The organism is Pseudomonas sp. EA_15y_Pfl1_P101 (genome assembly GCF_963970835.1).
Lineage (GTDB): Bacteria > Pseudomonadota > Gammaproteobacteria > Pseudomonadales > Pseudomonadaceae > Aquipseudomonas > Aquipseudomonas tritici.
This window is the reverse complement of record NZ_CAXAPA010000019.1, coordinates 1-57,671: the sequence shown is the minus strand read 5'-3', so window position 1 is coordinate 57,671 and position 57,671 is coordinate 1. Positions and strand designations below refer to the sequence as shown.

Here is a 57,671-nt window from a genome sequence, read left to right as displayed (position 1 = left end):
TACCCATCGGCGGCAAGCCGATCCAGCCGCGAATCAGCGCCGGGGTCAGCAGCAGGCCGACCAAGGTCGAGACCATCAGTGCCAGCAGCGGCGAAATCGTATCGCTGACGCCACGCAGCAATTGGGTGTAGAGAATGAACACCAGCAGCAACGGCATGATCAGCATCATTTTCTGGGCATATCCGACCGCATCGTCGAGCACATCAATCGGCGTGCCCAACGCCTGCAAGGCCGGGCGTGCAAACAGGCTGCCCAGCACCGCGGCGATCATTCCCACCAGCGCCCCCAGGGTCAGGGTGGCGCCGGTAATCGCCTTGACCATCCCTGTTTCCTGGGCGCCCCAGGCCTGGCCGATCAACACCGAGGCACCCGCCCCCAGGCCAATCACCAGGGCGATAAAGAAGAACACGATGGGAAACATCCCCGACACCGCTGCCAGCGCCTGCGTGCCGAGCATTTGACCGACGTAGATGCCATTGAGGGTGCCGGAAAAACTTTGCAGGAAGTTGGACAGCACCATCGGTGCCAGAAAGATCAGGTAGATCTGCCAAAGCGGACGTTGCAAAGGGCTTTGCATGAAAAACGGGGCCTCGGATGACTAAAGCGTGCGAAGGTTATACCGCAAGTGGATCCCATCTTCCTGTGCTTTCGGGTTCAATCACCTGGCAGGCAGTGCTACTCGCATTTCATCTGCAGGGGCGGGCGTGAAACGGCCCCGGCCCGAACGCAGGTATCACGTTGCGGGCCGGACACAATTATTCTTGCAGGCGCGTTGAAACACTCATCCAACTGGCGCGTGCCCATTTTTGAGTATCTCGTCGATGTTAGCCATATCGAAACGTTTGTCCTCGTAGCCCGCTCCTCCCTGGCTGTTAATGCCAATATCCAGCTCGCGCAAAAGCCCGGGACGGTTGAGCAGCTCAGTTGCAAGTTGCCGTGCTTCGGGGCTGAACGGACGACTCGATGGCGTTAGACCGGCCGCCTCCTTCAGTTCATTGACGCTGACGTATTGATCGTCTGCGCCGGCAGTAAACTGCCTGAAGTTATCCTTTATGCCCTGAATCAGGTCGTGGTTATCCATATTCCGGTACTTGTCCGACGAGTAAGCCAGGTCATCCCTGGAGAACGCCCCATCGAAGACGCCCATGCCGCTTTGATCGAGTTCCTTAAACACCTCACCACGCTCAAGCAGCTCATTGGCCAACGCCATCTCGGCCCCCGTGGCGGGCCGACCATCCAAGTGATAACCGCTGGAAACCGCATTGAGTGATTTGTCAGTGATCAAACCGGGGGAGTTCGGATCTTCAAATGAACTGAAACGAGCCAGTATCTTGTTGAGAAGCTCTTGCTTGCTGTCGTTCGCATAAGGACGCTCCCCCGACAGTGACATCGAGCCGTCCCATTGGTTTTTCGGCGCAGACATGGAGGGCTGTTGTCAATCGGCCTGAGGTGCATATTGGTTTTCCAGGCGCTGGCGCTGGATAACGCCGCTGTACCGCCCTGGGAATTCCCGCACGGGAGGTGCTTCCATCTGATCGACGTAAGCAACGATCTGGTCCGCGTCGCTCTGGCTGATCAATCCATCTGATGAACCGCCGTGGTTGATTCCGTCAAGCATGCCGTTCAATTCAGTCCGCTGGAGAATCTCCCTTGCCAAAAACGTCATCCGGTCATGAAACGGATCTCCGTTCAGTGGGCGATTAGCCGCGTGCAGAAGGGATTGCTGTGTCACAAACCCGCTGTCAGAACTCTGGAAGTATTCAAAGTTATCAGCGAAATCCCGAGCAACCACTGAGTTGGGTACACGCCAACCAGCCCTATCAGAAGCTGCCTTGGGTTGCTCGCAACGAGCGTTGAAATCACCGCAATAAGGGGTTTCCTGACGAAGATTTACATAGGACATAGCAAGACCTCAGATACTGGAATCGATAACAGCCAACCCAAATCGACTGCGCGCTGGATCAACATTCCATCTGTGGCCATGAGCGGAAAAACGGTTCCCGTGGACGGCTGGGGAAGGATCACGCAGGAGTGATAGGCAGCGAGCGTTTGTGCGCCGTCTTGCTGTACGCCCCTTCTACGATTGCCCTCACCCGCTCACTCACGGGTTCGCCCATGAGGTACGCATCGATCTCTGCGTAAGAGCAACCGTACGCGTGCTCATCCGGCTTACCCGGCGCCAGTTCCTCCAGGTCGGCCGTCGGATGCTTGTGCACCAGGTTATCAGGCGCGCCCAGTGCGCTGGCCAGCAGACGCACCTGGGTTTTGGTCAGGCCCGACAGCGGTGCCAGGTCGCAGGCGCCGTCGCCGAATTTGGTGAAAAAACCCATCAGTGCTTCCGCGCCATGGTCCGTACCGACCACCAGCCCATTGTGCAAATTGGCCACGGCGTATTGCGCGATCATCCGCGTGCGCGCCTTGACGTTGCCCTTGATGAAGTCAACATGGCTGGCGCTGGCGCTGGCGTCGGTAGCGGTCAGGCTGGCCATCAGGCCGTCAACACTGGCGGCGATGTTCAGCGTGTCGATATGGTCCGGGGTGATGAAATCCAGGGAAGCCTTGGCGTCGCTTTCATCGGCCTGGGTTTTATAGGGCAGGCGCATGGCGATAAAGCGCGCGGCGTAACCCTCGGCGCGCAGTTGTTCGACGGCCAATTGGCACAGACGGCCAGCCGTCAGCGAATCAACGCCGCCGCTGATGCCCAGCACCAGGGCCGTGCAGCCGGCGCTGCGCAAGGTGGTCTTGATGAAGCCGATGCGCCGTTGAATTTCCTTGGTTTCACCGCCCTTGACCAGTTGCCGATTGATGTTCAGTTCCTGCGCGATACGATTTTGCATGTCACACCTCCACGCTACCGACATTGAACACCTTTGCCGCGTACTGCAAAAACGAGGCGTCTTCGCAGACGTTCTTGATCGGGTCATCCGAGAACTTCACCACCGGTTCACCGTGCACCCGCACCAGTTTCATCACGATGCTCAGCGGTTCGACGCCTTCCACATCGCACGCCAGGCGGGTGCCCATGCCGAAACCGAACTTGGCCTTGCCGCGCACGTGGCGCAATATCGGCAGGCATTTTTCGAAGTTCAGGCCATCGGAAAACATCAGGTCCTTGGTCATCGGGTCGATGCCCAGTTGCTTGTAGCGGGCCAGGACTTTGTCGGCCCAGACAATGGGGTCACCGGAGTCCTGGCGCAGCCCGTCATACAGTTTGGCGAAGTACAGGTCAAAATCCTTGAGGAAAAAGTCGGTGCTGATGGTGTCGGTCAAGGCAATACCCAAGCGGCCGCGGTATTCACGCACCCAGTTTTCCAGGCCGGCGTTCTGGCTTTCGCGCAGCCGGCCCAGCTGTTGGTGCACCATCATCCACTGGTGGGCCATGGTGCCGAGCAGCGGCAGGTCGAATTCGTAGGCCAGGTGCGCATTGCTGGTGCCGACGAACTGGCCGGGGAAGTCGCGGCGCATGATGTCGACCACTTCGCGCTGGGCTTTGAACGACAGGCGCCGGCGGGTGGAAAAATCGGAGACGCGCAAGTCGGCCAGCTCGTCGCGGCTGAGGTTTTTCTCCAGCCAGTCGAACTTCTGGTAGAGCTTGCGGGTGATGTCTTCCAGGGTCACGTCGGGGTATTTATCGCGGTTGCGCAGCTCGCTGACCAGCGCCAGTACCGGTTGCTCGAACATGATGCAATGCAGCATCGGGCCGACCACGCGGATGTTGAGTTGGCCGTCGACCTCACTGACGTGGATATAACGCAGGTTGAAGCGGAACAGGCCGAGAAAGCGCTCGTAATCCGGCGTGAGGTACTCACGAAAACGCGGGTTGAACAAGAAGCGCAATTCGCCCTCACGCATCTGCAGGCCCGCGAGCTTCTCCAGCTCGTCGCGCAGTTGCGGGATCAAGTGGCCGAGCTTTTCCTTGGCTCGCACGATGAAGTTGTATTCCACATCAACGTTGGGGTGCTGGTGCAACACCGCCTGCATCATCGTGAAGGTGTAGTAGTCAGTGTCGAGCAAACCCTGGATCACCGGGGATTCATAGTCGTATGCACTTTCCATGGTGTGTCTCCTTAACGCGCGGCCTGTGCTGCCAGTTCTTCGCGGGTGCTGCTGATGACGGCACCGGCCTTGAGCAACTCACTGACGGCCTGTACGCCGCCCTCCTCGGTAATACCCCGGCACGCCGGCAGGTGCAGGACCACTTCCAGGCCGGCCTTGAGCAGTTGCAACGCGGTGGTCTTGACGCAGTAGTCCAGGGCCAGGCCGCCGACGATCACACGCCTGACGCCTCTGGCGTTCAGGTACTCGATCACGCCGGTGGACAGCTTGTCGTGCAGGTCGTGGTAGCAGGCGCCGTAGGGGTGCAGGTCGGGTTCGACGCCTTTCCAGATGAAGTAATCGTAGTCATACGGGGTGGGCAGTTCGTCGACCAAGGTGAAACCTTCGGTGCCGGGAACGCAGTGGCTCACCCAGGTCACATCGGCATGGGCCAGGCCGGTGGGCCGCAGCATCTCGCTGTGCTGGGTGACCACCCAGGGCGCGTGCGGGGTGTGGGCGTCCTTGCTGCCGACACGGTGGCCGGCGAGGCTTGCCATGAAGTTCAGCTCGGCACCGATCTGGTCGCCCCCGGCCACTGGTAACTCAGCGGGGCACAGCGGCGTAAAGCTCTTCTGGGCGTCGACGTCGAATGAAGCAATGGCAGTTTTCGCGAGTGTCATGGCAGCTCTCCTGTGGTCTGAAAACAAAAGTACACGTCATGTACTTTCATTGCAAGAAACATTTATTTATCTATCCTGGAGCCAGTACATGACATATCTGTTCGATTCGTTAGACTGTGCCCACCGCTGTTTAGAAGGACGTCACATGACACTTAGCGCCTACCTCCATACCGTCGACCTGTGTGTGCTGTTTTACTGCCGCACCTGCGGGCAATTGCAGCTGCTGCTGAACAAGCGCGAAGCCGAACCGTTCGCAGGGCATTGGGCGTTACCCGGCGTAGTGGTGAATGGCGGCGTGCAAGATCTGAGCCTCCAGGATGCGGTGGAGCGTTTGCGTGCAAGCGACAAGGTCGGCCTGGACCTGGCCTGGAGCGAGCAAGTGGGCACGGTGGGGGATGCGTTTCGTGATCCGCGGTGCTGGTCGTCGTCCACGTACTACCTGGCGATTGCCACGGATGAAGTGACGCTGGGTGAGCATCAGGGCTGGTTTTCGCTGGCGGCGGTTGCGGACGGGAGCATCAAGCTGCCGTTCGATCACAACAGCATCGTGGCCGCCGTGCAGGAACGCTTGTTCTCCAAGTCGCTGTACAGCAGCTTGCCGTTGATGTTCCTGGGCGATGAATTCAGCGCGCCCGAAGCGACCACGATCTTTTCCCTGGTGCTCGCGCGGCCGGTGTTGAAGACCAGTATTCGCCAGCGTTTGTTGAAGCTGACTGAGGCACGGTATTTACGCGAGACGGGGCGCAAGAAGAATGGCGAAGGCGGCAGGCCCCAGGCGACGGTGGAGGTTTTGAAGCCTGGGGAGATCTACTTCTTTGATCGCAGCTTTGCCGAGTAGCACCTGTTTTCAGAACAATGAGATTCAACGGTAGGAGCTGGCTTGCCTGCGATGACGCTCTGTCAGCTATAAACTTATTGCCTGACCCATCGCTATCGCAGGCAAGCCGCTCCCACATTGGATCTCCTTTTGTCTGAACAGGCTTTAGCTCATCCAGTTGCCGCCATCCACGTTGTAGGTTTGCGCCACAACATAGTCAGCATCTTTGGAGGCGAGGAAAACCGCCATTCCCGTCAAATCCTCCGGCGTGCCCATCCGCCCAAACGGCACCTCATCCCCTACCCGCTTCTTTTTCTCGCCTGGCGCCAGCCCTTCATGCTTGGCGAAGAGCGCATCCACCCCGTCCCAATGCTCACCCTCCACCACACCCGGTGCAATGGCGTTGACGTTGATCCCTTGCTTGATCAGGTTCAACCCTGCCGATTGCGTCAGGCTGATCACCGCTGCCTTGGTCGCGCAGTAGATCGCCACCAGCGACTCGCCCCGCCGCCCGGCCTGGCTGGCCATGTTGATGATCTTGCCGCCGTGGCCCTGGCTGATCATCTGCCGCGCGGCGGCCTGTAGGGTGAAGAGTGTGCCGGCGACGTTGATCGAGAACAGCCGTTCGAAGCTCTCGCGGGTGATGTCGACGATGGGCGCCAAATCGAACAGCGCTGCGTTATTGACCAGAATATCCAGCTTGCCGGCCTCGGCCACCACGGCAGCAATTGCATCGTCGATGGAGGCTTGGTCGGTGACATCCATCTCTACCGCGTACGCCTGTGGGCCCAACTCGGCGGCCGTGACCTGGGCCTGTTGCAGGTTGATGTCGGCGATGGCGACCGTCGCACCTTCAGCGATGTAGGCCTGGGCAAACGCGCGGCCGATTCCGCGCGCCGATCCGGTGATCAGCGCGCTTTTACCTTCGAGACGTTTCATGAAAATGTCCTGTAGAAATCACTTCGGATAGCCGGCGCGTTTCATCTCGCGCTCGGCAGTGGACTGCGCTTGAAGCAAGGCCTGGTCAACCGACATACCGCCGGTCAGCGCCGCCGAGAACAACTTGCCGACCGAGGTGCCGATGGCCTGGAACTCGGGAATGGTCACGTACTGGATGCCCACATAGGGCACCGGTTTCGCCGACGGATGCGCGGGGTCAGCGTGTTTCATCATCTCCAACGTCACTTGGGCAAACGGTGCGGCTTTCAAATACGCCTCGCTGTAGGTGGACTGGCGGGTGCCTGGCGGTACGTTGGTGATGCCTTCTTTGTCAGCGACGAGTTGGATGTAGTCCTTGGAGGTGGCCCACGTGATAAAGGCCTTTGCGGCGTCCTTGTGCGTTGAGGTGGCCGGAATGGCCAGGGACCAGGCGTAGAGCCACGAGGAGCCTTTATCCGTGACTTCGGTAGGCGCGGCGGCGAAACCTACGCTGTCGGCGACCTTACTTTGAGTGTTATCCGTGGTGAAGGAACCGGCCACGCTGGCATCGACCCAGATCGCACATTTGCCACTGTTGAACAGCGCCAGGGTCTCGTTGAAACCGTTGCTGGAGACGCCCGGCGGGCCGTATTGCTTGAGGGTGTTGACGTAGAAGTTGGCGGCCGCTGTCCACTCGGGGCTGGTCAGCTCGGGCTTCCATTGCTCGTCGAACCAGCGTGCGCCAAAGGCATTGGCCATGGTGCTCAGCAAGGCGATGTTCTCGCCCCAGCCGGCCTTGCCACGCAGGCACATGCCGTATTGGCCTTTGTCCTTGGCGGTGAGCTTGGCGGCGAACTCGCCGAGCTGACTCCAGGTCGGGTGCGTGGGCATACTCAGGCCGGCTTGCTGGAACAAATCGGTGCGGTAGTAGGTCACCGTGCTTTCGCCGTAGAACGGCAAGGCGTAGAGGGTGTTGTTGACCGACAGGCCCTGGCGCACCGAGGGGAAGATATCATCGGCGTCGTAGTCGGCCGGCAGTTGGGTCAGCGGTTCCAGCCAGTGCTTGGCGCCCCACAATGGAGTTTCGTAGGTACCGATGGTGAGCACGTCGAACTGCCCGCCCTGGGTGGCGATATCGGTGGTGAGGCGCTGGCGCAGCACATTCTCCTCCAGCACGACCCAGTTGAGCTTGATATCCGGATGCTGTGCTTCGAATACCTTGGACAGGCGCTGCATGCGGATCATGTCGCTGTTGTTGACCGTAGCGATGGTGACGGTGTCGGCGGCATAGCTGGGCATGGCCAGCGCCAGGCCTGAAAGCAGGAACAACGCTTGCGGGAGCTTGAACATAGCGGTTTCTACCTGTTGTTTTTGTTGTTGAGGGCCGATTACAGCAGCTCCTCCAGGCCCCCACAAACGCTTGACGAATGCTCGACTGGTACTTTTTTAACCTTTGGCTCGAAGTTAAAAAAGTATCAGTGCCAAGCGAAACCGGGAGTAGCGCTCCCACGGCCGAGGCGCGTATTTTGTATCGATTCCAAGAATCATAAGAAGCCTCCCATGCCTGTCAGCCGCGCCAAGCTGTTCGAGCACCGCCCCGCCGAGCTGGAAGTGATCCTGCCCGAACCGGACCACTGCTTCCGTTGGTTCGAACACGACTACCCCTATGATTTGGCGCGCTGGAACCACCACCCCGAGTTTGAAATCCACCTGATTCGCCAAGGCAGCGGCAAACTGGTCGCCGGCGACTACATCGGTGCGTTCGGTGCTGGGCACGTCGCCTTGATCGGCCCCGACCTGCCCCACGACTGGATCGGCGAACTGGCCCCTGGTGAGTACCTGACCGGCCGCGATGTGGTGCTGCAATTCGACGGCGCCGCCCTCCTCGCCCAGCGCAAGACCCTGCCTGAACTCGGCGACTTGCAGCCGTTGTTCGAGCACGCCCGACGCGGGCTCGAATTCACTGGCGAGACGGCGCTACAGGCCGCGCGTCTAATGGAAGACATCGGGCGCGCCCATGGCCTGCAACGGTTGGTCCTATTCCTGCAACTGCTCGACAGCCTGAAGAACGCCCCGACGCCGCAGGTCAAGGCGCTGGCCAGCCCCTGCTACGCGCCTACCCTGGACGCCCGCAGCGCCGAACGCATCAACAAGGCATTCGACTATCTGATGCGCGAGCTGACCGGCGATGTGCGTCTTTCGGTGATCGCGCAGCAGCTGGAAATGAGCGAACCGGGCTTTTCGCGCTTCTTCAAGCGCAACACCGGCCATGGTTTTATCGACCTGATGCGCAAATTTCGCGTGCAGCGCGCCTGCCGCTTGTTGCTGCAAAGCGATATGTCGGTGGCGGACATCTGTTTTGAAGTGGGCTACGCCAACCTGTCCAACTTCAACCGGCACTTTCGTATCGAGATGGACCAGACGCCGAGTGAATATCGAAGGGAAACCGCGATGCATTTGTTTAACCGAATCGAAAAAATGACACCCCGTCAATTCTGACCAAAAGGTTGACTAATCCCGTTTTTTTTCAGGCTGATCAATTGATTGAGCAAAGTTGGTACAGCCTGTGCAAACGTTTGCGGAACGAACTTGCCAGCCAAGTTCTTCCTCGCCCGAGGAATCGGGTTCAAACCGCGTATGAATAGGGATTTTCAATGCAACCCACCTCAAGGCGTCCTGCTCCCTTTGGTGTTTCCTTGCTACTGGCCGCCGTTACGGGAGTACTCAGCGTGCCCATTTTGGCGCAGGAAAAACCCATGGATGACTCAGCACAGGGCGAAACCCTTAGCCCAAAAACCAAGATCCCTGAAGCCAGCCCGGCAAAAAATAGCCCGTACCTGTCGGACTGGTTCAACCAGGACCTGACATTGATCGGCAGCAAAGACATCAGCTTCGGCCCCAAGCCACAGGATGATGTCTACCTGGAATACGAGTATTTCGGCCGCAAAGGGCCATTCGAGCTGTACGGATACATCGATGTGCCGAAGATCCTCACCATCGGTAACAGCAATGACAAGGGCGTGTGGGACCACGGCTCGCCGGTATTCATGGAGCACGAACCGCGTATTTCCATCGACTACCTGGCAGGCCGCAGCCTGGCCATCGGGCCGTTCAAGGAATGGTACGTGGCGTTTGACTGGATCTACGATCACGGCAGCCGCAAGGAAAACCGCGCCAACACACTGTACAGCGGCCTGGGCACTGACATCGACACCCACTCGCGAGTGAACCTGTCGGCCAACTTCTACGGGCGTTACCAGTGGGAAAACTACGGTGCCAGCAATGAATACTCATGGGACGGTTACCGCGCGCAAATGAAGTACATCGTGCCCATCAGCAAGTTCGACAACGGTGCTTCACTGACCTATATCGGCTTCACCAACTACGATTTCGGCTCAGACCTGCACAAGGACAACCCGGCGCGCACCGCCAATTCCCTGGTGGCCACCAACGTGCTGCTGTATTCGTTCACCCACCTGCGTTTCACCTTGGTCGGCCGCTACTTTCACAACGGCGGCAACTGGGAAGACGGCAGTGAGTTGAATTTCGGCGAGGGCAACTTCCGCGCCCGCTCCGACGGCTGGGGCTATTACGCCGGCGTCGGCTACCAATTCTGATAAAGGAGCATTAGATGAATACGCTGACTCGCTTTTCAATCGCCGCGGGCCTGGCCGTACTGCCTCACGTGGCAATGGCTGACACGCCGACGCCGATCAAACCCAAAGTGATGCTGATCACCATGTTCGCCCCCGAGGCACAAACCTGGATCGATCGCCTGGAACTCAAGCAGGAAGTGCGCGTACCGGGGCTCTCCGCCGAATACCCGGTGATCCGCTGCAACACCCAGGACGTGTGCCTGCTGGTCACCGGCATGGGTCAGACCAATGCCGCCGCGTCCACGCTGGCCCTGGCCTTGTCACCCAAGTTCGACCTGCGCCAGAGCTACTTCCTGATCGCCGGGATCGCCGGCATCAGCCCCAAGCATGGCACCATCGGCACCACCGCCTGGGCACACTACCTGGTGGAGTTCGGCACCCAGTGGGAGCTGGATTCGCGGGATGCGCCCAAGGATTGGCCGACCGGCTACATTGGCATCAACACCAAGGGCCCCAACGAGAAACCACCGCTGGACTATAAGACCGAAGTGTTCGAGCTGAACCCCAAGTTGCAGGCCAAGGCATATGCCTTGTCGCAAAAAGTTGAACTGACCGAAAGCAAGGCGTCCAGCGCCTGGCGCAAACACTACCCTGCCGCCCCGGCCAACCAGCCACCACAGGTCACCCGCTGCGACACCTTGGCGGGCAACACGTGGTTTTCCGGCACGCGCCTGAGCGAACGCGCGGAAGTCTGGACCCAGTTGCTGACGGACAACAAAGGCGAGTACTGCACCACCCAGCAGGAAGACAACTCCACCTATGAAGCGCTGCTGCGTGCAAGCCGTGAGGGCTTGGTGGATATCCAGCGCTTGGCGGTTGTGCGTGCAGGTTCGGACTTCGACCGCCCCTATCCTGGCTACAGCGAAGTCGACAACCTGCTCAAATACGCGGATCAGGGCGGGTTCGTGCCGGCGCTGGAGAACCTGTATCGCACAGGCAGCCCGCTGGTACAGGCGATCCTCAAGAACTGGTCAGCCTGGGAAAAAGGTGTTCCCGAAGCCTAGTGAAGATCAAACCGTGTCAGGGCAGGAAGATGATTTTGTCCGCACTGCCTTGATTCACGGTCTCATAGCACTGCAACCCATCAGCCAGCGCCACTTCACGCAGGCCGGTGGGCAGTGGCAGCAAGCCTTCATCAAAAAAGCGCCCGAACTGCCTCAGCATCACCGCGCACTGCTCGCAGTTGTAGAGCAACGAATTGATCCCCACCACTGAGCCGCCCTTGCGATACAGGGCCAGGGCCGGCAGTTGTACATGGCCGTCCACCGGTGCCGCGATGATCGCGATGCGACCGAACGGTGCCAGGCCTGCCACGGCTGCCGGTAGCCAGAAACCGGTGGTGTCGAAGATCACATCGGCGCCCCCCTTGAACACCGCATTGACCTGTGCAACCAATTCCTCCGGTTTACCCAGGGCAATCGCCTCAAAGCCCTGCGTCTGCAACACGTCGGCCTGCTCCGGCCGACGCACAGCGGCCAGTACCTGGGCGCCACGAACGTTCGCCAGGGCCAGGGTCGCGCTGCCCACGGCGCCATTGGCGCCGATGACCAGCAAGCGCGTGCCCTTGGTCACACCGCTGCGCTCCAGAGCGTCCCAGGCGGTGGTGTACGGCACGCCAAGGCTGGCAGCCTGGGCGAAGCTCAAATGACCAGGCTTTTGCGCCACGCCCTTGGCCGACACGGTGAGGTATTGAGCGTGTGAACCGTCAGCAAAAAAACCGAGGTCGCGGCCGGTGCCCCAGACTTCCTGGCCGAGCAGTTCCTGCGGGCCTTGCACCACAACACCGGCGAAGTCGCGGCCGGGAATGCGCGGCAGCGTGGTGTAGGGGAAGCGACCAAGCACATTTTTGACGTCACTGGGGTTGAGGCCCGCGGCCTTGATCTGTACCAACACCTCACTGGCAGCCGGCACCGGGGTGGCAACGTCGACGAAGCGGAGGGCGGCGAGGTCGCCGGTGGCGGAAAATTGCAGTGCTTTCATAGCCGATATTCATCGAAGTGAAAAAACAGATCAAGACAACCAAGCGCCCATCATCTGCCGGCCCATGGCGTAGAGCAATTGGCCCCAATCGTGGCGATGGGGTTCAACATACAACCCACGCGGATAGGTACGCGCCAGGGGCTGCACGGGGACGGCGTGATCACTGAGGTCGGGAGGCGCGGCCAGGGCCATGGGGGTGCACATCTATCAAGGGTGAGCCACCATGGTAATGACCACCGCTCGACAATCCGAATGAATTTTTTCGGCCAGCAGAGATCACTGGGTTATACATGGAGGGTTAATAAGCCAATGAATAATGCAAAATTGTTTGTGATCGACTACATCCTGCACGGTGAACCCAAGTCCTTCATCATCCGCCTGGAAAAGCTCGATATCCTGGAGGCCTGGCACTGGGCGAGTTGTGACGCAGGCATCGGCCGTATCGGCCGTTTCGCGCGCGAGCACGTCAAGAAGACCAGCCAGGAGCAGGCCGAGAAGTACGGCATCACTCATGTGCAATGGCGGCGCTCGGACGCGCGCGCCCAGGCTTGATCAAGGAGGGCTAACCATGGTTTTACCTGTACAGGTTCGTGGCAAAGCGCGCATTGACTACACCCAGGACACCTTATTCGGGCCGATGGCCAAGCATGTCGAGTGCCAAGTGAGCCTGCAGCAGCAGCCTGGCTGGGCGGTGCTGAAAGTATTCCAGCCGCTGCCGGCTGACTTGCACTCCGCGCAGACGGTGGTTTTTGCGTTGGAGGGGCGACGTACAAGCGGCGTGGTCAAAGGTAGGCAGCGCCTGTCCGACCATAGCCTCAGGCTTGAACTGGAAACCCACTAGCAGCAACAAAGCAGATCACTGTGGGAGCGGGCTTGCCTGCTCCCACAGTGTAACGGTGCTCAGCCATGCGTCGATTTGGCGCACTCACAGCCCGTAGCAGACGCACACGGTTCACCGTGCGCATGGTGCTCGGCACATCCCTGGCAGCAATAGCCCTTACCGTCTTTCATTACCGCGTCAACGCCCAATACGCACTTGCAGTGCGGGCAGGCACAGGTCTTATCTGGCATGGTCAGACTCCTTTTTCATGGTCGTCGCGGTGTGGCGACTGCCAGCACCTTAAGCAGTGACTGCCAGTCGCCGGCGATGGTTCAAACCATCAGTCGGTGCGGGTATTGCTGCGGTACATGAACACCAGGGCCAGCGCCAGGCACGCCATCGCCACAATCCGGTTGCCCGATAACTCGATGGCCGGGTTGCCCAGCCAGCCGAAGTTATCGATGAGCATACCCATGCCCAATTGCCCAAGGATCACCGCCACCGTCGCGACGGCCGTTCCGACGATGGGCACTGCGCCGACCATCACCATCATGTACACCACGCCGAACAACGCGCCGGTCAATTGCCATTTCGGCACGTCCAGCAAGCTCAAGGCCTGGGCCGGCTCGAAGAAGAAAATCAACAGCGCGGTCGTCAGGGCCCCCACTGCAAAGGTCAGCAAGCTACTGCGCAACACGCCCACCGCCTGGCCAAGGCGCCCGTTGATGGCAGCCTGCACACTCAACACCGCTCCAGCGGCAATCACTAGCACCAATAACAAAATCAGGTTCATCGTCTTACCCTCGCGCAATCAGAACAAGTGCCGCCACAATCAACGCCAGCGCTATCCAGCGCTCGCCATTGACGCGTTTGCGCGCTGTGCCGAACCAGCCGAAATGGTCGATTAGCACACTCTTGGCCACTTGCCCGGACAGAATCGCGATCATGGTCATGGCGATACCAATGTGCGGCGTAGCCAGGGTGAGTACGACGACGTACATAGGCCCCAGGAAGCCTCCGATCAACTGCCAGCGTGGCAAGTCGGTCAGCGCCGGCCCCTTTTGCGGGCCACTGAATAGCAGCAGCAAAAACAGAATCGCCGAACCCACACCAAAGATGCTCAACGTTGCCCACAAATGCCCCACCTGCACACCCAGTGGACCGAGCAAACCTGCCTCTACCGACAGGCCCATGCCCGCCAGGATCACCAGGGGCAACAACAGCAACCGTAGAAGGTTTTTTTTCGGCGTGGCCTGCGCCACACCCTCGATAGAACGTGCCTGCATACATCACCTGCGCTTCAGAAGGGAAACATGGCGCGCATTATCCAGTGGCCGTCCTGTGCGATAAATGGGAGCATACCAACAACACCTTTGCGCAAAACGCACAACCTGGAGGCAGGATGCACGGTTTGAATGAACTGAGTTTCAAGGCGCTGCGCCTCTTCGTCGCGGTACTGGACCTCGGCAGCTTTTCCGAAGTGGCGCGGCGTGAGGGCCTGGCGCCTTCGTCTATTTCCCGGCAAATACAGCTGATGGAACAGGCGTTGGGGCAGCAGTTGCTGTACCGCCACACCCGGGCGGTCAGCCCTACCGAAGCCGGACGACTGCTCGGACGGCATGCACGCCTGGTGCTGGAGCAGCTGGAAGCTGCAAGCCAAGCCCTGCAAGAGCAGGAAAGCGAACCCAGCGGCCTGGTGCGCATCAATGCGCCCATGGTATTCGGCCAGCGTCACCTGTCACCGTGGCTGGGCGAGTTATGCCGGCGCTATCCGAAACTGCAACTGGATATCCAGCAAACCGATACGTTCGTCGACCCGCTGCAAGACGGCACTGACCTGCTGTTCCGCATTGGTGTGCTCAACGACTCCAGCATGCAGGCGCGCATCTTCGCGCCCCAACGCTTTCGCATCGCCGCAAGCCCGGCCTACCTGGCCAGGCACGGAACGCCCCAACATCCCGACGAACTGATCAACCACCAGTGCCTGGCCTACAAAGGCATCACCGGACAACAACGCTGGTTCTTCCGCCGGGGCCAGGGCGACTGGACGCCTTATAGCGTCAAGGGCCCGATCACCGGCAACCACGCCGATACCCTGACCCACGCTGCCGAACAAGGCCTCGGGCTGGTGGTGTTTCCTTCCTGGTTGATCGGCGAAGGCCTGCGTGCCGGCACCTTGCAGGCGGTGCTCACGGAATACGAAGTGGCTACCACCTTGGAACCGCAGCAGATCGCGGCAGTATGGCCAGGGAGCCGGCGCATTTCACTGAAGGTGCGCACAGTGATTGATTACTTCGTGGAGTGTTTTGGGGCAGTGCCATATTGGGATCGGTGAGCGCTACAGCGCGTGAGGAGCGTACCTACGCAGAAAGTTTTCTTACTGGAAAAAGTAGGTCCGTTCTGATTTTTCGGGCCAGCATTTCTCTGCTCGACGCGCTGCGGCAGACTTCGCTGACATCTTTTTGGAGAACTGCCATGGACGTCATATACAACAAAAAATCGCGCTCTGAGCGGCAAAGCCAAAAAGCTGATTGAGGATGCTGCAGATATTTACATCAGCGCTGCAACATTCTGGGAGATGGCAGTCAAGGTCGGGTTAGGGAAACTCACTGTCGATCTGGAGGAAATCCGTTGGTACTGCCAGGAAAGCGGGTTCGTCGAACTGCCCATCACTTCAGAACATGCCAGTGCGGTGAAGGACCTCGAGCACGATCACAAGGCCCCCTTTGATCGGCTCATCGTTGCGACGGCCGTGAGCGAACCGATGACGTTATTGACGGCCGACCCGCAGGTCGCCCAATACACGTCCTTGGCGATCCTGGTGTAGAAACTCGCAATGGCTGCACAGCGCCAATCAAAACACCCACTGCGCAATCAACCACGCATTCGCCCCACTGATCACCGCAAACAGGAACCACGCCAGCAACCGTGTCGGCAGCCGATTCACGAACGGCCCCATCAGTTGCTTATCGCCGGTCATGCGAATCAGCGGATACAGCGCAAACGGCAGTTGCAGGCTGAGTACCACTTGGCTGAGGATCAATAGCTTGCCGATGGCATCGTCGCCCATCAGCCCTACCCCGAGAAACGCCGGGATCAGCGCCAGCCCACGAGTGATGAGGCGCCGCTGCCAGCAAGGAATGCGCAGATTGAGGTAGCCCTCCATGATCACCTGCCCGGCAATGGTGCCGGTAAACGTAGAGCTTTGACCGGAAGCCAGCAGGGCCACACCAAACAGGATGCTGGCAAACGCGCCACCGACCAGCGGGTCAAGCAGGTGGTAGGCGTCCTGGATCTCGACTACGTCGGTGTGGCCGGTCTTGTGGAAGGCGGCAGCGGCGAGTACCAGGATCGCAGCGTTGACCAGCAGGGCCAGGGCCAGCGAACCGATGGTGTCGATGCGTGCCAGCTTGACCGCATCCTGTTTGCTGGCGAGGTCCTTGCCGATCATGCGGGTTTGCACGATGGAGCTATGCAGGTAAAGGTTATGCGGCATCACCGTGGCACCGAGAATACCAATAGCCAGGTACAACGGCGCGGCATCGCTGATGGCCGACAGTGAAGGCGTAAAACCACTGAACACGTCCGGCCAGTAAGGCTTGATCAGTACCAGTTCAATAAAGAAACACACGCCAATGGTCGCCACCAACGCCAGCATGATCGCTTCCAAGCGGCGGAAACCCCGGTTTTGCAGGGCCAGGATCAACAATGTGTCAAAAGCGGTGATCACAATGCCGGTGGTCAGCGACACGCCAAGCAGCAGGTGAAACGCCAAGGCGCAGCCCAGCACTTCGGCCAGGTCGGTGGCGATGATGGAGATTTCTGCTAACACCCACTGGGTGCGGGCGGATCGCTTGCTATAGCGTTCACGGCACAGTTGCGCGAGGTCCTTGCCGGTGGCGATGCCCAAGCGCGAGCACAGGCATTGCACCGCCATCCCTGCCAGGCTGGCCAGCAGCACGACGAAGAGCAGGTTGTAACCGTAACGCGAGCCGGCCTCGATGGCTGTGGCCCAGTTGCCTGGGTCCATGTAGCCGATAGAGATCAGCAGGCCTGGGCCGGCGAACATCATCACGCGCTTGAAGAACGAAGCCTTGGGATCAACGGCGACGGAGCCGGCCACTTCCGGCGGGCAAAACGGGGCGGTAGCGATTTTTGGCAGGCTGAATTTCACGCGGTATCCCAGGCAAACACACTCGATAGAGGCGCAGCTTATCAGTCAGACGCAACCGTGCGCATCACCGTTTCCCGCGGCAAATCGAACGCTTCGACAACGTGCACCACCAGGTCCACCTCCTGGCTCATTGCTTCACGCTCCATGCGCTGGCGGATCAAACCAATCACCAGCACCGCCAGGGTGGTGATCGAATACGCAGGGCCGGAAAGCGCGCGGACCCCGCTCACCAGCAGCATCGCCGCTGCCACAGCCTGGCCCACCACCGGAATCGCCGTGGCTGCACCACGGCGCAGGATAAACCCGGTCAGCCCGGCCAACGCCGTACCACTCAACGCCGTGGTGGCTGATCGGCCAACATCGAAACGGCTGAACAGCCCCTGCTCCTTTTGCGCGGCCGCCTTGAGCTCCGCGTCGAACACCTGCCGGTCAGCGTTACTGAGTTTGTCTTTGTATTGTTCGATGAGTTTTTCCGCAACCTGGGCTTCCAAGTCTGCCAATTCGACGGTATCGAGAGGTCCGTCAAACTTGACCCCCAACCGCTGCACCACATCTTCGGCGACCTGGCGGTAACTCACGCCATGGCCGCGGGCCAGGTTCATAAAGGTATCGCCGCCCATGCGTTGCAACTCGACGGCCAATTTGAGTGGCTCGCGCACGGTGGCGTCGATTGAAGCGCTGCGCTTTTGCGCCATCAATTCAGCAAGGAACTTCAATTCTTCCGGCCGCGCCTGCACCAACGCAGGGAACAGTTCTGCGTCCTCTTCGGCAAAACGTACCTCAGTGCTGCGTTGATCGGAACGGATCATGCCGCGTCGCTCGTGCAACAGGTCGGTGTACTGCACTACCGTCCGCAACTGCGGCCAATAGGCGGCGTGGTCGAAAGTCGCCAGGTGCACATTGGTAACCTTGGCCTTGAGCGCTGGCGTCACTGGGATCGCATGGCGGCCGATGCAACGTTCGGTATCCGGTTTCATCGCCAGGGCCCAGTCTTTGCTGGAGTGGCAGTTGATTACGCGCCCCTTGAGGGGTGCCGAGACTTCACCCCACGGGCTCGACGTGCAGATCGCGCCGCCCATCAACAACAGGTTGTCCAATGGCAGTTCGCGGGCAGTTTCAGGGCTGGCCAACAGGCTCTTGACCAGAATGCGCGCGCCCAGGGAATGGCCGATCAGGTTGATACGCCGTATTTCAAGGGATTCACCGTGCAAGTAGCTGGCGAGTTCAGGCAACAGGCTCCTGGCGACTTCGTCCACCCGGGCCTCGACGCTTTTGTAGTGATCGAGGAAATAAGCAATCGCCTTGCCCACCCCCACAGTCGCCGCGCCCAGGTTGACGCCGCTGAGCATCGCGCCCAGTACATCCTTGAAGGGAGCAAACAGGTTTTCCAGGAAATGCCCTGCCGGCCAGAACAGCATCAGGTTGGTCGAGCCTTCGATACCCGCCAACTGCGCCTGGAAGCTGCCCAATTGTTGCCGATTGAAGAACGCCGAATAACCGTGAACGTAGAGATTGAGCACATCGCCCTGAGGCTCGCCACACAGTACGAACGTGGGTTTGCGGGTGCGGTGCATTTCATCCCACTGGTGCTGCATGGGGCGGTGACTCCTGGTGAAAAGGGATGGCGATAGTAACAAAGGGTGAGGCTCAATGCCGTTGCATGCGCTGCAAAAACACAATTTTCGACATGTAAAAAGCGCTCTAATAACCGTCTATTGATTGGCTTTAAAGATCCTGGAGTTCGCAATGCCCCATGAAGGCAACCTGTTACAAGCAGCCGTGGTGTTCCTGCTCGCCGCCGTGCTGACCGTGCCCCTGGCCAAACGCCTGCAACTGGGCGCGGTGCTGGGCTATCTGTTTGCCGGCGTGATCATTGGCCCGTCGGTGCTCGGCCTGATCGGCAACCCGCAAAGCGTCGCGCAATTCTCTGAACTGGGCGTGGTGTTGCTGCTGTTCATTATCGGGCTGGAACTGTCACCCAAGCGTTTATGGGTGATGCGCAAGGCGGTGTTTGGCGTTGGCCTGGCCCAGGTGATGCTCACCGGTCTGGTGATGGGCGTGGTGGCCTTGTGGCTGTTTGGCCAGTCGTGGAACAGCGCCATCGTACTCGGCCTGGGCCTGGCGCTCTCGTCCACCGCGTTCGGTCTGCAAAGCCTTGCCGAGCGCAAGGAGCTGAACCAACCACACGGTCGCCTGGCGTTTGCCATTCTGTTGTTCCAGGACATCGCTGCGATCCCGCTGATCGCCATGGTGCCGCTGCTGGCCGGCAGCGATCACCCCACCACGGAAGCCCAGGGCCTGCAGCATGTCTTGCAGATCCTCGGCAGCATCGCCGTGGTAATCATCGGCGGTCGCTACCTGCTGCGGCCGGTGTTTCGCATCGTCGCCAAGACCGGCCTGCGCGAAGTGTCCACCGCGACGGCGTTGCTGGTGGTGATCGGTACAGCCTGGTTGATGGAACTGGTGGGCGTGTCCATGGCCCTGGGCGCCTTTCTCGCTGGTTTGCTGCTGGCGGATTCGGAGTACCGCCACGAACTGGAATCCCAGATCGAACCGTTCAAGGGCCTGCTGCTGGGCCTGTTCTTCATCAGCGTGGGCATGGGCGCAAACCTCAGCCTGCTACTCAGCTCGCCATGGGTGGTGATCGGGCTGACGTTGCTGCTGATCGGCTTGAAACTGCCGCTGCTGTACGCCGTCGGCCGGCTGGTGGGCGACCTCAACCGCGAAAGCGCCCTGCGCCTGGGCGTGGTGCTGGCGGCCGGGGGTGAATTTGCTTTTGTCGTGTTCAAGATCGGTCGCGACCAAGGCCTGTTCGAACCTCATCTCTATGATGTGCTGGTGCTGACCATCACCCTCTCCATGGCCGTAACGCCGCTGCTGTTGCTGGTGTGCCCGAAGCTGTTCAAGCCCAAGGTCAAGCCGGTGGAAGTGCCCGAGGAATACAGCGCCATTGAAAGCGACGCACCGCGCGTGGTCATTGCCGGCATGGGCCGCATGGGCCAGATCGTCGCGCGGATCCTGCGCGCGCAGAATATCTCGTTTATCGCCCTGGACACCTCGGTAGAGACCATCGAACTGACCCGCAGCTTCGGTGGCATGCCGGTGTTCTACGGTGACCCGCAACGCCCGGAGATCCTGCATGCGGCCAAGGTCGACCAGGCGGAATTCTTTGTGATCGCCATGGATGACCCGGAGATCAACATCAAGACTGCCGAACAGGTGCGCAACCTCTACCCGCACATGAAGATCATCGCCCGTGCGCGTAACCGCCAGCACGTACACCGCCTGGTGGACCTGGACGCCTCACCGATTCGTGAGACGTTCTACTCCAGCCTGGAAATGAGCCGTCGCACCCTGGTCGGCCTGGGCTTGAGCCAGGCTCAGGCCGATGCGCGCATCACACGCTTCAAGAACCACGACCTGCAAGTGCTGGCCGCGCAACACGCGGTGTACGACGACGCTGCCAAGGTGATGCAAACGGCCCAGGAAGCGCGGGCGGAATTGGCGCGCCTGTTTGAGATGGATCGACTTGAGGAAGAGTCCGATAAGGCGTGAGGCTATCGGTGAACGATCTTGCGAAAATTCTGACAGAATATGCCGCAATTTCGTTCATCCCTGGAGCGCTTCATGGCCACTTTCACCAAGACCGTCGCCCTGCTGGTCCTCGCGCTTTCTGCCGGCAGTGTCTTCGCCGCCGCCAAGCCGACCACACAGACCATCTCCACCCTGGGCGGGAAGTTCACCTTCAAGCTGCCCAGGGCCTATACCGCCGACACCTTGCCGGCTGGCAAGGCGGATGATGGAACCGCCGACACCCAAGGCACGATGTACGCCAACCAGACCACGAAAAGTGTGGTGATCGTCGCCGAAACGGTGCGTGCAGACGGGGTAACCATTGGGGATAACGACGCGCAGTTCCTCGATGGCGCCGTGGCCGGATTCGTCAAGGACCAGAGCGCAGCACTGCCTGACTTCAAGAAGCAGAGCGAGAAGAAGCTGAACGTCAAGGGCCTGGGCCTGCGCCAAGTGGACAGCACCGCGACCCAGGGTGGTGGCAAGACGCTGCAATCCACATTCCTCGGTGGCTCGGGAAATCATTTGCTGGTGATCCAGGCGATTTCGCGGGCGGATGATGCCAAGGGGCATGCGGCGCTGGTGAAGCAGATTACAGGCGGTAAGTAACCCGATCTCCCAATCAACACAACACCAATGTGGGAGCAGGCAAGCCTCCCACATTTTTTAACCGCGTTTACCTCAGGCTTTTTTCCAGCCAAACCTTCAAGTCCTGCACTTCCGACTCGCTGACAGTGTGGTTCATCCCCGGATACCCATGAAACTCCGGCTTCAACCCGAGCCCCGTCAACACCTCATTCGCCCGGGTCGCCGAGGCATACGGCAGCGCCTGGTCCAAGGTGCCGTGGCCGATAAAGATCGCCAGCTTGCCCAATGACTCATCCGGTTTCAGCTCAGCTTTGAGCACCGGCAACACGCTGCCACTCAACGCCGCAATCCCTCGCACCAGCTGCGGGTCACGCAACGCCAGCTCATACGACATGATCGCGCCCTGGCTGAAACCAATCAGGAACACGCGATCACTCTGGGTGTGGTACTTGGCAGTGGCTTTGCCGACGAAGTCCTTGATCAGCCCCGCACTGCGCTGAAGATCGGCCGTTACACCATCGTAATCGCCGTCACCGGGCGTCTTGGTAAACCAGCGAAATCCATTCGGGCCGACCGGCATGGGCGCCCGAACCGACAAGTAGGTCCACGTGGATGGCAGCGCGTCCTTGATGCCAAACAGGTCTTCCTCGTTACTGCCAAAGCCGTGCAGGAAAATCACCAGCGGCTGGTTGCGCGCATCACCCTGGGTCTGTTCCAGGTACGACAACGGCAAGTCGGTGTGCAGCGTATCGTCGGCATGAGCGGCACCGGCTAGCAGGGTCAGCGCCAGGGCAAACAGTTTAAGCATGGGACGTTACCTCAGGGTTTGCGTAGCAAATAAGTGTCCATGATCCAGCCATTTTCAAGGCGCGCGGCCTTGCGCACCCGTTGGATTTCTTCGGCCACCTCACTCACCTTGCCGCTGATCAGGATCTCGTCCGGCGTGCCGAGGTAGGCGCCCCAATAGATGTCCAGATCCTGATCGGCAACGCTGCGGTAGGAATCTTCGGCGTCAAGCATGACCACCAGGGTGTCGGCATCACTCGCCTGCCCCGCCGCCAGACGGCGCCCGGTGGTGATCTCAACGGACTTGCCGATGCGGTTCAACGGCACCTTGTGCTGGGCGGCCAGGGCCTGCACGCTGGTGATACCGGGGATGACTTCGAACGCGAAGGTGCAGCGACCACTGGCCAAAATCGCCTGCAGAATGCGGAGGGTGCTGTCGTACAGCGCAGGATCGCCCCACGCCAGGAAAGCGCCCACTTCACCGTCGGCCATTTCCTCATTGATCATGCGCTCGAAAGTCTGCTGCTTGTTGCGGTTGAGGTCCTGCACGGCGGTGGTGTAGTCGATATCGCCGCGCACACGCTCGGGGCAATCGGCCTCGACGAAGCGGTAGCCAGGCTCGGTGATGTAGGTCTCGCAGATCTCGCGACGCAGGTCGATCAACTTGTCTTTGCTCTGGCCCTTGTCCATCAGGAAAAACACGTCGGTGCGGTTGAGCGCCTTCACGGCCTGCATCGTGATGTAGTCAGGGTTGCCGGCGCCAATGCCGATGATCAGGATGCGTTTCATGGGTAGCTCTCAGTGCGGGGCGTGGATTTTGCCATGTTCAGGCGTCTAGGCGTGAGTTTCCAGGCGCAGGCGCCAGACCGTATTGAAGCGCAGCTCCGTGGTGGACAGCGGCTCGACGTCGATACGGTAGAACATCGAGAGCGGAAACTGCATGACGTACAGCATTGCGGCGCGGATCACGAAGGGGTGGGTGATGGCGACGATATGGCCGGGTTGGGTTTCGAGGGATTTCATCCACTGCGCGACACGCGTGCAAACGTCCTCCACTGACTCGCCGCCATGGGGTGCGCACGCGCTGTCAGTGAGCCAGGTGTTTAACTGATCGCCATTCAGTTGGCTGATGGCCTGGCCTTTCCACTGGCCGAAATCAGCGTCACGCAGGGCGTCTTCGACTCCTGCGTCACCGCCGAACAAGCCGGCTGTCTGCCGTGCGCGTATTTCCGGCCCGCACAACAAACGCCGGGGTTCCTTATAACGCCCGGCGAGGGAAAGTGCCGCCCCCTGCCAATCCATCGCCACCGCCTCGTCGTCCGGAAAACGCCCGCGCTTTTGCAGAGGCGTGGCGGCATGGCAGATGAGGGTCAAACGGGTGGCTTGCACGCAATTCGCTCTGACGAATGAAGGCCAATAAGACTGGCGCAGTTATCCACGGCGTGCAACGTCTTGTGCCTGTTCCCACAGGGGAATGGATTCACACGCTGGACCAGGTTCACACCGCCCAACTGTGGGAGCTGCCTGCCATGGAGGCAAATCCCCGATTCAGAAAGCCAATTAACCGATTTGACGTTTAACCACATCGATTGCGTGCTGGACACTGATTATTTCATAAGCCTCCTCATCTGAAATTTCAATACTGAACTCCGCCTCCAGCGCGATAACCCACTGTGGAAAGTCCAAAGAGTCAGCGCCAAGATCTCTAAGGAACTCTTGTTCATTTCGAATACCTTTCATATCCAAACCCAACTGCTGACTTAAAACCATCTTTACACGGCTCTCTATATCACTCATCACAACCTCCCAAACACTGATAGCGCATGCGCAACTGATACCGACTGGCGATTCATACCCGTCTCAACATAACCCTAACCGTTCTCCACCCGCCGCAGACTGTCACAACTAACAGGTCACCTATACCCATTCGAAATAAGATCTAACTATCAATAACGAACAATGGACCTACGTTGTATATTCCTGGTCAATCAAACCACTCACGGCGGCCTTCGAAGGTGCTGACGATCAACTCCACAATCATCCGCACCGCCTGCGCATCCCCCTCCTGCGCATTCACTGCCAGCCACACCTGGCGCTGCATGCTCTCGGCCAACAACCCCGGCAACGCCACAAGCCCACGGTCAACACTGCTCATGTAGTGCGGCAGCAACCCAATACAGGCGCCACAACGAATCATCTCCAGCATCAGCGAATAAGCATGCACTTGCACCACTGCCGCCAAACGCTGCTCCACCACCCGGTTCCACGGCTGCAACGCGCCAACCTGCGCATCAGGCTGCCACTGCACCAGCATGTAGTCATCCAGGTCTTCCACACTGTCCGGCCGTGTCGTGAGCCGTGAATAACGCTTGGCGATATGCGGCAAATATTGCAGCCGCGCCAGGGCTCGCGGCGGCTCGGTGACAAAGCTCGGGCCGGGCACCGGGGCATCGGCGTCCGACAACCACAGCACCACGTCCACCTCCACCGCTTGCAGCGACAACGGGCTGTCGATGGAGATGATCTCCAGGCGCACGCTGGCATTGCGTCGCAGCAAGGCAATCAGGTCGCGCCCAAGGATGTCGTGCAGGATCGGCTCAGCCACCGCCAGCCGAATCAGCGGTTGCTCCGTGACCGGCAGGCGCCGCTCATGGGCCAGGGCGATTAACTGAGCCTGCAACTGCTGACCATCGCGGCTAAGTACCAAGCCATTGCCCTGATAGGTGAACAGCGAATGGCGCAGATGTTCTTCCAACTGCGCCAAGCGCTTGCGCAACAGCGTCGCCTTGATATTCAAACTGCGCGCCGCCTGCATGAAACAGCCGCAGCGCGCACTCACCAGAAAGTAGCGCGCCACCTCCGGGTCAATCTCTCCGGCCAGGGCCAGCCAGGTGCTGCGCCCCTCGCCCGGTGCGCGATAAGCGGACGGCCCCTGAAGGCCAGACGGTTCTAGAAATGCCATGGGAGACTCCCTGTCTTGTCTGTCTGTGCATCCAATGCGGGTTGAAACGCGTTACTCCAGCACCTTGTTCAGCTCTGCACCGTCGATACTCAGGGTGGCGGTGTTGAGCATGCCCTCGAGGTAAGCCTTGGCGATCTGCTCCTGGCGCTGGGCGCGCAGGGCCTGGGTCAGGCGTTCGCGCAGTTCGTCCAGGGTCGCCGTGCGCGCCGGTTGCTGGCCGGTGAGCTTGAGCACATGGAACCCTGCCGCACTCTGCACCACATCCGACACGGCGCCGACCTTGAGGCGCGACACCGCACTGCGCACTTCGGGCACCAGTTGCTGCAAAGGCTGCATCCCCGAGTCTCCACCTCGCGTGGCGGAGTCGGTGTCCTGGGAAAACTGCGTGGCCAGGGCGGCGAAATCACCCGGTGACGCCTGGACGCGGCGGCTCAGTTCCTGGGCCTGGCGGCGTACTGTGTCGAGGCTTTGCGGGTCATTCGCCGCGAGAAAAATCTGGCTCACCCGATACAACGGCGGCGTCATCCATTGCGACTTGCCGCTGTCGTAGGCCTGTTGCAATTCAGCCGCGCTGGGGTAGTCGGCCGGCACCTGGCTGACCGAGAGCATGTAGTCGCGAAACACGATTTGCTCAGTGGCGGCTCGCGTTTGCTGTTCCACTTCCGGGCGCTGGCGCCAGCCTTGCGCGTCGGCCTGTTCGAGCACCGCCTTTTGTGCCAGACGTGAACGGATCCAGGTCTCCAATGCACCTCGGTTACCGCGCAATTGCTCGCGTGACTCGGCCGGCAGGCTGGCAAGCACGCTTTTCAGTTCCGTGAGGTCGATCTGCTGATTACCCAGGCGTGCCACCGCTGGCCCACTCGGCGCAAGGTTGAGCACCGGTGCCGGTTGCTGAGCCGCCACCGGGTCGCTGCCCGGTCGCACGCTCAAACCCACCGCCACCACCAGCAAGGCCAGCGCACCCGCGCCGACCATCAAGGTTGGCTTTTTCACAATACGGGCGCCTCGACGTCGGCCTGGGCCTGCAACTGCGCCGCCTGCTGGCTGTATTCACGCAGGTAGACGATAAACTCCTGCAACAGGCGATCCCACAGTTCCAGCTGGCTGCGCAGGTGCGTGGCGCCCACGCCGGCCACCACCACGTCCATTTCCATCAGCAGGAATTCGCCCTGCACCGACAATCGCGCAAAGCGCCGCGATGCGTTCCATACCTGGGCCAGGCCTTCAGGCAACTCGCCCTGGATACGCAGCGCGCAGCTGTAGGTGAAATCCACATAGTTGCCCTGCTCTGCCGCCGGGTTGCCAAAGCGCACGGCAAAGCCGATGCCCTGGCTGGCGCTGAGCAATTGCACGATACCGTTCTGTTCGGTCTGATTGACCCGGTAGCCCGCTTCCTGCAGCAGCTCGGTGAGGCTCTGGGTGGTGACGCTGGTGATCAATTCGCTCATGGTGATCTCTGATCTGTCTATCAATGATTGGCAGTTGCCTGGGGCGCGTCGAAACGGCTCTTGTACAAATCGTCGCCAAAGCCCTGGGCCAGTTCCTCGAACTTGACCCGCGCACTGCTGGCGAACGGCTGGCGAATACTCATCACCTCGGCCACGTCGATTTTTTCGTAGGCCGCGAGCAGTTGCTGGGCCACGCCGTACATCTGTTGATTCTTGACTGAACATTGCTGCACGTGTGTGTCACGTTCGCTCAGCTGTGCCTGCAAGCGAGCGCGCTCGGCTTCTTTACCCTTGGCGAGCACCAGCAGTTCGTCATAAGCCTTCTTGAACTTGCCGATCTGCTCATTGCTCGCCGCGACCTGGGCTTGCGCCTGACTGTGCAGGCTCTGTTGCTGGCCGGCCATTTGCTCGGCCACGCTACGGGTCTTCTCCAGCTCAGCGGTCAGTTGTTTGATTTGCACCTGGGCCTGCTTGGCCTGGGTTTCAGCGGCGATGCGCGCCGCACTGGCCTGGGCCTGTTCGCTTTGCAGCGCCTGCAATTGCTGGGTGGTGCTGCGCAATTGCGTACGCAAGCGCTCCTCCATGCCTTCAGCCGAGGCCGCCGTGGCAACAAACACCAAGAGCAGCCCGCAGATTCGCGTGTTCATGTGGCATCTCCCTGCGCATCAAAAGCGCGTGTTGAGTTCCAGTTGCATCACATCGACTTCAAACGGCGCGCCATACACTTCTGATGCGCTCAACCAACGCGCACTGGCGTAGAGGTTCTTTTCGATGCCGTAGTTGGCGCCGATGAAGTACCCCTTGGCGTTGGTGCCGCCCAGGTGGAACGAGGAATCGTTGAAGCCGTCGGGCAAGGCGTCGGGCTGGATGTATTTGTAGCCAGCCAGCACGTTCCAGTCGCCGCGTTTGCGCATCTCCAGCGCGCTGCCGAGGGTCATCTGCACCATCAAGGCGTTGCCGCCACTCTCAAACTGGCCCTTGCTGTTGATGTTGTTGACGATCTCGCCTTCGCTGCGCTTGAGCATCTCGCCCTTGTCGTAGGCCAGGTTGTGGATGAAGTTGCCCTGGGTACGCAGTTTGAAGTCGCTCGGCAGTTCGGCATCCCACGCCAGGTTCAGGTCAAGCACGTCGAACTTGGACGCCAGGCCGACAAACTGCGGTTGCGGGGTCAAGCCAGGCGTGGCCGGGTTCGGGGTGATATCACGCAGCAGGAACACGCTGTTGCCCTTTTGCATAAAGGCCAGGCGCGAGCCGTCGCTGTCGCAGGCGGGCTGCCCGGCCCACGGCTCACACGCGCCGGAGCGTTGGCCTTCGATATCGTCAAAGTGGTAGTACGCCATCGCGCCTTTGATGCTGTTTTCGCGGTTGATCTTCCAGTTGGCGCCGATCTGTCCGCCAAACAGCCACTTGGTCTCGCTGTCTTCTTTGTCGAAGCCGTTGCTGCTGGCCGAGTCGGAGGTGTACTCCACCGGGAACGCGCCAAGGGTGCCGAACAGGCCCCACTCGTTGTTCAGGGCATGGTTGAAATTGGCGGCAATACCGTCGAAGTTCAGGTCACCCGAATACATCATGTCAGTGGAATAGAACGGGTTAGCGAACCGGCCTGCGGTGAGGGTGACGTCCTGGGTGGCTTTCCAGCTGAGATAGCCCTGGTCGAGCCAGATGTCCTTCTTGCCAAAGCCGCCGCCCAAGGTCTGGGTGGTGGACACCGGGTTGTTGTCGGAGCCGGTGCCGATGCGGATGCCGGCGGTCCATTCCGGCGACAGCACCGCTTTCATGCCCAGGCGCGCGCGCAGGCGGAAAAGGTTTTCGCGGTCCTTGGTGGTGTTGAGCAGCGGTGGCAGCTTGGTGTTGGTGTCTTTGTTGGTGTCGTACGGGCCGCTGTCATTGAGCTTGGCGTAGTCGACGATTTCGTTGCTGTTGTTGCCTGAGAAGTAGCGCGACTCATCCCGCAGGCGGATATCGCCGTCAAAGGTGATACGCGAGATCCAGTCCGGGAAGGTATTGGGCTGGGCCCAGTTTTCCTGCTTGGCGGTGGCCATGACCTCGGCCTTGACCTGGTCACGAATCTGATCCTTGACCGCCTGCGGCACATATTGCACACGCACATCGCCGGGCGCTGCGACCGGGCCTGCGGCAACCACCGGTGCCGCATTGGCCTGTCGTGCCTGCTGGGCTTCTTTTTCCGCCTGGGCGATCAGGCCGTTGGCGGTTTCCTGCTTGAGCACGCCTTGCTGCACCAACAGGCGGATCAGGTTGATCGTGACGTTTTCCGAGGGCGCGACCGGGGCGGCAGTCGCCTGGCCGACCAGGGTCGCGATGACCATGCCGACCGCCAGGGTCAGTCGATTCACGGGGGAAATCATGTGTACGCAACTCCTGTAAAAAACCGTTGAAAAAAGCATTCAATTAATCCGGGCGCCGGCCTTTGAGGGACAGGCGCATGGGCAGCGTCAGCGACGCCGGCGGCTTCTGCGTGGCACGCGGTGCACGTATCAGCGCAAGCATCTGGGCATCGGTCTCGGCGTCCCCGCTGGACTTGGCCACCTGCGCCTTAGTGACCTGGCCATCGACGCCCAACCACAGGTCTATCTGTATCGAGAAAGCCTTCTTGCGTAATTCCGGGTCTTCGCGCATCAGCCGTTGATAGGTGCCGGCCAGGTACTGCTTGTACGTGCCGGTACCCAACCCACCACCGCTGCCGGCCATGCCGCCGCCTTTGCCGGCGCCAATGTTGAAACCGTCATTGCCGGACTGTGCATCGCCATCGATCTGCATCGGGTTGGCCAGGTCTTCGTTAGGCGAAGGCGGCGCTTCCTCTGCCGGCTTGACGTCTTCGGGTTCGGGGCTGGGCACCGGCTCCGGGACTTTTTCTTCGACCTGGGGCTCGGGCTCCTTGGGTTTCTCTGGAGGCGGTGGCGGTTGCGGCGGCAACGGGATAATCATCGGCACCTTGGGCGCTTCGCGGCGCACGCCACTCATGTCATTGGCCCACTGCCACAAAAACCAGGCCGCCACGGCGCCCAGCAACAGGCTCGCGCCCCACTTCAACGGGTGCAATGGTGGCTTCTTTTTCACGGGCAGTGGCGCCATTGGGATCTGTGCGGTCATGGCTCAGCCCTGGCTCGGTTTGCCGGTGACCAACCCGACCTGGGACAGCTCCAGCCGGCGCAGCAAGTCGAGCACTTCGATCACCTTCTGGTACTGCACCATCGCATCGCCGCGCACGATTACTGGGAAATCGGGGTTCAGCGCTTTCTCGATACGCAGGCGTTCTTCGAGCTCGCCGAGGGTTACCGGGTAAGCGTCAAGGAACACCTGGCCGCCGTCGTTCACGGAGATCGCCTTGGTCTTGGCCTCCGACAACGACACCGAGGCGCTGGCCTTGGGCAGGTGAATCTGGATACCCGAGACCTGGGCGGTGGCGGTGAGGATAAACATCACCAGCACCACCATCAGCACGTCCACCAGGGGCGTGATATTGATGCTGTCGACGGCGGCATCATCGTCATCGTCGTGGGAGGCATTTACAGAAGCCATGGCAACTCTCCTCAGGCCGGAACCGGTGCGTGATGCGGTGCGCGGTGCGCGGCTTCACTGTGCTGGCTCTCGCCGTGCATCTCCGCCAGGCGGGTGATGAACTCGTCGACAAACACGCGCATATCCGCACTCACTTCCTTGTTACGCGTGATCAGGCGGTTGTAGCCAAACAGCGCCGGGATCGCGACAAACAGGCCCATGGCCGTGGCCAGCAAGGCCGCCGCCATACCCGGCGCGATGGCATTGATGTTCACGTCACCGGCCATGGCGGTGCCGAGGAACACCACCATGATCCCCAGCACCGTCCCGAGCAGGCCGATGTACGGGCCGCCGGCGATGGCGTTGGACAGGGTCGAGAGCTTGGAACTGAGGGCCTGGTTTTCGCGGGTGCGCACGCCGTCCATGGAGCAGCGGATCGCTTCAATAGTCGCGGCCGAGACCGAAGAAGTGTCAGCACCCTGGGCGCGGCGGGTGCGGATTTCCTTGACCGCCACCAGGTACAGACGCCACAGCGAAGAATGGGTCAGGCGCTCAGCCAATTGCGCGTCGTCGGCATACATCTCCAGGCGGGTGCCGATCTGCGCGAAATGCTCGCGGAAGATCTCGTTGCCACTGCTGAGCCGGCTGACCTGACGGTTCTTGCGCAGCATGATGACCCACGACTGGAACATCATCCCCACCAGCACCAGGATGATTACCCAGGCGTCGACGGGAACCGCGTTGAGCAGGAAGCCCAGGCTGCCGAAACCAAAGCCGGACTGTTCTTCATCCACGCCATAGGCCACCAGCTTCGACTCGGCGCCCTGGGCGCTGGCGTCGGCCAGCAAGAGCGCGGCCGGGCGCGCCACTTTGGACAGGCGCAGCTCATCGATGGCGCCGGCGAAGGGCTGGTGCGTGCTGCCCGCTTCCGGCAGGTCGGCACCGATGGCCAGTTGGGAATTGAACGCTGGCAAGGCGACAGCGAAGGTCGCGGTTTCGCGGCCATTCACATACAGCGAGACCTTTTCACCTTCGGCGGTGAACGCCAGGTGCTGCCATTGGCCAGGGTTCAGCGGTTGGGTCGACACGGCGCGCTGGCCGTCGATTTCCACAAACGGCATGCCTTGGTTCACGCCCAGCAGCAGGTTGTGGGAGCCGTCGCGCCGGGCCAGCACCACTTGCTCACCGCTCGCCTGGTCCAGGCGCAGCCAGGCACTGAAGGTGAATGCGCCACCGGCTGCATGTTGCAAGGATGGGCTGGCCGGCAACATCAAGGGCTGGCCGCCAAACTGTAAGGCGCGGCCGATCACGCCGTCGATGCTCACGCCCGTGGCGTTCAGTGCGGTGTTGGCGTAGGCCGTGGTGTCCCGGGGCGGTGTGGCAGTGGCCCCATCAAAGTGGTAGAGCGCGGTGTAGTTCGGGTCAAACGTCAGTTGGCCGTTGACGGTGGCCGCGGCTTTCTGATTGCCGTAGTACATCCACAGGTCCTGGCGCTGGCCGCCTTCGACCTTGGGCACATCGACCCAGATCAGCGCCATGCCCATCAACGGGTCGAAGCTTTCGATCTGGTGGTTGAACACGGTCTTGTCATCGGCACTCACAAAGCGCAGGTCGGCACCGTCTTCCTTGACCCCGTCAAAGGTGAAATTGCCCGTGTGCAGGCGCACCAGCAGCGCGGTTCGGCCCAAGGCCTGGTTGATCGCGGCGCCTTGGGCGGTGGTGTCTACCGAGATCTGTTTGCGGTAGTGCCAATCGTCCTGCCACCAGGCATGGGCGGTGGCCGGGAGCGCGAAGCCCAGGCAGATCAACAGGCTCAGGAATAGGCGTTGCATGGGTGAAATCTCCGGAAGAAAAAGTCAGAAAGTCGCCTGCACACTGAAGTGCAGTCGCGAGTCCTGTTTCTGGGTGTTCGGTCCATCGAGCAGCGGGTAGCCCCAATCCAGGCTGCCGGACAACCATTTGCTCAAACTGGCGCGGGTGCCCAGGCCGACACTGGCCAGGCTGTATTCGTCTTCTTGCTCAGGCAGCGGGTCGTGCAGGCGCATGCGCGCGCCTTCGGCGAATGCGTAAAAGCGCCACTCCTGCACATAACTGCCGAGAAACTTGGCCAGGGACGGCGTGCGCAACTCTTGGGAGAGCAAGTAACCCTCATCCCCGGTGCGTTCCGCCGCCAGGTAGCCGCGCACCGAAGTGGCGCCGCCGGCGGAATACTGCTCGTTGGAGACCAGCGGCCCCGAGGCGAGTTGGAAGCCACTTTTGGTGGCTGACTGCCAATCGTTGGCGAAGGTGTAGGTGTAATTCAGGTCGCCCTTGAGCACGGCAAAACTGGCGCTGGCCTTGTAGCGTTTGTACTCGAATTCTTCGGCGTCGCTGCCGTAGCCGAAGAACGCGCGGGTGCCCACCACCAGGTTCAGGCCCAAGCCCAACTGTGATTGCTCGGTGTAGCGAAAGCCGTTGTAGCCAAAGGTGAACGGTGCGTACTTGAGCGGCACCTGGTCGCTGCTGGCGCCGAATTTGAGCTGTTCGTCGAAGTCCTTGAAGTCCACGCCGAACGAAAACGAGTTGGCCCAGTTTCCCGCCGCCGGCAGGTTGTAAATGGCCGACACGCCGTAGGAGTGGCCCTTGCCCAATACGTTGCTACCGCCGAGGGTGGCGATGTTGCTGTCTGACTGGTAACCCGAGAACTGCAAGGTCCAGCGCTCATCCAGCGGCGCGCTGTAGGCGCCCGACCAGACCTTGGCATTGGCGCTGTCCTGGGGCGCGGTGAAATAGGTCAGCGAGATGCTGTGGCCCAGTTGCCACAGATTGTCGTAGCCGAGGGTCGCCACCGAGCGCAGCTTTTCGGTGTCGGCGCTGTAGTCGTTGTTAAGGCCAATGCTGGCGTGCCAAGGGTTCTGGTCTTCCACCTGCAAATCCACATCCATGGTGCCGGGGCGCTGGCCTTCGCGCACCAGCGGCGTGACCTGGCGCCCGGCACTGCGGTTGAGGCCGGCCAACTGGGTTTGCACCGTGGCAAAGTCTGGCACCGCGCCCTCTTCCAGCGCTGGCACCTGCTCGCGGATTTCCACCGGCGAATAGTGCTTGGCGCCGACCACACGCACGCGTCCCACCTTGGTTTCGCTGACTTGCAGGTAAACGATGCCGTCATCGACCTTCTGCTCCGGCAGCTCGACAAACACCGACTGATAGCCGCGTGACTGGTAGATCTTCTGCAGCGCATCGCGGGCGCCTTCGATATCGCCCAAGGTCTTTTGCGGACCGAGGAACGGGTACACCGCCTCCTCGATCGTCGCCGCATCGAGCACCGTGTTGCCGCGCACGAAGTACTCGTTGACGTCGACCTTGCGCGCCGCTTGCTCTTCCTCGGCCAACGCGATTTGCGTCACGCTCCCCAGCGTCACGCAACACAGCGCCAGCGTTAATTTGAACAGATGCTCCACACCGCCCCCTGACATTATGATTTTTTGCGCCGCCACCGATTGCCCGGCATGCGGCCTGCTCAATTGCTGGTGATCGAGGTGTTACCGTGGCGTGCCAGCCAGGTGTGCAACAGCGCGAAGTTCAGCGAGAACTCCGGCATGTGCAGCAAGGCGCCACAAAACACGTCACCGATGATTTTCTGGATGAGTTGCACCGCACGCGGGTTATTCAGCAGCGTGGCGATGTCGCGGGTGAGCACATGAATGCTCCAGACCTTTTGGTTCAGGTCCAGGCCGACGAACCAGCGAAACAGCAGGTTGTAGTTCAGCTGTTCATGCAGTTGCTGCTCGCTGGGTACCGAATACAGCAGTTGCAGCAAGAGGACTTGCAGCACGGTGTGCGGGGCGATCGACATCGCGGATTCGGCCACCAGCCACTCACGGTGCTGGTCGAGCACTTCGTCGATCTGCGGGCGCAGCAACACCAGGGAATGGCCCGCCGGGATGTAGCTGGACACTTCCTTCAACGCGCCCTGCCAGTCGTCCTGAGAGACAATCCACACCCACGGCGCACCGTAGCGGTACACCGAAACCGGCTTCTTGCGCGCGGCTTCAACGATCTTCGACAGGCGCTGATCGAGCTCCTGCATGCCTACTTTCGAGTAACGTTCCATAGTTCCCACTTGCCCCACTCCTGGCGTCTTGCTGACGGCTGGGGAGGCAGCTTGTGGCGGCCTCCAGCGCGTTACATAGGAGAGACAGGGGGGGCCGGGAGCTACCGAACTTTTGTCATGAAAGCTTCATTTTGGATTGGGTGGGGGGCAATTCTTGGCGGGGGACATATCTGTTATTTGAGTAACGGCTGATAGGGGTTGCGCCCTTACGCTTTTGCTTTTGATCTGGGGCTAAGACCTTTTGGCTACTGTTGGGTCTTTGTTTCCAAAAGTGACCCGCTGTAAAAGCGGAGCCATAAGCCGCCATTACCGCAGAAACGGCTATGGACTCACCCACCAAGCCCTCCCTGCAAAGGCAGTTCATAAGACTTCTTGACCGTGCGCACCACCAACGTCGACGAATAAGTGCGAATCGGAATATCCCGATAAGTCTCCAGAAACCGATAGATATACTCCGTGTACTCCGTAGCATCCCGAAACTTGGCCACCATCACAAAATCAAACTCCCCGGTCATCAAGTAACAATCCTGAATCTCCGGGCGACTGGCGAGAATGTGCTGCATCCTGCGGTCAATATCCTTGCTGTCCCTGTCCAGCTTGATCAGGAAAAACGCCGTGACATGGATCCCCAGCTTGCGCTCATCCAGTACGGCGACTTTAGCCTTGATAACCCCCACGCTTTCCATGCGGCGAATCCGCCGGTAACAACTGGTGGACGACAGCCCCACGCTGTCACTCAACAACTCCAGGCTCTGGTCGCAATCCTGTTGCAACTTGCCCAGGATCTTCAAATCCATGGCGTCTGTCATCGGTTCCAAATCATCCTTGAAAAATGCAATGAATCCGTCGCAATGACGGGCTAATTTGCACAAATCCTGCGCAGTGGCTAGTTAACATCGATTCAGCTTAGCAGCCCCGCCAACACCTGGCCTGAGGGCGGCATGAGAGGGATCTTATGATAGTCGCGAAACCGACATGGACCGCTGATATCCAAGGACTTTTCAGCGCACCCTACTGGGTGCCCGCCGCCCAACGCGCCGCCGTGGCGGCCACCTGGGTGGGCTGCATGAATGCCTACGACGTATTCCTGGAAGACCCGGCGTCGGTCAAGGCCTGGTCGGAAACCATCTACCAGCACCTCGCCTCACGCAACATGCCACTGACCACCGACCAGCAGCAATTCTGGCCGATCGACGCCTTGGAAACCTTCCGGCTATGGGTCAACCAGGGGTGGCGGCTGAACAGCATTTCGCCGTTTGACCTGGCCGAGCGCATCCCGCCTCCGGCGTTGCCGCACCCGGTTAAACGCGTACGCCAGGACATCCGCGCCCTGAGCCCAGAGCAATTGAACCTGTACCGCGCCAAGCTGGATGACCTGATGCACATCGGCGACCCGGACAGCGGCTCGCCCTGGCAGCGTTACGCCTACATTCACACAAACTGGTGCCTGCATTACCAAGAGGCCTTCGCCCTGTGGCATCGCGCTTACTTGCTGTATCTGGAAGCGTTGATCGACTGCGCGATCCCGTATTGGGACTGGATGGCCGCAGACGCCAGTGTAGACGGCAGCCCACAAGCCGGCTTACCCCAGGCATTCCTTGATGAAACCTATGTGCACCCGCACACCAGCGAGGTGCGACGTAACCCGCTGCGCTATGCCGCGGCCAAGGATGGTTGTTCAAAGGTCTGCGCCACGGCACCCGTCGCGGGCTTGGAATGCCTGTACGTGCAACGCAACCCGTTGTTCTACACCCAGGGCGAGGCTTTTCGCGCCGAGCGGACCCAGCTGTATGGCATGAGCCGGATCTTCCAGCAGCAAGTGGTCGATGCGCTCGCGTTCACCACCTTCAGCCAGCCCCAAGGTGTGCCGGGTTATCCCTGGGCCAACATCACCGCCTTCAATCCGCCGCAACCCGACAACCTGTACCCCAACCGTGCGCTGAACTTCGACGGGCTCTACGAGCAACCCCACGACAACTATCACGGCTGGATCGGTGGCGACATGGCCGATAACGCCTATACCGCCTTTGACCCGGTGTTCTGCTCGTATCACGCCAATATCGACCGCATGCTCGAAGTCTGGATTCGCGCCAATCCGGCGGCGCAGTACACCACTCAGTGTCTGCTGCAGCCCTTCGCCGGGGCCCAGGCCGACGATGTGACCTTCACCAGCGCCGATGCCTGGCGCTACACCACGCTGGGAGACATGGCGCAGGACAGCCGGCACATCGGCTACGACTACGGCACCCCGGTGGCCCCGCAGTTCGGCGCAGCCAAAGCGACGGCTCCGGCCTGTTGCCAGGCGCAAGCGGCCGGCAGCGGGCCCTGGGTGGTGTTCGACCACGTGCGTTGCACCCACGACACGTACCTGATCGACGTCTTTCTCAATCAACCCGACGCCACGGCGCAGCACGCGAGTGCCGACAACCCGCATTACGTCGGGCGTTTCAGCCGCATCGGCATGGGCCTGGTGGACGACAAGGGCCGCTGCATCACCCAGGGCGTCTCCCGCGCACTGAATGCCGCGCGCGCCGTCAAGGCGCTGAACCTTGCCCCGACTGACGCGGCGCAGTTATCGCTGATCGTGACCCACCCCGATAGCGGCCAGGTGTTGACGCCCGAAGCGTACACGCCACTGCCTGGCTTTATCGCCCAACTGGTGTGGGACGACCCACGCCAATCCTCCGCCGGCCCCGCTCCGGGAACCGGTTGCTGCTCCACTTCCACCACTACCCCTGCTGGAGAACGCACATGAGCACGCCCTTCACCCAATTCACCTCCCCTGCCGAACAAGCGCCCAAGGACTACAACAAGCTGGGCCTGGAGGACCAGCTGTCGACCTTCGAAACCAATTGGAACAACAACGTCACCGGCTGGACCCAAATGTCGGTCATCGGCAACCCCTGGTCGAACCTCAATGACGCACCGCGTTCGGGCTACTACAACCCGCTGGAAAGCGGCTACGGCACGCAGACACCGCTGACCATTACCTGGCAGCCCTTCCCCAATCGACTGTGGACGTTTTTCTACAACAATGGCGCCGCCGTGGTTCCGCAACTGGGCGGCACGGCCATGACCCTGGACCAGGTGATGCAGTTGACCGATCACGGCCAGATCACCCTTAACAACACGCTTTATTCGCTGTACCCGGACCCGGCGGCAACCCAACTGCAGATCCCCAAAGTGTTGTGCAAGTCCATCAACTGGCACGGCCCCTATGCCGATTTTTCGCCCTCGGGTCCACGGGGCTGGCTGGATGAGTATTGCGAGTGGTCCATCACCCGCGACCCCGACGGCAACATGCGCAGCATCATGTTCACCAGCGAGAACCCGGCCTACTTCCTGACCATGTGGAACATCGACCCAAATGCCGTGCTGGGGCTGTACCAGGCGTACGTCGACCCGCAGGTGAAACTCGAAGACCTGTACCTGCGCTACACCGCCAACGGCCCGACCGGCAATGCCGGTGACCCGGTGATCGATGAAACCACCGGGCGGCCCGCCTATGACACCGTCAACAAATGGAACGCCGGCACCGTGCGTATACCGGGCGTCTCAGGCGGCGCGATGCACCTGACCTCCGGGCCCAACACCCTGAGTGCCGAGATCTACCTGGCGGCCGCGGCCACCATCCTGCGGCCGATCCAAAGCAGCGGCAACCAACAGAACCTGATCTGTTGCGCTCAATACGGGCAGAACTATCGCAACTCCGACCCGCATATCGGCTTTTCCGCCAACCAGGCCGCGGTTAAAAACCTGATCTCGTTGACCAATCCCATCGGCCTGTACCTGCAACAGCCGAAATCCTTCAGCACCTGGAAAGGCCCTCAAGGCCAGGATGTGAGCAGCTACTGGCGCGTCACCCGTGGCACTGCCGGCACCGGCCCGAACAACTCCGACCAGATCTTGCAGGCGGTGTTCGAGGTGCCGCACAGCGCGGGGTTCTCGATCAATGACATCACCATCAACGGCACGCCGATCGACTACGTGTGGGTGATTGCCAACGAATTGAATGTCGCCTTGAGCGTGACGCCAGCACCGTTGACCGCCACGCCCAAGGAATGCGACTGCGTGGCCGCCAATAACACCGATGCCCAACCCTGGCCCGTGCAGCTGCTGCCATTGGACCTGTTCTACGGCCAGTCACCCAGCGACTTGCCGGCCAGTTTTGCACCCGGCAGCTCAGCTCAGTTCGTGCTGGTGGTGCAAGGGGCAGACCCGAACACCACTGTGGCGGATGCGCGGGTGCAGTTTTCCAACCCGGGGATCAGCGCCCAGGTCACGCAGTTCTTGCCGGATGCCTCGGCGATTCCCGGGCAGACCGACAGTGGCGGCACGCAAGGCTACGTCATGACCGTCAACGTCAGCGGCAACACTGCGCCGGGGCTGGTCAGCGTGCGGGCGCTGAACCCCAGCGAAGCCGCCAACCCCAGCGCGGCCCAACACCCATGGGAAAGCGGCCTTGCGCTGGTGCCAGGCGCCTGACTGGTCCCTGCCGCCCATGCCTGGCGTGGGCGGCGCCCCTAAAAGCCTTGAGCAAGGAATGCGATCATGTACGGATGGCCTCGCCCGCTGTGTCGGGCTCGCTTGAATGTTTTCTCGTTACTGGCCGGCGCCCTGCTGTCACTGGTGGCGCCGCCACCGGCCAGCGCTTCGGACGCGCAGACCTGCGTCCAGCAACTGGTGTTCGACCCCGCAAGTGGGGGCTTCCTGCCGGTGAACAATTTCGGCACCGAGCAGGACTTTCTCAATTGTTTCGGCTGGCAACTGTTCATCGCCATGAACTGGCCGGTCAATCCCGGCTGGCCGGCCGACCCGACCCTGGCGGGCGAGCCAGACACGCAAAGCAGCGCTGCACAGTTCGGCGTGCCGCAAACGCCCGGCAAGCCGATGAGCAACGCGCCGGTGTGGGCCAGCTACAAGGACGCCAACGACATTTTCCTGCCCGGTGCACCCAAACCGACCGGCTGGGGCGTGGAAACCCTGGTGCCGTCCAATTGCACCGCCACCGGCAACCTGAAAGCGTTCTCCACCGGCGCGCGCAAATTCATTACCGCCACGTCGGAAAGCGCGATCAACCGCAAGCACCGCTTCCACCTGTCCAGCGGCACCCAGGTGACCCTGCCCGATTCGATCATGGAAGCCGCCGGCGGCTGGCTGACGGACCAGTCGGGCAACCTGGTGTTTTTCGAGCGCAAGGTCGGCAAGGCCGAGTTCGACTACATCGTCAATAACGGCTTGTACGACGCCGCCAATCAACTGATCGTGGCGCAGAACAGCGACAACCGACACCCCGCCGGCCTGTCGTTGCCTGCGGGCAAGCTGGTGCGTGAGCTGCCGGCCAAGGCGCTGCCCCAGGAAGAATTGGGCGCGCTGGAGCTCAAGGCGGCCTGGCGCATTCTCACCGACAAACCCGAGCTGTACGCACGCTACCTGACCACCGTCGCCTGGCTGCAACGCCCTGACACGCTGCAATGCACCCAGGAAGTCGTGGGTCTGGTGGGCCTGCATATCATCAACAAGACCCAGACCCAGCCGAACTTCATCTGGACCACGTTCGAGCAGGTCGACAATGTGCCTGACGGCGGCGCCACACCGCCGCAGGGCTACAGCTTCAACAACCCGGCCTGCACCGGTGATGCCTGCACACCCAACGTCGCCCGCGTGCAATGTGACGCCACCCACACGCCGCCCAACTGCACGCCATTTAACCAACCGGTACAGGCCACACGGGCCAATGCCACGCCTGAGGACATGCAAGCGTTAAACACGGCGGTGCAGCAGACCTTCGCCCAGCAGACCCAGGGACAATCAGTGTTCCAGTACTACAAACTGGTGAACGTGCTGTGGTCTAAAACGCCCAACGCACCTAACGATCCAGGCCCTGGGCCGAACGTGAAGACGCCGCTGTCCTATGGGCCGTTTGTCAGCGATCAAAGTGTTGCCGTCGCCAATACCACCCTGGAAACCTATGTGCAGACAGAGAACTGCAACGACTGCCACCAGTACGCGGCCATTGCCGGTGGTTCCAAATTGGCGTCGGACTTCTCCTTCCTGTTCAGCAGCGCCGACTCCGCGAAGAACACTCGCCTGATCAAACGCATCGAGGCGTTCAAGACCCTCAAGGATGATCATTAGGCGGGGGTTTCGGGCCTGCCCCTCAGTGGGAGGCCGGCCCCACAGCCGACCGAGAAACGCCCGAAAAAAAGGGGCGATCATTGATCGCCCCGAACGGTACATCGAGAGGTCCTTTCCTAAGCCTTACAAACTGATCTGCTTGCGCTCCTCATCCGTCAACCGCGCCCGCGCCTGTTCGCTCAGCGGCCCCGCGCCCAGCACCTGAACCGGGCTGTTGGGGTTGTAGGCAGAGTTTTTCTGCTGCGGTTCCGGTTCACGCGGCAACGGCTCGCTGCCCAGGCTCAATACTTCCACCGTCATGATCGAAGGCCGGCCCTGCTTGGCCGCCGCCTGCTGGCTGCGCGCCGCGTCTTCCGCCGCCTGCGATGCCGCTGCACCCGCCGCGCTGGCCGAGCTCATGGCTCCCGTGTTGACCGTGGCCGACACCGGCACCCCGGACGACTTGCCCTGGCTCTGGATATTCGCGGCGTTCACCACGCGCAACGCGGCGATGTTGACGTTGCCGGATACGCGAATCCCCGCCTCCCCTGCGTCGATGGTGCCCAACGGTGCGATCAGGTCGATGTCCCCCGCCGGCACTTCCGGAATCGGGTTCAAGGTCGCGATCCCCGCGCCCGTACTCGGCACCGACGGCGACAGGCCGACGTTGCCCCAGTTGTCATAGACACGCTTGGGCGGCGTGTACACCACAGTGGTCTTGGAGCCGCGACCGGCGTTGATGTCGCCCTCGCTGGTCCAGCCCATGATCGAACCACCAAAGGTGGTCATGATGCGGCTCTGACCGAGCAGAATGCTGCCCATGGAATAGAGCTGGATATCGCCGGCACCTTGGGTAATCACGCCCGCAGTCGACGGGGGCGCTGCGCCCTCGATGCCGAAGGTCTGGCTGCCGCCTGGCGTGAGCATCTGGATCGAGCCACCGAAGTTGGTGTGCACGCCCGAGCCGCCGAACAGTGTGATGTCGCCTTTGTAGGTAATCGGGTTGCCGGCCACGTCCTTGTCCGGGAACAGCGCCGCAATAGCGGCGCGGCCGCGCAGGTAGCTGCCTTGGCGCACGCTGCCGTCGGTGTTGTACTCGCGCCCTGCGGCCTTGAGTTCGGCAAAGTACAGGTCGCGGGCAAACACGCGTTGCTGCTCGGCGGGCAGCGCCGCGTAGTAGGCGCGTGCCTGCTCGGTATCGCCGACAAAACCGAAGCGCTCGGCGAGCCAGGTGACCAGCTCGTTTTCGTACGTCTTGGCGACCTTATTGCCTTGAATCGACTCGCCAGGCTGCGCCAGGTTGGCGGGGTTCAGGTACGCCTCGACGAAGCGCAGGTAATCCGGCCCATGGGGACCGACGCCCGCCTGCATGACGATGCTCGCCCCAGGACGGTTGTCCCCGGCCAACAGGGGCCCGAGGCTGGTCACGCTGGACTCGCCCAACGCCCCGAAACCGGTCAGGAGGATATTGCGCCCCGCCGACAGTTCCAGCAGGCCGGGCCCGGCGACCTGGAAGTTGCTGTACAGAATGTCGCGGCCGGCGGACACCACGGAGATGTCGTTGAGGTTGTTGTGAAGGATCAGGTTGTCCTGGGTGCGTATGTCCACAACAGCAGTCGACTCCTGACCGAAGCGGCGACCGCTGCTGACGATATCGCGTCCAGCCATCATCCAGACCGGTCCATTGCCCTCATACCAGGTCTGGCCTTCATGCAAGCTGCCCGCCGCTGCACTGAAGGCAATCACGCGGCCACTGCTGACGCCGACCAGATCCCCGTCTATCGCGTAAAAACGTGCGGGTTCAGCACTGCCACCGGGAGACAGCGTGGCCGTCCCCGGCCCGTACACAAACAACGGCTGGCTGCCCGAGTTACCGTTAACCGACAGGTTGCTGGCCTTCACCGTGTTACCGATGCGACCCTGATACGCCGGATGCCAAGGCGTTGCCAGAGTACTTTGCGCCGTCCCGGATTGGCTGACGGTCATGCCGCCGGCGTAGATCGAATCCTGGGCCAGGAACTGCAACTGGCCGTTTTCGCCGGGCGCCAACAGCAGTGGGTAACTGTAGTTGTCGTCGCCATTCACCTGCGTCTGCGCCGCTTTACCGTAATACAGACTGCCGCCGGCTGCCGTAGCCCTGACGATCGATGGATAGACCACCGCCAAATCGGCCGTCGCGTCGGATCGGCTGAAGGGCGTGAGGTTGCCGCCCAGGGAAAACAGGTCGATCGACGTACCCTTGGTCCACAGTGTGAACCAACTGGTACCGGTGCCCTGTTCAGCCCCTTGAGCGAAGGGGGACAGGTGGGAGAGTACGACTCGCCCCGGGTCTTCGACGTTCTGCACCACCAGGTCACCCAGGGTTTGCAGATTGAACGTAGCATCGCCCGGCACCAGGGTCATTCCGCCGCGAGCCGCCCCACGGGTCGCGACCAGTGGGTCGTAGGCACGGGTTTCGCCGGGGCTCTGGAAGTTGGCGCTACTGCCATACATCACGTCGACACTGCCCACGGTAGCACTGCGTAATTGCACGTCACCTCGCAGGTTGACCAGTACACCATCACGATGGTCAGCGGTGTCGGCAACGCTGGCCGGGTTCAGTGCCCCACCGATGCGCACGCGCAGGTCGCCGCCACCGGTCAGTTGCAGGCTGCCATCGCTGGCGACCCGGCCCGTGCTGCCCACAGCCAGCACCAAGCCCTGGCTATGCGGGTTAGCCTCGACATGACTGGTGCTGTAGCCCAGTGTGTTCAACACGCCGGCATCACCGCTGACGTTGACATCCACGTTCCCGCCGCCAAGGGCACCGAAGCCGGTAAAGCCGAGCATCTTGTCCGCCGCCGTCGTTGCGGTGTAGCTGCCGAAATTGATCCACCAGGCCGTCGGCTGAGCTTGCCCGCCCGTCGCCACATCGCTACTGCCCTGGCGCCATAACCAATTGCCGACGGCAGCGGAGTCCACCCCGGCATCCTTGGGGTTGGGGCGCGTGGGGCTCAACGCGGTGAGGCTGGTGATATGACCGGTCAGGTCCCCTCCGACATTCAGCGTCAGGTTGCCCCCTGCCTCCGGGTACCAGGCCCGATACCGGCTGGTCGGCGAGCCATTGACGAACTGTTCAAAGAAGCTGCCGGGGTCGCTCAGCACCGTTTTACTGGACGGGTCAGCGCCTGTCGGCGTCGCCTTGGGCAGGTTGTAAGGGTCGCCGGCAAAGGTGCCGGTCGACGAGGTGCCGGCCGTGTAGACGCCGTACAACGAATCCATGCTCAGGCTGCCCGCACTCAACAATTCCAGGTCGCCGGTGCCAGTGCGGATGACGCTGAATCGCGTGCTGGAAGGGGTGGCGGCGTATTCCTTGTCCGCCTTCAACAGGCAGAACTCAGGCGCACTGCCACACACCTCAGCCACAGTCGGGTATTCAATGCTCTGGAAAAACGCATCGGTCATCTCGGTATTGACGACCACAGTGATGCCTTGACTTGCCAACTGATCAACAGCGTACTGGGTGAATACATAGGTGACCTTGGGCTTACAGTACTCCGGCGATGCGGCACAGAAGTCCTCGATTGAACCCAGCCCGAAGCCATCGAGTACCGCCTGATCAATCGGTTCGCCCTCCTTGACGACCACACCGGCAAAGCCCATATCAATGACTGCCTGGGCGGTCCAGGTTTGCACGCCTTTTGCCGGAATTTCCTTGGCAAACATGCCGTAGTGGTTATCCGCCAAGTGGATGTCACCACTGCGCGGGTGGGCTTGCAGGATACGGCTGTCAGCCGCCTCGGTGTCGGCGCCCGCCACCAGGCGCAACGACCACGATTGAGTGCCTTCGGCCAGCATCGGCGAGATCGCCCACACCTGGCCGGCGGCGCCGGAAACCCCGACGCGCAGTTGCACCGACGTCGCCCCGTTGGGCAGTTTCACATCGGTGCCTGCGGGGATCAGTCCGCCCTTCGGCAAGGCTTTGGTGCCGCTGAGCAAGACGATGTTATTGCTCAGCGTTGCGCCGTGCACGGTGGGCAGCGGCACGCCTTTGGGCCAGATCATGGCTTGCAGGCGCGTGCCCTCCGTCAACAACGTGCCGGCCCCCAGTTGTGTGCCCGCCACCAGGGTTTGCGCCTGGCTGAGCAAGGTGCCGGCGGCAAACAGCAGGTTACCGCCGGCATCGCGCACATCCGCCGTCAACACGCTGCCGGCGGGCAGCACCAGGTCCTGGTCCAAGGTCGCGGCCACCGGCAAGCGCGTGTCGGCAGCCACCGTCAAGCCTTTGATCGGCAAGTCGTAGTTAAGCGTGGCGCCCGCCGGGAAGGCAGTGCCGTCGGCCAAGGTCACGCCATTGCCCGGCACCACGATAGTCCCACCACTGAAATCGACACCCGGCAACAGCACCCAGCCTTTGTCATCCTCGGACACTGGCGGCTTGGCGAAACCGTCGTTGATGCTGCCGTAGATATTCAGGTCGCCGCCGGCACGCAGGGTCAGGCTGCCGGACTCGCCGCTGCCATACACCGCGTTGTTCTTCTGGCTGTTGGGGTTGAGGCTGGCATAGCGGTAGCCGGACAGGTCCAGATCGCCTTGCACCACCAGGTCGCCGTCCGGGGTGTTGCTGACGATTTCCACGCCTGGGCGCAGGTGGAAGGCATCGGCATACGTGGCGTTGTTCAACCCGGCGAGTTTGTTTTGCAACAGATCGTTATTGAGCAGCGCGGCATTGATAAAAGCCTCGCTCAAGGCGTGCTTGCCATCCAGGTAGCCCTGGGTGATCTCCTGATACGGTCTGCCGCTGGCGGTCGGGTCGGTTTTCTCCGGGGCATCGTCGTAGGTGGCCATGCCGTTGAGGGTAATCGAGCGCGCGCCCTGGATAGTCAGGCGCCCGCTGGCATCGATATTGATGTCATTGCTGCTGCCGTCCGGGTTGAACAACCGTGGCGCGTTCAGCTCCAGGGTGCCGCGATTGCGCCCATCGTTGCCGGCCGTGCCGTCGGTGCCGTGGCGCAGGTCGATGCGCACGCCATCGGCCAGGGTCAGTTGGCCGGTGCCGGAACCCAATACCACCATGGCGCGGTTCGGCGCGTCGATGATCTTGCCGTAACTGTCCACGCGCAGCTTGCTGCCATGGGCGTCGAGCACTGCCGTGCTGTCCAGGGTCAGGCCATTTTTGCCGGCCAGGTTGATGCTGCCGACCCGCTCACCGCTGGCGTCCACCAGGCCATTGACGCGCAGGCTGCCATTGTCCACCGACACGCTGATGGTGCCGGCCTTGAGCCCGTTGCCGATGGTCAGGTCACCCTGCTTGAGCTGAAAGCTGCGCGCGCCGAACACTTCGCCCTGGTTGAGGCGCTGGTTGAGGTCGGCGAACTGTTGGTCGAGGGCGCCGCTGCTGCCCAGGCGTTGCGCCTGGATTTCCACGGTGCCGGCCTGGTACGGCATTGAAGTGCCGCCGGCCAGGTAGCGGCCGCTGCTGCTGCCGAGGATTTTGCCTTGCAGGTCGACGATGCCCCCGGCCGCGTCTGTTGCCACGGCGCGCAGTTTGCCGGCCTGGTTGTTCTTCGCGGACAGGTCGATGGTCGAACCCGCCGCCTGCAGGATATTGCCGCTGCGGCTGTCCAACAGCACATCGCCGCCCCAACCGTATTGGGTCACGTCGTTGAAGGGAATGGCGCGACCGGCCACGTCGATCAACGCGTCATCGGTCAACACCACATCACCACGGGCGCTGAGGCTGACTTTGCCGCTGGGCAACACCACCGCACTGGCCAGCCGAATGCTGTCGCCCTGCAGGGACAGTTCGGCACCCTGGCCGCTGGCCGTGCCACGCGGGCCGGCGGACGCGCCGATGTCGATCGCACCGCCCGCCTTGATCACGTTCACCGAGCCGGCTTCACCGGTCATCAGTGGCGTGCGGATAGTCAGGTTGCCGCCGCTGTACTGAAAGCCGCTGATCGGGTCATAGGCGCCCTGGCTCTGGTACACCGACAGGCTGCCCTTATGGTTGGCCGTGATGCGCTCGCTGGCGTTCAGACTGACGTTGGCAAAGCCCAGCGCCAGGCGGTCGAAGCTTTTCACGTTGCTCGGCTGGCCAAAGGCGCCATAACCGAACTCGATCCGCTCGGCGTTGACCTCCAGGCGCCCGCTGCCGGTGCCCGCTCCCCCCGCCACCACCGCGCCCGGCGCCGTGATCGCGCCCAGCCAGATCAGGTTGGCGGTGTGGATCGTCGCCACGTCGTTGGCGCCACCGGCGCCGTACAGGGCCGGGGTGGACAGCATCAGGTTGCTCAGCAGCGATTTGCCGGTGAGCGGGTCATAGGTGTCAAGTACCGCATTGCCGTAGAAATTGAACCCGTCGCGGGCCGAGAGCTGCAGGGTTTCCAAGGCCGGTGCGCCGAACTGCGTATCGCCGCGCAGCAATTGATCAAGCAGCGCCTGGCTGAGCGTCAGCCCAGCCGGCAAGCGATTGGCCGCCGCCGCTGCGGCCAGGGCGTCCGCGCTGCCCAGGTTGATGGTGTTCACGCCCAGGTTCAAATGACGGGTGCCGTAACGCACCTGGTCGCCGAGCTGAAAGGTGCTGTCGGTCAGGGCCACGATGCTACCGTTGGAGTACAGCCCGGTCTGGCCACTGCACACACCACTGCTGCAGGCACCGATGTTGATGCCCTGGCTGATCACGCTGCCCACCTTGGGCGCACTGATCACATTGAGCAGGCCATTGGACACCGCCAGCATGTTGGCCACCTGGTAGATATAGCCGTCGCGGGCATCGTAGCTGGCATTACCGCGCCCCAGGGTATTGATGGAAGCACCCTGCTCCACGACGATCGAGCCGGTGTCACTCACCAGGAACACTTCCGGTGCAGCCAGGGTTGCGCCATTGCGCAAGATCACGTTGCTATTGGCGCGATTGACCCCGCCCGCCAGGGAAATGAAGTTCCCGGACTGGCCGTACGCCACAGCCGTCATCCCACCCACCATCAGCCGCGAAGCACCCAACGCATTCAGGCTATCGGCGTTAAAGGTGATGCCAGCGAACCCGGCGGTTGCTGCCTGCCCGGCGCCGACCACTTCGATCCCTTGCATACTCCGGTCGATCACGGCCACCGTGCCGCCATACCCTCCCGATGCGGCGCCAAAGCGCCCAATACCTTGGAACGAGAAGGCCTCGGCGCCGCCTCCCGGACGCAGGGCCAGCTTCAAGGTTTTCGCGTCGGCCTCCAGCATCGGCCGTGGCACACCCAACCTCGCCGCATCGACCCTGGCGAACTGGGCGTAACTGGTTTCGTTGTATTGTGAGTAGCGCCGCAAGGTGTCGGCCGAGGTCAGGATCAATTGGCTGGCTACGCTGTTGCTGATCCCGGTATGGGCGATCGACAGCTGCCCGGCAGTGGCCCACGAGCCGTTGCGCATCAAGGTGGTTGCGGTGCCGCTGCCCAATCCGGCCAGGCCATTGATCTCGACGCGGAACGCGCCTGGCATCAACGCGTAGGTCGACGGCATCAGCGTGTAGGTACCCGCCGGCAACCCCGGCACACCGGCGCCGATGGTGACTTGCTGGCCGACCAACGGCGTTACGGCCCCGCCCTCTGCTGCGACCGGCGCGGCGCCCGGCTGTATCCCCGGCACAATGGCATAGATCGGGTTGGTGGACAGTCCCGGCAGCACGAACCCGCCAGTGGCGCCAAATTGCACCAACGGGCTGTAGCGCGCATCCGTGGAACCACCGCGCCCGGACACAAAGCCGGCACCCAACAAATCGCCTCCGCCGGACAAGTCCAGGGTGGCGTCCGGCAACACGCTGATCGACTTGCCCCCCAGAATGACCCCGACACTCAGGTCAGTTTCACGTGGGGCCACACCTCCCTGACCGATAAATTTCACAGTCTTGCCGTTGTACTTATAGACCTGGCCGTCCAGCGTTCCGCCATAGGGCAGCACCAGGCCCTTGCCACTCACCGAGGTCAGGCTGCCAGGCAGCAGTTGCACCACGCTGCTGCCCATGCTGCCGATATCGATCAACCCCAGGGGTGCGCGCACCACGCCACCCTGGCGCACCGTCGCCGCGCCCAGTTGCAGCCGGCCAAACGCCGAATACGGGACAGGCGCATCGGCGTTGCCCACGCGGCCGATGGTCAGCGTACGCAACGGATCGAAATCCAGGTCAAGGGAAGTGGTGGTCGACTGCCCACGGTAACCGGCGATGACGCGAGCACTGACTTCAGTGGCCGGGTACAGCTGCGCGGCGCGCAAGGTCATATCGCCCTGGGTCAGCAACTGCGTGCTGACACCGGTAATGATGTCGTTCTCGGCCGCACCGGCGAGAAAACGCAGGTCGCCCTGGCTGGTCAGGTTGACCTGATCGAACCCGCGACGCTCAAGGCTGGCCTGGCTGTTGTCCGCCCTGAACAGGTGGCTACGGTTACCAAAGATGACATTGCCGCGTACCTCAATCAGGCTGCCGGATGCATTGAATTGTGCCTCGGTGGCCCGCTGGGACGGGGCCGGCAGCACCGGTATCGGTCGCACATACAAATCCTTGCCCGTCTCTTCAGGCGCGAGGAAACCCGCCAACAGCAGGTGCGGCGCCGCAAGGTTGATGCGCGAGTTGCCCGCTGCGTTATCGCTGAGGCCGTAGCCACGGCTGTACAGGCGCAGGCTCTGGCCCATGTTCAAGGTTACGTCGCCATCAAAGCTCAACAGGCCGTTGCTCAACAGCGCCAGGTTATCGAAACCGCCCGCACTGACTTGGTCAACGCCCAACCGAGCATGCCCGTACTCCAGGCTGGCGGCAGCGTCTTCAGCAGTGCCGGCCAGCGTCGTCGGCTGACTTGTCTGCCCAAGCACCAGTTCACGTACTTTGAGGACGCGGTCGGTGACGGACGCTTTCTGGTAATACGGGGTGTCCAACGCCAGGTTGAGACTGCCGCCTGCCGCACCGGCACCACCGGCCCTGGCGACAAAACTACCGTCCAGGTACAGGCCATTATTCGACGCCAGCGTAATACTGCCGCCATTGCTGGCCGCTTGCACGGCGCCCTGCCCCGGCACGTTTATGAGGGCTTGGGTGCCGGAGGCCTCCAGGCGCGCGCCGTTACGCACCACCACGAACAAGTCACTGGCCTTGGCCAGGCCAGTGTTCAAGTCGAAGGTGCCGCCAATATTGATGCTGCCGCCGTCACGCACCAAGCCATAGGTGCGCCCACGGTAGTCCACCGCCGTCGCTGCGCGTGCCGCGACGTCGATCACCGCCTGCTCGCCAACCCAGATTGAGCGGCCATGGCCGATGGCGTTCACCGCTTCCGAGGCACCCGTCGTCAAGCCGCCCAGGCCCACACTGCCGCCCCAGGCATTGAGCGTGCCGTCCATCGTCAATTGCCCGACGCTGCGCAGGTTGATCGCTTGGCCGGGATCCACGTTGATCACTGCGCCCTGACCCACGGTGAGCGCCGTGGTCGCCAGTTGCGCGGCGGTGGCATTGACATGGCCGGCGGTAAGGCTCAAGCCCGCGCCCCGGCGTTGGGTCAGCACGCCTTTGGCAGCGTCTTCCTGATACAACGGCGGCGTCCAGCGCTCCAGTACGCTGGCAGGATCGCTACCGGTGGGCGTACCCGAGGCTTGGGCACCTAACCGGTAAACCGGCAGGCTGACGTCCACCTGCGTACCGTCCGTGACGATCAGCCCTTCATTGCCGGTGATGTCGTAGGCCGAGAAGCCCTTTTTGAAGAAATCACCCGCCAGTTTCAGGGTGTCGCTGCCAAGCGCATTGGCACTTTCACCGATCTGCACCTTATGCGCCTGCAACGCCAGGGTGCCGCCGCCGTTGACGCCATAGCCGCGAATATCACCCTCCAGGGCCAGGGCACCGAGCGCGCCCAGGGTTACGTTCCCGCCCTTGCCGCCAGTGAGCTTGCCATCCACGCCAAGGGTGGCCCCGGAAGACGTATCCACGACACTGCCGGCGGCCAGGTTCACGTTGCTGGAACTGCGCACCGACACCTTGCCACCGTTCACGTACGCCACACCCGCGCTGGCGGTCGGGTCCAGCGCCAGGTTGTTCCAGCGGCCGCTGGTGTCCAGCTTGACGCCGGCGACGACGTTCACACTCGAACCACCGGCCAGGATCGTATCCGCCACCTCACCGGCCTTGAGCCGATCGACCTGGCTGAGAATGTTGCCGGCGTTGATACTGCCGCCGTGGGCCGTGAGGTTGGCATTAATCTGCACACCCGACCCGAACACGGTGATATCGCCACCGTCCGCCACACTGAGCGCGCCATTGACGGTCACCTGTTGCTTGGCAGCGACCTTGACCGCGCCCAACTGGTAGCCATTGAGCTGATCGCTGTCTAGCAGGATCTTGCCCTGGCGATCAAGCGGCAGCACGCTGCCGAGGTCCAGGCCGTCGGCGATTGCCTGGGTGTTGCTGTCGATCAGCACTTGGTCGGAGGTACCACTGAGGGCATAACGCAGCGTGCCGGTGGTTTTGTTGTAGATCGGAATGTATTGGCCAATGATCAGTTGCGCACGCTGGGCCCTGGCTTTCTGGGATTGCTGGTAACCGTCGAGGTTGATGTTCGGTGCCTGGGTCTGGCGATCCCCCTGGAACACGTCACTGATCACCTGGCCTTCCAGCACTGCGCTGGCGGTGCCGATGACCAGCTTGCCGGCATCGCGGCCCACGGTGTAACCGGCTTCGTAGCGACGCTGGGGAGCGATCAGCGGGTTGTAGTAATACTCGGTCTGGCCCCAGCGCGCGCTGTTGTCTTCATAGCCCTTGTAGAACCCGGAATAGAGAATGTCCCCCGGCGCTTTCGACAATTCATACAAGCGGCCATTCGGGCCCTTGAGCCAGGTCTGCTGAATGTAACCGGCCTGCACATCCACGGTACCGCCCGACAGGTTGATCTGCGCGCCCTGTTGGGTCACCACCTCCTTGCCGGTAAAGGTCACAGTGCCGCCTTGGGCCATCCACTCGCCCACCGAGTGGCCCTGGGTGCCCAGGTAGCCGCCTACTTCCAGCAAGCCGCCGGCGGTGTACCAACGGTCGGTGGCGTAGCCGTTGGTGCCGGCCGGTACAAACACCAACTCGCGCAGGTCGACCCACACGTCATTGTTGATCAGTTGCCCGCCGTCGCGGTTGACCGGCGCATCGCGCTGCTCGTTGCCCTGTACGTTGATCTTGATGTTGTTGGCTTCCATCGCCACCTTGACGCCGATGGCACCCGACACATCGATCATCGCGCCATCGCGCACCAGGCTGCGCTGCCCGGCGCTGACCGCGACCTGGCCGCCGGTGGCCAACGTGATCGAGCCCTTTTGGAAGTCCACAGTGCCGCCGCTGACAATCTCGATACGCGACTGGTCGGTGCGGTCAACCACCGCACTGAGGTTGTTGAACTGCCCGGTGATCAGGTTGGCGGGCGTACCGTCGAGCTTGATCAGGCCATTGTCTTTCTGGCTGTTGAGGGCCGTGCTGCCACTGGCGTCGAGCAGGATCGCGGTGGTGCTGCCCTCACCCAGGGTCACGCTGCCGGTGGTGTCGCTGGCGGCGTTGAGCAGGTGAATCGTGCCGCGCGTGTCCACTGAGGTGCTGGCCAGGGCCACGCCATTTTGCTGCACCTGGTGGCCGGTCAGGGTGATGTCGCCAGTGGAGGCCATGATCAGGCCGCTGTTGGTGACTTTGCCAGAGGTGCTGCCAGCCTTGAGGCTGGTCGCCACTTCATTGCCACGGGTGGTGGAACGGTCGTTGCCCGCCGTGCCGACGCCTTTGCGAATGTAAAAGCTGTCGCCAGCCGCCAGGGTGGTCTGGCCCTTGGCAGTGATGATGGTCCCGGCGTTTTCCACCTCGCTGCCCAGCAACAAGGCATAGCCGCCTGAGTCCGTGGAGGTCGCGGCAGTGTGCGTCTGGATCAGCGCGCCGCGCTGTACTTCCACCTTGCCCGCCGCATCGGTGAACGTGGGTTGGGTGCCATTGGTGTCGACATACAGGCCGCGCTGGGTGAACTGGTCATCCGTGATGGTCGCGGCGGCCGCCACCAGGTTACGCACATTGACCTGGCTGGTGCCGCTGAAGACCACACCGTTACGGTTCATGATCATCACGGTGCCGGCGCCGTTGATCTGGCCCTGAATTTCGCTGGGGCGCGCATTGGGGTCATTGACGCGGTTGAGCACGGCCCAGTTGGACTGCTGCTGAAAATCGACAGTGGTATTGCGCCCGACGTTGAAGGTTTCCCAGTTGAGGATCGCCTTGTCAGCGGTCTGCTCGATGGTCACCGTGGTCTTGCCGCCGGATTGGCTCTGGGTGGGCCCCTTGGCGTTGGTCCAGCCCTGGGTCAGGCTGTTATCGACCTGCAGGCCGCCCTTGCCCAAGCCATCGGGGATATTCGAGACCTGGCCGAACGCCGCCTGGCGCCCCGCCGCTTGCGCCGCCTGCTGGGCCGCAATCGCCGCGACACTGGTGTTCAATGTGCTGATGGAACGCGCCAACTGCTGCTTGACCTGCGCCTGCTGGTTCAGCGAAGGAATCCCCGGGACTTGGCCGGCACCGGTGCGCGCTGCCGTGCTTGCCTGAGACGCGCCCTTGTCGGCAAACCAGCCGGAACTGAACGCCGTGGCCGCCTGGGCATTACCGGCCACCATCAACAAGGCAATGGCCTGGGCCAAAGGCTTGAGGCGCAGGACTGTCACGGGGGCTTTGAGGTTAACCGGTGATTTGCAGCGAACCATCTGGAATCTTCCTTCTTTGTTATCGCACTGGGGCCAAGACAGGCTCACGTATGAGGGTTAGGCGGTTGGCGAGGCGCGGGACTGAACTTCTGTCATGGAAAGTTCACGCAGGGCTGTTAACGAAAAAAAATCAGCAACGGCACAGGCCGTTGCTGATCGGTGTTGCGGGTCGTTGAAGCGTGGGTTACAGCGGACGACCGATGGCGTTGCAGACGCTGGTGTTGCCGATGCCTTGAGCGTTGGAAGCGGTGGCGAAGGTGTCACGCACGGCTTTTTTCCAGTTGGCTGGCAGCGGTACGAAGCGGTTGTTGCTGATCGCGGTGTCGTTGTTACCGAAAGCACCGTAGTGACGGGCGAAGAAGCCGCGCACTTGGGTGGTCTGGGTGGCGTCGGCGTAGCACTGGCTGAAGATCAGGTTAGTGAAGCCCAGGATCGGGTAGCCGCTGGATGGGTAAGCGAAGGTGGCTGGGCCGCTTGCAGTGGCAGCAAACACCGGTACCCAGTTGTCCGGGTTGGTAGCGTCGATGAACGAGCCATCCGCGCGGGCTTCGGTTGGCGCTGGAATCAGGCCGATCGCAGTCGACACGTTGGCAGGCGCAGGGGAAACACCGCCAACCTTGGCCACTTTGGTAGCGTCATCCAGACCGGCCAGGGTGGTCGCCGCGTAATCCGGGCTCATGTAGGTGATACGGCCTTCTACGGCGTTCAGTGCATCCATCACGCCCTGGCTGCCAGTGGCGGCCACAGCCGTCGATGGCAGACCACCGCCGTAGCTGGAGGAGAAAGTGGTAGTCACTGCGAAAGGCAAGGCTTCGGTGCATTTGGCATTCAGGAAGCGCGTGAACAGCTCAGTGGTGCCGCTGGACTCGCTGCGATACACCAGGGCAATCGGGCCAGTGCGGCCAGAGTTGGTGATCTCGTTCCAGGTGGTCAAACGACCGGAGAACACGCCACACAGTTGGTTAACGCTCAGGTTGACGGCGTTGGTGCCGGCCTTGTTGAACGGAATGGCAACCGAAGTGGCCACCGAAGGCACCTGGATCAGCTTGCCCCAGGTAGGTTGCTTGGTGGAAGCATAGGTCGACAGTTCAGTCGCGCTCAGCTTCGAATCGCTACCCGCCCAGTGCACGTTCTTGTTAGTCACGCCAGCCACGAACTTGGTGTAGTCATTGTTCAGGAAAGCCGACTTGCCGTTGCCGCTGCCCACGCCGATGTACGGAGCGAAGCCAGTGGTGAGTACGCCAGCGGTTTGATACAGCGGCTGTGGCAGAGTCGCGCCGCCGCCGTTGATGTCAGCGAATGCAGCCTGTGCAGAGCACAGTGCAGCGAGGGTCATGGATACCGCGAGAACGTTGCGCTTAAACATGAAGAAGCTCCTTTCGTCGTGTTTGTACGTTGGGTAGATGGCTCTTGCATGACGCCATGGCTTCGGTCCCAAGCCATGTTGCGGGGGTGGCCAGGGGTGAAAACCATGGAGAGAAAGTCGCAGTTTCCGATGACGGTTATGGGAAAAAACCTCGGGAGGAACGCCTTGATTTTAAAAAGATTCTCGGGTGTTTTGGTCATGGTTTTGAGCGGTTTCGGGGTAGGTGACAGCGAGGTTTCAGTACGGGGTTGCTGGAGGCGGTGTGGCGTGTGTCGAGGGGGGGTGGGATGTGACGGAATGAGGAACCCGAGGTTGGGCGTGGCGGCCAGGATGTCGGCAAACCAACTGAATGGGTGCAGTTCATTTGCTTCGGGTTTCGTCAGTCAGGTGACCAGCTGGTTGATCTCGATGATCGGCAACAGGACCGCCATGACGATCACCAGCACCACGGCGCCCATCACCACGATCATCAGCGGTTCCAGCAACGCGGTCATGCCCATGGCGCGGCGCTCGATATCCCGCGACAGGGTCTGCGCCGCGCGCTCGAGCATCGGCGGCAGCGAGCCGGTTTTTTCGCCGCTGGCGATCAGGTGGATCAGCACCGGCGGGAACACCTTTTCCACCGCCAGCGCCGGGGCCAAGTTGACGCCTTCGCGCACTTTGGCGGTGGCGTCGTTGACGCACTGGCTCAGGCGGTCATTGGACAGGGTCTGCCGCGCCGCCTCCAAGGCCCGTAGCAACGGCACGCCGGCACCGCCGAGAATCGCCAGGGTCGAGGCAAACCGCGCGGTGTTCAGGCCCAGCACAAAACGCCCGATCAGCGGCAGGCGCAAGACGCGGCTATGCCAATTCAAACGCGCCACCGGGTTGCGTAAATACAGGCGCCAACTCCAAAAACCGCCGACGATCCCGGCGAAACACAGCCAACCCCAGGCACGGATAAAGTCACTGGCGTTGAGCATCGCCAGGGTCAGCCCCGGCAAGTCCTGGCGCGCCTGGGAAAACGCACTGACCACCTGCGGCACCACGTAGCTCAGCAAAAAAATCACGATGCCTATGGACACCAACCCCACCACGCCAGGGTAGATGAACGCAGTGAGGATCTTGCCGCGCAGGTTGTTGCGCTCCTCGATGTAGTCGGCGAGGCGCTCCATCACCTGGGCCAGGTCGCCGGACTCCTCCCCCGCCGCGATCAACGCGCGGTAGATCGACGGAAAATCCCGTGGCCGCGCCGCCAACGCCTCCGCCAGGCGCATGCCGCCACGCACATCGGCGCGCACACCGGCGAGGGTCTGGGCGATGTGTTTTTTCTCGGCCTGCTCCACCGTGGCGCTCAACGCCGCCTCCAACGGCAGACTGGCGCCCAGCAGGCTCGCCAGTTGCCGCGTGGCCCAGGCCAAATCATTGTCTGAGAGTTTGGCAGTGAACAGGCTGCTGCCTGTCGCCGCTGGCTGGCCGCCTTCGATCTGCACCCGCAACGCGGTCAAACCGCGGCCTCGCAAATTGGCAAAGGCCGCGCTCTGGCTGTCGGCCTCCACATGCCCGGCCTCGACTTTGCCGCTGGCATCGGCAGCTTCGTAGCGATAGCGATTCATCAGGCGTCCCGTGTCACGCGCAGGATTTCTTCGGGCGCGGTGGCGCCGCTGCGCACCCAACGTTCGCCGTCTTCCCGCATGCTGAACATCCCGGCACGGCGCGCAGCCAGGCGCAGGTCCTGTTCGTTGGCGCCCTGGTGGATCAGGCTGCGTACATCGTCATCGACGCAAAACAATTCATGGATACCGGTACGGCCGCTGTAGCCGATCTGGTTGCACTGTGCGCAGCCCACCGGACGCCACGTGCCGGGCGCAGCCGGGCCTTCCTGCTTGCAATGCGGGCACAGACGGCGCACCAGTCGCTGGGCCAAAACGCCCAACAAGGACGACGCCAACAAGAACGGCTCCACGCCCATGTCGATTAAGCGATTGACCGCCGACACCGCGTCGTTGGTGTGCAAGGTGGCGAGCACCAAGTGGCCGGTAAGCGAAGCCTGCACGGCGATTTGTGCGGTTTCCAAGTCACGGATTTCGCCGATCATGATGATGTCCGGGTCCTGACGCAGAATCGCGCGCAAGGCCAGGCCAAAGGTCATGTCGATCTTGGCGTTAACCTGGATCTGGCTGATGCCCGGCAAGTCATATTCCACCGGATCCTCCACGGTCAGGATATTGCTGGTGCTCGCATCCAGCCGCGCCAGCGCAGCGTACAGGCTGGTGGTCTTGCCACTGCCGGTAGGCCCGGTGACCAGCACGATGCCGTGGGGCTGACGGATCAATGTGTCCAGGCGGGCGAGCAATTGTGGCTCCATGCCCAGGGTTTCCAACTGCAAACGCCCGGCCTGTTTGTCCAACAGCCGCATCACCACCCGCTCGCCATGGCCGGTGGGCACCGTCGACACCCGAATATCAATCGGCCGCCCCGCCACACGCAGCGCGATGCGGCCATCCTGGGGCAGGCGTTTCTCGGCGATATCGAGCTGAGCCATGATCTTGATCCGCGACACCAGCGCGCCATGCAACGCCTTGCGAGGCGACACCACATCACGCAGGGTGCCGTCGACGCGGTAGCGCACCACGGAATGGGTCTCGTAAGGTTCGATATGAATATCACTGGCCTCGTCGCGCGCGGCCTGGGTGAGCAAGGCGTTGATCATGCGAATCACAGGCGCGCCGTCCTGTGTGTCGAGCAGGTCGGTGATTTCGGGCATGTCTTGCATCAGGCGGTCGAGGTCGACCTCGTTTTCGGCGGCACCCACCACGGCGGCGGCGCTGCCGGTGTCGGCGTAGGCACTGGTGAGCAGGCCGTCGAGTTCGTCGTCGCGCACCTGTTCGAGGTGGGCCTGGCCGAACTGGCGGTGGACTTCGCTGATGGACCAGCCGGGGGTTGAGGGGCACACCGTCAGTAGCATGCCTTGCTCGCCGGGGCGCAGGAGAATGCGCTGGGATTTGGCCCAGGCGTAAGGGAGCAGGCTCATTGGGGTAGCCCCTTTTTTGCGTGTACATATCCATTATTTGGGTAACGGCTGATTAGGGTTCCGCCCTTACGGTGGCTCACTTTGGAAAAGCCCAAAAGTAAGCAAAGGGCTCTTACCCCAACACTCGGCACCTCGCCTAGGCTCGGTGTGCCCGTAATCCGACAGGGATTTGGGGGGCCGCCTAAGATCAAAATCAAGAGCAAAAGCGAAAGCACAGCGGCCTGACAGCCGGCTTGAGTGGTGGAGATCAAAAGCATTTTTTGTGCACCGCAAATTACTTTTCTGTGGGAGGCCCCACTACATCTTCGACGTAGCGCTGTCGCGCATCAAACTGGTTCATCGTAAGGTTATAGAACGCGTGCGGGGCAAAGGCCGTAGCCAGCACTGGTGTGTCAGCACCCGAGTGGGA

The 57,671-nt window shown here is 61.5% G+C and carries 46 protein-coding genes and 1 pseudogene (1 of these 47 running past the window's edge); 13 read left to right on the top strand and 34 right to left on the bottom strand.

Going from position 1 to position 57,671, the window contains the following annotated elements; genetic code table 11:
- The 6 genes from AACY36_RS24805 to AACY36_RS24780 form a co-directional block, all read right to left on the bottom strand.
- Positions 1–577: the 5' end (the start) of an MATE family efflux transporter gene (locus AACY36_RS24805; protein WP_339419823.1), read on the bottom strand. It extends 779 nt beyond the left edge of the window; only the first 577 of its 1,356 coding nucleotides appear in the window; its start codon is at positions 575–577; its stop codon lies off the left edge, out of view.
- Between the two features lie 204 nt (positions 578–781).
- Positions 782–1,423: a hypothetical protein gene (locus AACY36_RS24800; protein WP_339497682.1), complete on the bottom strand. Its 642-nt coding sequence runs from the start codon at positions 1,421–1,423 to the stop codon at positions 782–784.
- 12 nt (positions 1,424–1,435) lie between these two features.
- Positions 1,436–1,903 (bottom strand): hypothetical protein, encoded by a 468-nt coding sequence (locus tag AACY36_RS24795; RefSeq protein WP_339497681.1) that lies wholly within the window; start codon positions 1,901–1,903, stop codon positions 1,436–1,438.
- A 118-nt stretch (positions 1,904–2,021) separates the two neighbouring features.
- Positions 2,022–2,837, bottom strand: a complete 816-nt coding sequence (gene nadE, locus AACY36_RS24790; protein WP_339497679.1) for an ammonia-dependent NAD(+) synthetase — start codon at positions 2,835–2,837, stop codon at positions 2,022–2,024.
- A gap of 1 nt (position 2,838) precedes the next feature.
- A complete protein-coding gene (gene pncB, locus AACY36_RS24785; protein ID WP_339428100.1) occupies positions 2,839–4,056 on the bottom strand; it encodes a nicotinate phosphoribosyltransferase in 1,218 nt (405 codons plus the stop codon).
- An 11-nt stretch (positions 4,057–4,067) separates the two neighbouring features.
- Positions 4,068–4,715, bottom strand: coding sequence for a nicotinamidase (locus AACY36_RS24780; RefSeq protein ID WP_339419817.1), 648 nt, complete (start codon positions 4,713–4,715; stop codon positions 4,068–4,070).
- Between the two features lie 145 nt (positions 4,716–4,860).
- On the opposite strand from AACY36_RS24780, the gene AACY36_RS24775 reads away from it, so the two are divergent.
- Positions 4,861–5,553 (top strand): NUDIX hydrolase, encoded by a 693-nt coding sequence (locus AACY36_RS24775; RefSeq protein ID WP_339419816.1) that lies wholly within the window; start codon positions 4,861–4,863, stop codon positions 5,551–5,553.
- 144 nt (positions 5,554–5,697) lie between these two features.
- Here the strand turns inward: AACY36_RS24775 and AACY36_RS24770 are convergent, their stop codons facing one another.
- Both AACY36_RS24770 and AACY36_RS24765 read right to left on the bottom strand, forming a co-directional pair.
- Positions 5,698–6,471, bottom strand: a complete 774-nt coding sequence (locus AACY36_RS24770) for an L-iditol 2-dehydrogenase (protein ID WP_339419815.1) — start codon at positions 6,469–6,471, stop codon at positions 5,698–5,700.
- 18 nt (positions 6,472–6,489) lie between these two features.
- Positions 6,490–7,749, bottom strand: a complete 1,260-nt coding sequence (locus AACY36_RS24765) for an ABC transporter substrate-binding protein (RefSeq protein ID WP_370468020.1) — start codon at positions 7,747–7,749, stop codon at positions 6,490–6,492.
- Positions 7,750–8,010: 261 nt separating this feature from the next.
- Between AACY36_RS24765 and AACY36_RS24760 the strand changes: the two genes are divergently transcribed.
- From AACY36_RS24760 to AACY36_RS24750, 3 genes are all read left to right on the top strand, one after another.
- On the top strand, positions 8,011–8,949 hold the full coding sequence (locus AACY36_RS24760; protein WP_339419813.1) for an AraC family transcriptional regulator: 939 nt from the start codon (positions 8,011–8,013) through the stop codon (positions 8,947–8,949).
- Positions 8,950–9,104: 155 nt separating this feature from the next.
- Positions 9,105–10,067, top strand: a complete 963-nt coding sequence (locus AACY36_RS24755) for a nucleoside-specific channel-forming protein Tsx (RefSeq protein WP_339419812.1) — start codon at positions 9,105–9,107, stop codon at positions 10,065–10,067.
- A 14-nt stretch (positions 10,068–10,081) separates the two neighbouring features.
- Positions 10,082–11,110 carry a purine-nucleoside phosphorylase gene (locus tag AACY36_RS24750; RefSeq protein ID WP_339419811.1) on the top strand — a complete coding sequence of 343 codons (1,029 nt, stop codon included), beginning with the start codon at positions 10,082–10,084 and terminating at the stop codon, positions 11,108–11,110.
- A 16-nt stretch (positions 11,111–11,126) separates the two neighbouring features.
- Here AACY36_RS24750 and AACY36_RS24745 read toward each other — a convergent pair whose 3' ends face one another.
- On the bottom strand, positions 11,127–12,086 hold the full coding sequence (locus AACY36_RS24745) for a quinone oxidoreductase family protein (protein ID WP_339419810.1): 960 nt from the start codon (positions 12,084–12,086) through the stop codon (positions 11,127–11,129).
- A 51-nt stretch (positions 12,087–12,137) separates the two neighbouring features.
- Positions 12,138–12,278 (bottom strand): annotated as a pseudogene (locus AACY36_RS24740) (AraC family transcriptional regulator); the annotation flags it as partial.
- 117 nt (positions 12,279–12,395) lie between these two features.
- Between AACY36_RS24740 and AACY36_RS24735 the strand changes: the two are divergent.
- Both AACY36_RS24735 and AACY36_RS24730 read left to right on the top strand, forming a co-directional pair.
- Positions 12,396–12,638 (top strand): DUF6555 family protein, encoded by a 243-nt coding sequence (locus tag AACY36_RS24735; protein ID WP_339419809.1) that lies wholly within the window; start codon positions 12,396–12,398, stop codon positions 12,636–12,638.
- Positions 12,639–12,654: 16 nt separating this feature from the next.
- A complete protein-coding gene (locus tag AACY36_RS24730) occupies positions 12,655–12,927 on the top strand; it encodes a hypothetical protein (protein WP_339419808.1) in 273 nt (90 codons plus the stop codon).
- Positions 12,928–12,986: 59 nt separating this feature from the next.
- On the opposite strand, the gene AACY36_RS24725 is transcribed toward AACY36_RS24730, so the two are convergent.
- From AACY36_RS24725 to AACY36_RS24715, 3 genes are all read right to left on the bottom strand, one after another.
- Positions 12,987–13,157: a metallothionein gene (locus AACY36_RS24725; protein WP_339419807.1), complete on the bottom strand. Its 171-nt coding sequence runs from the start codon at positions 13,155–13,157 to the stop codon at positions 12,987–12,989.
- A gap of 89 nt (positions 13,158–13,246) precedes the next feature.
- Positions 13,247–13,699: a DMT family transporter gene (locus AACY36_RS24720; protein WP_339419806.1), complete on the bottom strand. Its 453-nt coding sequence runs from the start codon at positions 13,697–13,699 to the stop codon at positions 13,247–13,249.
- Between the two features lie 4 nt (positions 13,700–13,703).
- Complete coding sequence (locus AACY36_RS24715) at positions 13,704–14,192, bottom strand: DMT family transporter (RefSeq protein WP_339419805.1); 489 nt, start codon at positions 14,190–14,192, stop codon at positions 13,704–13,706.
- Positions 14,193–14,308: 116 nt separating this feature from the next.
- Here AACY36_RS24715 and AACY36_RS24710 point away from each other — a divergent pair, with 116 nt between their 5' ends.
- Positions 14,309–15,241 carry a LysR family transcriptional regulator gene (locus AACY36_RS24710; RefSeq protein ID WP_339419804.1) on the top strand — a complete coding sequence of 311 codons (933 nt, stop codon included), beginning with the start codon at positions 14,309–14,311 and terminating at the stop codon, positions 15,239–15,241.
- A gap of 135 nt (positions 15,242–15,376) precedes the next feature.
- Positions 15,377–15,733 (top strand): type II toxin-antitoxin system VapC family toxin, encoded by a 357-nt coding sequence (locus tag AACY36_RS24705; protein WP_339419831.1) that lies wholly within the window; start codon positions 15,377–15,379, stop codon positions 15,731–15,733.
- 27 nt (positions 15,734–15,760) lie between these two features.
- Here AACY36_RS24705 and AACY36_RS24700 read toward each other — a convergent pair whose 3' ends face one another.
- Both AACY36_RS24700 and AACY36_RS24695 read right to left on the bottom strand, forming a co-directional pair.
- Complete coding sequence (locus AACY36_RS24700; protein WP_339419803.1) at positions 15,761–17,080, bottom strand: Nramp family divalent metal transporter; 1,320 nt, start codon at positions 17,078–17,080, stop codon at positions 15,761–15,763.
- 41 nt (positions 17,081–17,121) lie between these two features.
- On the bottom strand, positions 17,122–18,675 hold the full coding sequence (locus tag AACY36_RS24695) for a DUF726 domain-containing protein (RefSeq protein ID WP_339419802.1): 1,554 nt from the start codon (positions 18,673–18,675) through the stop codon (positions 17,122–17,124).
- A gap of 151 nt (positions 18,676–18,826) precedes the next feature.
- On the opposite strand from AACY36_RS24695, the gene AACY36_RS24690 reads away from it, so the two are divergent.
- Positions 18,827–20,635, top strand: a complete 1,809-nt coding sequence (locus AACY36_RS24690) for a monovalent cation:proton antiporter-2 (CPA2) family protein (protein WP_339456161.1) — start codon at positions 18,827–18,829, stop codon at positions 20,633–20,635.
- Positions 20,636–20,707: 72 nt separating this feature from the next.
- The gene (locus tag AACY36_RS24685; protein ID WP_339436524.1) at positions 20,708–21,262 is read left to right on the top strand and encodes a hypothetical protein; all 555 of its coding nucleotides are present in this window, start codon (positions 20,708–20,710) and stop codon (positions 21,260–21,262) included.
- Positions 21,263–21,329: 67 nt separating this feature from the next.
- Here the strand turns inward: AACY36_RS24685 and AACY36_RS24680 are convergent, their stop codons facing one another.
- The 15 genes from AACY36_RS24680 to AACY36_RS24610 all read right to left on the bottom strand — a co-directional run bounded on the left by AACY36_RS24680 (position 21,330) and on the right by AACY36_RS24610 (position 34,846).
- On the bottom strand, positions 21,330–22,049 hold the full coding sequence (locus AACY36_RS24680; RefSeq protein WP_339428103.1) for an alpha/beta hydrolase: 720 nt from the start codon (positions 22,047–22,049) through the stop codon (positions 21,330–21,332).
- 11 nt (positions 22,050–22,060) lie between these two features.
- Entirely contained in the window at positions 22,061–22,816 is a 756-nt protein-coding gene (cobF, locus tag AACY36_RS24675) for a precorrin-6A synthase (deacetylating) (protein WP_339497677.1), read from the bottom strand.
- A gap of 45 nt (positions 22,817–22,861) precedes the next feature.
- Positions 22,862–23,416 carry a histidine phosphatase family protein gene (locus AACY36_RS24670; protein WP_339419795.1) on the bottom strand — a complete coding sequence of 185 codons (555 nt, stop codon included), beginning with the start codon at positions 23,414–23,416 and terminating at the stop codon, positions 22,862–22,864.
- A 171-nt stretch (positions 23,417–23,587) separates the two neighbouring features.
- On the bottom strand, positions 23,588–23,824 hold the full coding sequence (acpP, locus tag AACY36_RS24665; RefSeq protein ID WP_339419794.1) for an acyl carrier protein: 237 nt from the start codon (positions 23,822–23,824) through the stop codon (positions 23,588–23,590).
- 187 nt (positions 23,825–24,011) lie between these two features.
- Positions 24,012–24,989, bottom strand: a complete 978-nt coding sequence (locus AACY36_RS24660) for a LysR family transcriptional regulator (RefSeq protein ID WP_339419792.1) — start codon at positions 24,987–24,989, stop codon at positions 24,012–24,014.
- 51 nt (positions 24,990–25,040) lie between these two features.
- A complete protein-coding gene (locus AACY36_RS24655; RefSeq protein ID WP_339419790.1) occupies positions 25,041–25,982 on the bottom strand; it encodes a peptidylprolyl isomerase in 942 nt (313 codons plus the stop codon).
- Positions 25,979–26,437 (bottom strand): YbjN domain-containing protein, encoded by a 459-nt coding sequence (locus AACY36_RS24650; protein WP_049708791.1) that lies wholly within the window; start codon positions 26,435–26,437, stop codon positions 25,979–25,981. The genes AACY36_RS24655 and AACY36_RS24650 overlap by 4 nt, the downstream gene beginning before the upstream one ends.
- Before the next feature lie 20 nt (positions 26,438–26,457).
- On the bottom strand, positions 26,458–27,084 hold the full coding sequence (locus AACY36_RS24645; RefSeq protein WP_339419786.1) for a DNA repair protein: 627 nt from the start codon (positions 27,082–27,084) through the stop codon (positions 26,458–26,460).
- An 18-nt stretch (positions 27,085–27,102) separates the two neighbouring features.
- The gene (locus AACY36_RS24640; RefSeq protein WP_339419785.1) at positions 27,103–28,803 is read right to left on the bottom strand and encodes a putative porin; all 1,701 of its coding nucleotides are present in this window, start codon (positions 28,801–28,803) and stop codon (positions 27,103–27,105) included.
- A 43-nt stretch (positions 28,804–28,846) separates the two neighbouring features.
- Positions 28,847–29,548, bottom strand: a complete 702-nt coding sequence (locus tag AACY36_RS24635; RefSeq protein WP_339497675.1) for an energy transducer TonB family protein — start codon at positions 29,546–29,548, stop codon at positions 28,847–28,849.
- Between the two features lie 3 nt (positions 29,549–29,551).
- Positions 29,552–29,977: an ExbD/TolR family protein gene (locus AACY36_RS24630; RefSeq protein WP_010211136.1), complete on the bottom strand. Its 426-nt coding sequence runs from the start codon at positions 29,975–29,977 to the stop codon at positions 29,552–29,554.
- 11 nt (positions 29,978–29,988) lie between these two features.
- Complete coding sequence (locus tag AACY36_RS24625) at positions 29,989–31,788, bottom strand: DUF2341 domain-containing protein (RefSeq protein WP_339497674.1); 1,800 nt, start codon at positions 31,786–31,788, stop codon at positions 29,989–29,991.
- 24 nt (positions 31,789–31,812) lie between these two features.
- A complete protein-coding gene (locus AACY36_RS24620) occupies positions 31,813–33,396 on the bottom strand; it encodes a ShlB/FhaC/HecB family hemolysin secretion/activation protein (protein ID WP_339419779.1) in 1,584 nt (527 codons plus the stop codon).
- 59 nt (positions 33,397–33,455) lie between these two features.
- The gene (locus AACY36_RS24615) at positions 33,456–34,049 is read right to left on the bottom strand and encodes a transposase (protein WP_339419777.1); all 594 of its coding nucleotides are present in this window, start codon (positions 34,047–34,049) and stop codon (positions 33,456–33,458) included.
- Positions 34,050–34,378: 329 nt separating this feature from the next.
- Entirely contained in the window at positions 34,379–34,846 is a 468-nt protein-coding gene (locus tag AACY36_RS24610) for an Lrp/AsnC family transcriptional regulator (RefSeq protein WP_339419775.1), read from the bottom strand.
- 158 nt (positions 34,847–35,004) lie between these two features.
- Here AACY36_RS24610 and AACY36_RS24605 point away from each other — a divergent pair, with 158 nt between their 5' ends.
- The 3 genes from AACY36_RS24605 to AACY36_RS24595 all read left to right on the top strand — a co-directional run bounded on the left by AACY36_RS24605 (position 35,005) and on the right by AACY36_RS24595 (position 40,187).
- A complete protein-coding gene (locus AACY36_RS24605) occupies positions 35,005–36,804 on the top strand; it encodes a tyrosinase family protein (RefSeq protein ID WP_339419774.1) in 1,800 nt (599 codons plus the stop codon).
- Entirely contained in the window at positions 36,801–38,534 is a 1,734-nt protein-coding gene (locus tag AACY36_RS24600) for a hypothetical protein (RefSeq protein WP_339497672.1), read from the top strand. The genes AACY36_RS24605 and AACY36_RS24600 overlap by 4 nt, the downstream gene beginning before the upstream one ends.
- 66 nt (positions 38,535–38,600) lie before the next feature.
- Positions 38,601–40,187, top strand: a complete 1,587-nt coding sequence (locus tag AACY36_RS24595; protein WP_339419772.1) for a hypothetical protein — start codon at positions 38,601–38,603, stop codon at positions 40,185–40,187.
- Between the two features lie 123 nt (positions 40,188–40,310).
- Here AACY36_RS24595 and AACY36_RS24590 read toward each other — a convergent pair whose 3' ends face one another.
- The 4 genes from AACY36_RS24590 to gspE form a co-directional block, all read right to left on the bottom strand.
- Positions 40,311–52,883, bottom strand: coding sequence for a filamentous hemagglutinin family protein (locus AACY36_RS24590; RefSeq protein WP_339497670.1), 12,573 nt, complete (start codon positions 52,881–52,883; stop codon positions 40,311–40,313).
- Between the two features lie 184 nt (positions 52,884–53,067).
- Positions 53,068–54,249: a substrate-binding domain-containing protein gene (locus AACY36_RS24585; protein ID WP_339419770.1), complete on the bottom strand. Its 1,182-nt coding sequence runs from the start codon at positions 54,247–54,249 to the stop codon at positions 53,068–53,070.
- Between the two features lie 383 nt (positions 54,250–54,632).
- Positions 54,633–55,844 carry a type II secretion system inner membrane protein GspF gene (gene gspF / locus AACY36_RS24580; RefSeq protein WP_339436518.1) on the bottom strand — a complete coding sequence of 404 codons (1,212 nt, stop codon included), beginning with the start codon at positions 55,842–55,844 and terminating at the stop codon, positions 54,633–54,635.
- The gene (gene gspE, locus AACY36_RS24575) at positions 55,844–57,262 is read right to left on the bottom strand and encodes a type II secretion system ATPase GspE (protein WP_339497669.1); all 1,419 of its coding nucleotides are present in this window, start codon (positions 57,260–57,262) and stop codon (positions 55,844–55,846) included. The genes gspF and gspE overlap by 1 nt, the downstream gene beginning before the upstream one ends.
- Positions 57,263–57,671: the final 409 nt, after the last annotated feature.

Bases quoted from the DNA above. Each gene is read 5' to 3' on its own strand.
- AACY36_RS24775 (WP_339419816.1), top strand. From the start codon at position 4,861: ATGACACTTAGCGCCTACCTCCATACCGTCGACCTGTGTGTGCTGTTT.
- AACY36_RS24625 (WP_339497674.1), bottom strand. From the start codon at position 31,788: ATGCAACGCCTATTCCTGAGCCTGTTGATCTGCCTGGGCTTCGCGCTC.
- AACY36_RS24615 (WP_339419777.1), bottom strand. From the start codon at position 34,049: ATGGAACGTTACTCGAAAGTAGGCATGCAGGAGCTCGATCAGCGCCTG.
- nadE (WP_339497679.1), bottom strand. From the start codon at position 2,837: ATGCAAAATCGTATCGCGCAGGAACTGAACATCAATCGGCAACTGGTC.
- AACY36_RS24735 (WP_339419809.1), top strand. From the start codon at position 12,396: ATGAATAATGCAAAATTGTTTGTGATCGACTACATCCTGCACGGTGAA.
- AACY36_RS24690 (WP_339456161.1), top strand. From the start codon at position 18,827: ATGCCCCATGAAGGCAACCTGTTACAAGCAGCCGTGGTGTTCCTGCTC.
- AACY36_RS24695 (WP_339419802.1), bottom strand. From the start codon at position 18,675: ATGCAGCACCAGTGGGATGAAATGCACCGCACCCGCAAACCCACGTTC.
- AACY36_RS24635 (WP_339497675.1), bottom strand. From the start codon at position 29,548: ATGACCGCACAGATCCCAATGGCGCCACTGCCCGTGAAAAAGAAGCCA.
- AACY36_RS24780 (WP_339419817.1), bottom strand. From the start codon at position 4,715: ATGACACTCGCGAAAACTGCCATTGCTTCATTCGACGTCGACGCCCAG.
- AACY36_RS24640 (WP_339419785.1), bottom strand. From the start codon at position 28,803: ATGATTTCCCCCGTGAATCGACTGACCCTGGCGGTCGGCATGGTCATC.
- AACY36_RS24730 (WP_339419808.1), top strand. From the start codon at position 12,655: ATGGTTTTACCTGTACAGGTTCGTGGCAAAGCGCGCATTGACTACACC.
- AACY36_RS24630 (WP_010211136.1), bottom strand. From the start codon at position 29,977: ATGGCTTCTGTAAATGCCTCCCACGACGATGACGATGATGCCGCCGTC.
- pncB (WP_339428100.1), bottom strand. From the start codon at position 4,056: ATGGAAAGTGCATACGACTATGAATCCCCGGTGATCCAGGGTTTGCTC.
- AACY36_RS24795 (WP_339497681.1), bottom strand. From the start codon at position 1,903: ATGTCCTATGTAAATCTTCGTCAGGAAACCCCTTATTGCGGTGATTTC.
- AACY36_RS24585 (WP_339419770.1), bottom strand. From the start codon at position 54,249: ATGTTTAAGCGCAACGTTCTCGCGGTATCCATGACCCTCGCTGCACTG.
- AACY36_RS24770 (WP_339419815.1), bottom strand. From the start codon at position 6,471: ATGAAACGTCTCGAAGGTAAAAGCGCGCTGATCACCGGATCGGCGCGC.
- AACY36_RS24715 (WP_339419805.1), bottom strand. From the start codon at position 14,192: ATGCAGGCACGTTCTATCGAGGGTGTGGCGCAGGCCACGCCGAAAAAA.
- AACY36_RS24610 (WP_339419775.1), bottom strand. From the start codon at position 34,846: ATGGATTTGAAGATCCTGGGCAAGTTGCAACAGGATTGCGACCAGAGC.
- gspF (WP_339436518.1), bottom strand. From the start codon at position 55,844: ATGAATCGCTATCGCTACGAAGCTGCCGATGCCAGCGGCAAAGTCGAG.
- AACY36_RS24725 (WP_339419807.1), bottom strand. From the start codon at position 13,157: ATGCCAGATAAGACCTGTGCCTGCCCGCACTGCAAGTGCGTATTGGGC.
- AACY36_RS24720 (WP_339419806.1), bottom strand. From the start codon at position 13,699: ATGAACCTGATTTTGTTATTGGTGCTAGTGATTGCCGCTGGAGCGGTG.
- AACY36_RS24595 (WP_339419772.1), top strand. From the start codon at position 38,601: ATGTACGGATGGCCTCGCCCGCTGTGTCGGGCTCGCTTGAATGTTTTC.
- AACY36_RS24605 (WP_339419774.1), top strand. From the start codon at position 35,005: ATGATAGTCGCGAAACCGACATGGACCGCTGATATCCAAGGACTTTTC.
- AACY36_RS24710 (WP_339419804.1), top strand. From the start codon at position 14,309: ATGCACGGTTTGAATGAACTGAGTTTCAAGGCGCTGCGCCTCTTCGTC.
- AACY36_RS24590 (WP_339497670.1), bottom strand. From the start codon at position 52,883: ATGGTTCGCTGCAAATCACCGGTTAACCTCAAAGCCCCCGTGACAGTC.
- AACY36_RS24650 (WP_049708791.1), bottom strand. From the start codon at position 26,437: ATGAGCGAATTGATCACCAGCGTCACCACCCAGAGCCTCACCGAGCTG.
- AACY36_RS24685 (WP_339436524.1), top strand. From the start codon at position 20,708: ATGGCCACTTTCACCAAGACCGTCGCCCTGCTGGTCCTCGCGCTTTCT.
- AACY36_RS24600 (WP_339497672.1), top strand. From the start codon at position 36,801: ATGAGCACGCCCTTCACCCAATTCACCTCCCCTGCCGAACAAGCGCCC.
- AACY36_RS24765 (WP_370468020.1), bottom strand. From the start codon at position 7,749: ATGCCCAGCTATGCCGCCGACACCGTCACCATCGCTACGGTCAACAAC.
- gspE (WP_339497669.1), bottom strand. From the start codon at position 57,262: ATGAGCCTGCTCCCTTACGCCTGGGCCAAATCCCAGCGCATTCTCCTG.
- cobF (WP_339497677.1), bottom strand. From the start codon at position 22,816: ATGAAACGCATCCTGATCATCGGCATTGGCGCCGGCAACCCTGACTAC.
- AACY36_RS24760 (WP_339419813.1), top strand. From the start codon at position 8,011: ATGCCTGTCAGCCGCGCCAAGCTGTTCGAGCACCGCCCCGCCGAGCTG.
- AACY36_RS24800 (WP_339497682.1), bottom strand. From the start codon at position 1,423: ATGTCTGCGCCGAAAAACCAATGGGACGGCTCGATGTCACTGTCGGGG.
- acpP (WP_339419794.1), bottom strand. From the start codon at position 23,824: ATGAGTGATATAGAGAGCCGTGTAAAGATGGTTTTAAGTCAGCAGTTG.
- AACY36_RS24745 (WP_339419810.1), bottom strand. From the start codon at position 12,086: ATGAAAGCACTGCAATTTTCCGCCACCGGCGACCTCGCCGCCCTCCGC.
- AACY36_RS24750 (WP_339419811.1), top strand. From the start codon at position 10,082: ATGAATACGCTGACTCGCTTTTCAATCGCCGCGGGCCTGGCCGTACTG.
- AACY36_RS24660 (WP_339419792.1), bottom strand. From the start codon at position 24,989: ATGGCATTTCTAGAACCGTCTGGCCTTCAGGGGCCGTCCGCTTATCGC.
- AACY36_RS24680 (WP_339428103.1), bottom strand. From the start codon at position 22,049: ATGCTTAAACTGTTTGCCCTGGCGCTGACCCTGCTAGCCGGTGCCGCT.
- AACY36_RS24755 (WP_339419812.1), top strand. From the start codon at position 9,105: ATGCAACCCACCTCAAGGCGTCCTGCTCCCTTTGGTGTTTCCTTGCTA.
- AACY36_RS24645 (WP_339419786.1), bottom strand. From the start codon at position 27,084: ATGAACACGCGAATCTGCGGGCTGCTCTTGGTGTTTGTTGCCACGGCG.